29 protein-coding genes and 1 pseudogene are annotated in these 48015 nt (G+C 72.9%); 21 read left to right on the forward strand and 9 right to left on the reverse strand.

The features are described from left to right. Positions 1-124 precede the first annotated feature (124 nt). From ABZ990_RS26075 to ABZ990_RS26090, 4 genes and pseudogenes are all read left to right on the forward strand, one after another. The gene (locus tag ABZ990_RS26075; protein ID WP_361236287.1) at positions 125-895 is read left to right on the forward strand and encodes a hypothetical protein; all 771 of its coding nucleotides are present in this window, start codon (positions 125-127) and stop codon (positions 893-895) included. A 249-nt stretch (positions 896-1144) separates the two neighbouring features. After that, entirely contained in the window at positions 1145-2539 is a 1395-nt protein-coding gene (locus ABZ990_RS26080; protein WP_361236290.1) for a DUF2087 domain-containing protein, read from the forward strand. Between the two features lie 775 nt (positions 2540-3314). Next, positions 3315-5354 carry a M4 family metallopeptidase gene (locus ABZ990_RS26085; protein WP_361236294.1) on the forward strand — a complete coding sequence of 680 codons (2040 nt, stop codon included), beginning with the start codon at positions 3315-3317 and terminating at the stop codon, positions 5352-5354. Positions 5355-5743: 389 nt separating this feature from the next. Further along, positions 5744-6148: pseudogene (locus tag ABZ990_RS26090) on the forward strand (alpha/beta fold hydrolase); the annotation flags it as partial. Between the two features lie 174 nt (positions 6149-6322). Here the strand turns inward: ABZ990_RS26090 and ABZ990_RS26095 are convergent. Next, positions 6323-7366: an erythromycin esterase family protein gene (locus ABZ990_RS26095; RefSeq protein WP_361236297.1), complete on the reverse strand. Its 1044-nt coding sequence runs from the start codon at positions 7364-7366 to the stop codon at positions 6323-6325. A gap of 180 nt (positions 7367-7546) precedes the next feature. Between ABZ990_RS26095 and ABZ990_RS26100 the strand changes: the two genes are divergently transcribed. Together ABZ990_RS26100 and ABZ990_RS26105 are read left to right on the forward strand one after the other, a co-directional pair. Then, complete coding sequence (locus ABZ990_RS26100; RefSeq protein WP_361236370.1) at positions 7547-8239, forward strand: response regulator transcription factor; 693 nt, start codon at positions 7547-7549, stop codon at positions 8237-8239. After that, positions 8232-9794, forward strand: coding sequence for a histidine kinase (locus ABZ990_RS26105; protein WP_361236300.1), 1563 nt, complete (start codon positions 8232-8234; stop codon positions 9792-9794). Before ABZ990_RS26100 ends, ABZ990_RS26105 begins: the two co-directional genes overlap by 8 nt. A 363-nt stretch (positions 9795-10157) precedes the next feature. Here ABZ990_RS26105 and glgP read toward each other — a convergent pair whose 3' ends face one another. Further along, positions 10158-12890: an alpha-glucan family phosphorylase gene (gene glgP, locus ABZ990_RS26110; RefSeq protein ID WP_361236303.1), complete on the reverse strand. Its 2733-nt coding sequence runs from the start codon at positions 12888-12890 to the stop codon at positions 10158-10160. 229 nt (positions 12891-13119) lie between these two features. After that, positions 13120-14436 carry an AraC family transcriptional regulator gene (locus ABZ990_RS26115; RefSeq protein ID WP_361236306.1) on the reverse strand — a complete coding sequence of 439 codons (1317 nt, stop codon included), beginning with the start codon at positions 14434-14436 and terminating at the stop codon, positions 13120-13122. A 120-nt stretch (positions 14437-14556) separates the two neighbouring features. On the opposite strand from ABZ990_RS26115, the gene ABZ990_RS26120 reads away from it, so the two are divergent. From ABZ990_RS26120 to glgB, 6 genes are all read left to right on the forward strand, one after another. Beyond that, positions 14557-15510: an NmrA family NAD(P)-binding protein gene (locus ABZ990_RS26120; protein ID WP_361236309.1), complete on the forward strand. Its 954-nt coding sequence runs from the start codon at positions 14557-14559 to the stop codon at positions 15508-15510. 333 nt (positions 15511-15843) lie between these two features. After that, a complete protein-coding gene (locus tag ABZ990_RS26125; protein WP_361236312.1) occupies positions 15844-16443 on the forward strand; it encodes a contact-dependent growth inhibition system immunity protein in 600 nt (199 codons plus the stop codon). Positions 16444-16719: 276 nt separating this feature from the next. After that, on the forward strand, positions 16720-18726 hold the full coding sequence (locus ABZ990_RS26130) for an alpha-1,4-glucan--maltose-1-phosphate maltosyltransferase (protein WP_361236315.1): 2007 nt from the start codon (positions 16720-16722) through the stop codon (positions 18724-18726). Beyond that, positions 18723-20441, forward strand: a complete 1719-nt coding sequence (gene treS, locus ABZ990_RS26135; RefSeq protein WP_361236318.1) for a maltose alpha-D-glucosyltransferase — start codon at positions 18723-18725, stop codon at positions 20439-20441. The genes ABZ990_RS26130 and treS overlap by 4 nt, the downstream gene beginning before the upstream one ends. Positions 20442-20834: 393 nt before the next feature. Then, a complete protein-coding gene (locus ABZ990_RS26140; protein WP_361236321.1) occupies positions 20835-22193 on the forward strand; it encodes a maltokinase in 1359 nt (452 codons plus the stop codon). 199 nt (positions 22194-22392) lie between these two features. Beyond that, complete coding sequence (gene glgB / locus ABZ990_RS26145; RefSeq protein WP_361236323.1) at positions 22393-24630, forward strand: 1,4-alpha-glucan branching enzyme; 2238 nt, start codon at positions 22393-22395, stop codon at positions 24628-24630. A 135-nt stretch (positions 24631-24765) separates the two neighbouring features. Here glgB and ABZ990_RS26150 read toward each other — a convergent pair whose 3' ends face one another. Continuing rightward, the gene (locus tag ABZ990_RS26150) at positions 24766-27024 is read right to left on the reverse strand and encodes an ATP-binding domain-containing protein (protein ID WP_361236326.1); all 2259 of its coding nucleotides are present in this window, start codon (positions 27022-27024) and stop codon (positions 24766-24768) included. 133 nt (positions 27025-27157) lie between these two features. On the opposite strand from ABZ990_RS26150, the gene ABZ990_RS26155 reads away from it, so the two are divergent. The 3 genes from ABZ990_RS26155 (at position 27158) to ABZ990_RS26165 (ending at position 30529) form a co-directional block, all read left to right on the forward strand. Then, entirely contained in the window at positions 27158-28258 is a 1101-nt protein-coding gene (locus tag ABZ990_RS26155; RefSeq protein WP_361236329.1) for a DUF6817 domain-containing protein, read from the forward strand. 203 nt (positions 28259-28461) lie between these two features. After that, positions 28462-29736 (forward strand): threonine--tRNA ligase, encoded by a 1275-nt coding sequence (thrS, locus tag ABZ990_RS26160; RefSeq protein ID WP_361236331.1) that lies wholly within the window; start codon positions 28462-28464, stop codon positions 29734-29736. 145 nt (positions 29737-29881) lie between these two features. Next, positions 29882-30529, forward strand: a complete 648-nt coding sequence (locus ABZ990_RS26165) for a TIGR04222 domain-containing membrane protein (RefSeq protein WP_361236334.1) — start codon at positions 29882-29884, stop codon at positions 30527-30529. Between the two features lie 190 nt (positions 30530-30719). Here ABZ990_RS26165 and ABZ990_RS26170 read toward each other — a convergent pair whose 3' ends face one another. Further along, complete coding sequence (locus tag ABZ990_RS26170; RefSeq protein ID WP_361236337.1) at positions 30720-32099, reverse strand: cation:dicarboxylase symporter family transporter; 1380 nt, start codon at positions 32097-32099, stop codon at positions 30720-30722. 156 nt (positions 32100-32255) lie between these two features. Between ABZ990_RS26170 and ABZ990_RS26175 the strand changes: the two genes are divergently transcribed. The 3 genes from ABZ990_RS26175 to ABZ990_RS26185 all read left to right on the forward strand — a co-directional run bounded on the left by ABZ990_RS26175 (position 32256) and on the right by ABZ990_RS26185 (position 35607). Continuing rightward, a complete protein-coding gene (locus ABZ990_RS26175; RefSeq protein WP_361236340.1) occupies positions 32256-34358 on the forward strand; it encodes an ATP-binding protein in 2103 nt (700 codons plus the stop codon). After that, complete coding sequence (locus ABZ990_RS26180; RefSeq protein ID WP_361236343.1) at positions 34355-35086, forward strand: response regulator; 732 nt, start codon at positions 34355-34357, stop codon at positions 35084-35086. The genes ABZ990_RS26175 and ABZ990_RS26180 overlap by 4 nt, the downstream gene beginning before the upstream one ends. Before the next feature lie 83 nt (positions 35087-35169). Further along, the gene (locus ABZ990_RS26185; protein WP_361236346.1) at positions 35170-35607 is read left to right on the forward strand and encodes a hypothetical protein; all 438 of its coding nucleotides are present in this window, start codon (positions 35170-35172) and stop codon (positions 35605-35607) included. Positions 35608-35691: 84 nt separating this feature from the next. Here the strand turns inward: ABZ990_RS26185 and ABZ990_RS26190 are convergent, their stop codons facing one another. Beyond that, positions 35692-36837, reverse strand: coding sequence for a helix-turn-helix transcriptional regulator (locus tag ABZ990_RS26190; protein WP_361236349.1), 1146 nt, complete (start codon positions 36835-36837; stop codon positions 35692-35694). Between the two features lie 324 nt (positions 36838-37161). After that, a complete protein-coding gene (locus tag ABZ990_RS26195) occupies positions 37162-38187 on the reverse strand; it encodes an ATP-dependent 6-phosphofructokinase (RefSeq protein WP_361236352.1) in 1026 nt (341 codons plus the stop codon). Positions 38188-38835: 648 nt separating this feature from the next. On the opposite strand from ABZ990_RS26195, the gene pta reads away from it, so the two are divergent. The 3 genes from pta to pyk all read left to right on the forward strand — a co-directional run bounded on the left by pta (position 38836) and on the right by pyk (position 44130). Beyond that, positions 38836-41031, forward strand: coding sequence for a phosphate acetyltransferase (pta, locus tag ABZ990_RS26200; protein ID WP_361236355.1), 2196 nt, complete (start codon positions 38836-38838; stop codon positions 41029-41031). Then, positions 41028-42260: an acetate kinase gene (locus tag ABZ990_RS26205; protein WP_361236358.1), complete on the forward strand. Its 1233-nt coding sequence runs from the start codon at positions 41028-41030 to the stop codon at positions 42258-42260. Before pta ends, ABZ990_RS26205 begins: the two co-directional genes overlap by 4 nt. 439 nt (positions 42261-42699) lie before the next feature. Further along, the gene (gene pyk, locus ABZ990_RS26210) at positions 42700-44130 is read left to right on the forward strand and encodes a pyruvate kinase (RefSeq protein WP_361236361.1); all 1431 of its coding nucleotides are present in this window, start codon (positions 42700-42702) and stop codon (positions 44128-44130) included. An 81-nt stretch (positions 44131-44211) separates the two neighbouring features. Here pyk and ABZ990_RS26215 read toward each other — a convergent pair whose 3' ends face one another. Both ABZ990_RS26215 and ABZ990_RS26220 read right to left on the reverse strand, forming a co-directional pair. After that, entirely contained in the window at positions 44212-45513 is a 1302-nt protein-coding gene (locus ABZ990_RS26215) for a hypothetical protein (protein ID WP_361236364.1), read from the reverse strand. 81 nt (positions 45514-45594) lie between these two features. Next, positions 45595-48015 (reverse strand): polymorphic toxin-type HINT domain-containing protein (locus ABZ990_RS26220; RefSeq protein ID WP_361236367.1); only part of this gene is annotated, 2421 nt, incomplete at its 5' end.

Consider the following 48015-nt stretch of genomic DNA (forward strand, 5'->3'; position numbering starts at 1 on the left):
ACACGCTCGGATTCCGCGCCGACGCCGACTTCCCGATCCACGACGGATACCGGATCGTCCAGGCGACACCCCCCGGCTCCGCCTGCTCGGTATCGCCTGCACCGGTATCGGAGGAACAAGCGTCGTGACCCGTCACCCCGATGTCCTCGATCCCGTCATCCCCCGGTTCTGCGCCCAGACCGGCGCCTCGCTGCCCCTCGCGTGGGAGCTCGCCTGGTCGGAGCCGGACCGGGCCGGGGAGACGGTGCTGCGGCTCGCGCCGCCGCCCGCGCCCCGGGAACTCGACCGCCTCGTCTGGCCGCGCCGGCTGCCCGCCGGCGTGGTGCTTCGTACGCCCCGGGGCGTACGGGTCCAGGAGACGCCGGTGCCGTTCCTGGAGGACGGCGACGCCGTGACGGTCCTCTTCGGTACGGAGCCGCCCGCGTTCGCCGAGGTGCCACGCCCGGTCGGCGCGCTCCTCGCCGAGGGCGCGACCGCGGCCGCCGTGCGCGAGCGGTGGGGAGGGGACGAGGAGACGGTGGACCACCTTCTGGTGGGGCTGCTGCGGCTCGGCCTGCTGGCGTCCGACCCGGCGCCCGGCACCACCGACGTCCTCGCCGCCGCCTCGGCGGATCCGGCGAACGGACCGCTGCTGGTACGGGAAGCGTGGACGAGGGCCGTGGAACGGGAGCCGGGCACCCGGGTCCTGGCCGCGCTCCCCACGGGCAACTTCCTCAAGGTCGGCGAGGCGGCCCTGCATCTGTGGCGGGGCGCGGAGACGGGGGCTGGGACGGGGACGGGAACGGGGGCGGGGGCCGACGGCGGTGTGCCGTACGGCTCTCTTCCCGAGCGGCTCCACGCGCTGGCGGACCGAATGCTCCTCGCCGGCATGCTCCGGGCCGTCACGGCCGGCTGACCGGGTTCGATGTGGTCGGGGCCCGGTGTGGCCAGGGCCCGGTGTGGCCGGGCGGGTCCTGCCCGGCCACACGTCGAGAGGCGCCATGCACGAACGGCGGGTGGCGGGCCGAACGGGACGTGACCGGCCCCCGCCCGGCCCGCACCCGGTTCGCGTCCGGTTCGCACCCGCTTCGCGTCCGGTCCCCGCCCGTACTGCCACGCCAGGCCGAAGAACGGGCCCGAGAGCGGGCCGGAGAGAGGACAACCCTTGAGTGACCCGATTGCCGACGCGCTGGCCGCACTGACCCGTCCGGGGATGGGCACCGAGAACGCAGGCCCCGCCCTGCGGGCCTTCGCCACGATGTCGCGCCCGCGCACGGTGCTGGAGGTGGGCGCGGGGTCGTCGACCCTGCATCTGCTGCTGGGGCTGGCCGACGCCCGCGCCGAGGCGGCGCGCGACCGGCGGATCATCGGCGGTGAGAGCCCGGAACCCGAGCGCGCCTCCGTCCTGCATCCCCGTGCCGCGCTGGCGGACTACGCCCCGAGGCTGCTCGTCGTCGACGACATCTCCGTGCCGGGCACCTCCGCGGACCAGGTGCTCCAGGCCGCTCGCGCGCTGGGCCTCGACGACATGCTGACGTTCATCGAACGGGACTTCTTCGACCTGACGGACGAGGAACTCGATTCCTGGGGGCCGCTGGACCTGGTCTGGCTGGACGCCGGCACCCAGGCCGACGACGCCGCGTTCCTCACCTCCCTGTGGCCCCGGGTGCCCCTGGGCGGCACCGTCGTCCTGCACGAGCCGTACATCGCCACCACCGTCGAGACCCGCGACCCCGAGGGACGTACGCGCGTGGCGGGCCGGATCGTGCCGACCCCGCTGCTCCAGGAGCTGCGCCGGCAGGCCGCCGCCGGGGGCGGGGGGATGGACGTGCTCGCGCTCGACGAACCGCACAAGCACCGGCAGACGGGGCTGCTGCTGATCCGCAAGCGGGAGACATGGGAGGGCGACCGGGGCACCTCCTTCTCCGAGGAGCTGGCGGCACTGGGCGAGACGGACTCCGCCACACCGCCCCTGCTCGACCCGCCGGCCGCCCCTGCGGGCCCCGCCCGCCCCGCGGGCTCCACCGCCCCCGCCACTCCCACCGGCCCGACCACTCCCGCCGGCGCCGTCCCCGAACAGCCCGCCGCCCGCGAGGCGGAGGACCCCGCGAGGGCCCTCGTCGCCGCGCTGGCCGACGAGACCCGGCGCAGGGTCTACAGCGCCGTCGTCCTGCTCCCCGACACCGCCCAGGGTGTCGCGGAGCGGCTGGGGCTGGCTCCGGCGCGCGGCGCGAAGGCGCTCGCCGCACTGGAGCAGGCCGGTCTCGTCACCCGGACGGGAGACGGCTGGTCGGCGGTGGACGACGTGTGGCGGGAGGCGTCCCCGCGCCGGGAGCGGCCGCCCGCGCCGGTGGTCATCCCCGCGAAGCGCGGCAAGCGGCTGGTGTTCCTCAAGGAGCTCGTACGGCTCTTCGAACCGGACCGGCGCTACCCGGAGCGCTCCGTGAACGACCTCCTGCGGGAGGTCCACCCCGATGTGGCCGCGCTGCGCCGCTATCTGGTGGAGGAGCAGCTGCTCGCCCGGGCCGACGGCCAGTACTGGCGGCTCCGAAAGACCTGAGGGGCGGGGGGGCTGAGGGCCTGTAGGGGCTTGTGGGGTCGGAGGGGCGACCAGGTCGCGTCCGGCGGTCGCCCGGCCCCTCCCGGGCCCCGGCCCCCTGTCCGTACGTCCCCCGCCCCTGTCCGTACGCCCCCCCTGTCCGTACGCCCCCCCTGCCCGTACGTCCCCCGCCGCTCCCGCTTCCCCTCGCCCGCCCTCCGTCCCCGCCGTCTCCTCCCGCCCCCCGCCCTCCGTCCCCGCACCCCGGGGCCGGAGGGCGGGCTGCTTCGTACCGGGATCCGGGCGCCTCCGGGCCCGCGGCGGGCTGCCCGGTGTGCTCGGCCGTCAAACCTCGCCGACCCGGTTTCTTCCGTCCCACAGGACCCGGTTCACCCCGTCCGCCCCTTCCGCACCGGAGTCGGCGTTCGCTATGCGGACGATCAGAACAAGCCACCCAGGAACCTCGTCCGACCGAGGGTGCGACATCCGCACGACACACCCCGGAAACATGCCCCGGGCCAGGTTCCACGGGACCAAGCGGATTCTTGACGATCATCTTCCGGTTGACGAAACGTCCGGTCAACGAACGCCCACGTACGCGCACCGAACGCCTTTCGGCCAAGTTGTTGACGCGCTCCTGACAGGTGCCTTCCGGGGCTGCCAATGTCTCCCCCGGCTCAACGTCGCATCAACGTTCACCTGATCACCCGAACGTGTTGCGCCGTGCTTCACAGCGCTGTTGCTCCGCCGGGCGGCTCCCCCAGCCGTCCGGTACCCCCCTCGCAAAGGAGTCCGCGTGAGATCCACGCCCAGCCGCCGCGCCACCGCGACCGGCGCGCTCATCGCCGCCGCCGCCATGATCGTGGTCGGCGTCCAGACCGGCACCGCCGCCGCGTCGAACGGTGCCGCGTCCAAGGCCCCGGTCGCCGGCAAGGAGAACCCCGGCAAGATGCCGGCCAAGCTCTCCCCCGCCCAGCGCGCCTCGCTGATCAAGGCCGCCGAGACGGACTCGGCCAAGACGGCGAAGAAGCTCGGCCTCGCCGCCCAGGAGAAGCTGGTCGTCCGTGACGTCGTCAAGGACGTGGACGGCACCGTCCACACCCGCTACGAGCGCACCCTCGACGGACTGCCCGTCCTCGGTGGCGACCTGATCGTCGCCGAGAACACCGCGGGTTCGACCGTGTCGGTCGACAAGGCCACCAAGGCCGACATCACCAAGGTCGACACCGCGGCCTCCGCCGCCACCGTCGCCCCGGCCGCCGCCGAGAAGCAGGCCCTCGGCCGCGCCTCCGCGAAGGGCTCCACGAAGGCCAAGGCCGACCGCGCCCCGCGCAAGGTCGTCTGGGCCGCCGACGGCAAGCCCGTCCTCGCGTACGAGACCGTCGTCGGCGGCCTCCAGCACGACGGCACGCCCAACGAGCTGCACGTCGTCACGGACGCCAAGACCGGCGCCAAGCTGTACGAGTGGCAGGGCGTCGAGACCGGCGTCGGCAACACGCAGTACAGCGGCCAGGTCACCCTGGGCACCTCCGGCTCGTACACCCTGACGGACGCCGGGCGCGGCGGCCACAAGACGTACAACCTGAACAACGGTACGTCCGGCACCGGCACGCTGTTCAGCAACACCACCGACACCTGGGGCAACGGCCTGCCGGCCAACAAGGAGACCGCCGGCGCCGACGCGCACTACGGTGCGGCGCTCACCTGGGACTACTACAAGAACGTGCACGGCCGCACCGGTATCCGCGGTGACGGTGTCGCCGCGTACTCCCGCGTCCACTACAGCAGCGGGTACGTCAACGCCTTCTGGCAGGACTCCTGCTTCTGCATGACGTACGGCGACGGCTCCGGCAACGCCAAGCCGCTCACGTCCATCGACGTGGCCGCGCACGAGATGTCGCACGGCGTCACCGCCGCCACGGCGGGCCTCGTCTACAGCGGCGAGTCCGGCGGCCTCAACGAGGCCACCTCGGACATCTTCGCGGCGGCGGTCGAGTTCTACGCCAACAACCCGAGCGACCCGGGTGACTACCTGGTCGGCGAGAAGATCGACATCAACGGCAACGGCACGCCGCTGCGTTACATGGACAAGCCGTCCAAGGACGGCGCGTCCAAGGACGCGTGGTACTCCGGCATCGGCAGCGTCGACGTCCACTACTCGTCGGGCCCGGCCAACCACTTCTTCTACCTGCTGTCCGAGGGCAGCGGCGCGAAGGTCATCAACGGCGTGAGCTACAACTCGCCGACCTCCGACGGCCTGCCCGTCACCGGCATCGGCCGGGACAAGGCCGAGAAGATCTGGTTCCGGGCGCTGAGCACCAAGTTCACGTCCTCCACCAACTACGCGGCCGCCCGTACCGGCACCGTCGCGGCGGCCACCGACCTGTACGGCGCGGGCAGCGCCGAGGTCACGGCCGTCGAGAACGCCTGGGCCGGCATCAACGTCGGCACCCGCCCCGGTGGCGGCAACCCGCCCGGCACCGGCACGGTGTTCAGCAACAACACCCAGGTCGCCATCGCCGACGGCGGCGCCGCGGCGGTCACCTCGTCGCTGAACGTCACCGGCATCACCGGCAACGCGCCCTCCAACCTCCAGGTCGGCGTGGACATCATCCACACCTGGCGCGGTGACCTCAAGATCGACCTCGTCGGTCCCAGCGGAGCGGTCTACGCCCTCAAGGCGGCCAACATCTCCGACTCGGCCGACAACGTCCAGGAGACCTACACCGTCAACGCCTCCAGCGAGGTCGCGAACGGCACCTGGAAGCTCCGTGTCCAGGACATGTACTCCGGCGACACCGGCTACATCAACGGCTTCAAGCTGACCTTCCCGTAAATCCGGGAAGTGCCGGGAAGTGCGGGGAAGCGTCGGCAAGCGCATGACGCCGACAGGCATCCGGCGGTCCTACCGCCGCCGGACCTGACCCCGCACCGCGTCACCACCTCGCATCACCAGGACGGTCCTCAGGGCGACTTCGCCCGGAGGGCCGTCTTCGGCGTGTCCGGGGCTTGTGTGTGGGGGGGGCGCCGGGCGTACGTCCGTAGTCCCGGCCCGTTCAGCGGTCGCCCCGTTCAGCGCCCGCCGCGTTCACTGGTCGCCGGCGGCCAGGAGGTCCGCGAAGTGCCGCGCCGCCTCGGGGGGAGCCTCCGGGAGGCCCTGCAACGGCGCTTCGACCTCCCCGCCGCCACCGCCGGCCTCGCCCACCCCCTCTGGAGAAACGGCCCATGCTCTACCTCACGGTCCCTGGCTGGACCGGCTCCGGCCCCGACCACTGGCAGACCCATCTCGAAGAGACCTACGAGGGTTTCCTGCGGGTCATCCAGGACGACTGGGACACCGTCGAACGCGACGGCTGGGTCGCCCGGCTCGACGCCGCCGTGCGCGCCGCCGACGACGAGGTCTTCCTCGTCGGGCACAGTTGCGGAGCGGTGACCGTCGCCCAGTGGGCCGCCATCCACCACGACGCCCGGGTCGCCGGCGCGCTCCTGGTCGCCCCTGCCGACGTCGAGGCCCCGGGCGCTCCCGGAGCCATCACGCCTCAAGCTCCGCTGTCCACAGTCAGGTTGAGGATGAGAACGCACCTGGTGCTCTCCGACAACGACCCCTTCCTCTCGCTCGAACGGGGCCTGGACCTGGCCGAGTTGGGGCAGCACCGTCGAAGTGGTCCCGGGCGGCGGACACTTGGCCACCTCGGACGGCTACGGCCGATGGGACCACGTCGCCACTCTGATCGCACGGCACTCCGCGACCACCCTCGTACCGAAAGCGGGATCCGGCACCCGCAGGCAGTAGGTTCCTTCTCCTCAGCGCCCGCCACCCCCCGTTTCCGCGTCCGGGAGCAGGCGGACCGGAGTGACCTCGCGCGCGAAGACGACGGCGTCGAACCAGCCCGCGAGAGAGCCGCCGGAGAGGTGGTGGCCGGCGTCGTCGGCGGGGTCGTAGTGGGGGCCGAGCAGCCGCGTCCTGGTCCAGGCGTCGAGCCAGGTCCGTACGGGAGCCGGGCTGTCGGCGCGCAGGTCCAGCAGATAGACGTCCGGCCCGGCGGCGCCCAGGACCGTCTCGGCGAAGTCCGCCGGCGGCGCGGGCAGCGGGTACGGGGCCGTGCCGTGATGGAACAGCTGGCCGAGCGATACGTAACCGGACCCGAAGTGCTCGCGGAGGCGGCCGCCCGCGCTCCGGTGCGTCACCGGTGCGAAGCCGGAGGACGAGACGGTACGCGGACGGCCGTCGGCGGTGTGCGCGATGCCGCCCCACCAGACGATCCGTTCCCCGGTGCGTTCGTACGACCGGATCACGTCCTCGGCCAGCGCCGACTCCAGGCCCGCGGGGTCGCCCGGCTGGAAGTCCGGGCGGCGCGGATCGCCGACGGATCCGGCGAACCGGACCTGGTCGCCGGGGTGCAGGCGGTTGAAGGCGCGCATCCAGCGGACGAGGCCGAGGATCTCCTCGGTCCGCCAGAACGACCGGGCGCCGGCCAGGATCGCGCGCGGGTCCCCCGCCCCGGTGGCGAGGTACGCGTCGAGGCCGAGCCGTACCGGATCGTCCCCCTCCAGCGCGAGCGAACGGAATCCCAGCTCCTCCACCAGGAACCGGACCATCCGGTGCGACAGGACGGACAGTTCGTGGGACTGGCGGGTCGAGGTGCCGAGCGCGACGACCCGGGCATCGCGCACGATGCCGGCCAGCGGCCGGAGATCGGCCGTCGGAGCCCCGGGATCGAACGTGGTGAGGGGGTGCGCCCGCCGCCCGATCCACGCGGCAGCCGCTGCGGCCACCTCATCGGTCACCCCGCCGACCTCTTCGCCGCTCACCTTGCCGGCCCCCTCGCCAGCCGTTGTCCCGCTCATGACCGAACCTCCTTCACAGGAGAGGCAGTTCGCGGGTCACGGCTTACGCTGCGGCCCGCGTCGCGGCCGGTGCCGCGCACAGCAGCCTCGGACATCAACCGAGGTCGAGGTCAAGCCGAGGCGACCGGCGGGGCAGCCACCGTGCCGGTCGCCGAAGGACGCGCCCGTAGCCTGAGGAACATGGACGAGACACCCCACGCCCGGCCCCCGATATCCCGTGTACGAGTTCTGCTCGCCGACGACGAGACGATGATCCGGGCAGGGGTACGGGCGATCCTCGCCACCGACCCGGGGATCGAGGTGGTCGCGGAGGCCGGCGACGGCCACGAGGCGGTCGCGCTCACGCTCGTCCACCGGCCCGACGTCGTCCTCCTCGACATCCGGATGCCCCGGCTCGACGGCCTCGGCGCGGCCGAGGAGCTGCGGCGGGTGGCGCCGGGCACGGCGCTCGTCGTCCTCACCACCTTCTCCGAGGACGCGTACATCGAGCGGGCGCTGGCCTGCGGGGTGAGCGGGTTCCTGCTGAAGTCCGGGGATCCGCGGGAACTGATCGCGGGGGTACGGGCGGTCGCCGAGGGCGCCGCGTTCCTCTCCCCCGCCGTGGCCCGCCGGGTCATCGACACCCTCGGCGGCGCCCGTCTCACCCGCGCCGCCGACGCGCGCGCCCGGCTCGGCGGGCTGACGGGGCGTGAGCGGGACGTGGTGGCGTTGGTCGGCGCGGGACTGTCCAACCAGGAGATCGCCGCGCGTCTGCACGTGGTCGAGGCCACCGTGAAGGCGCACGTCAGTGCGGTCCTCGGCCGGCTCGGGCTGCGCAACCGGGTGCGGCTCGCGATCCTCGCGCACGAGGCGGGCCTGGTCCCCGATGCCTGACGGCGTCCGCGCCCGCGCACGGGTGCGGGTGCGGGTGCGGGCGCGGGTGCGGGTGCGGGTGCGGGTGCTCGACGGGCTGCTGTGGCTGCTGCTGTGCGTCCCGGTCGTCCTGTTCTCCGCCCCGGACGACGGCGGTTCATGGCACCGGGTCGCCGCCGGTGCGGCAGTGCTCGCGGCAGGGATGGCCCTCGGCCGGCGGTGGCCGACAGTGCCGCTGGTCCTGGCGGCCGCGGGCTCGCTGGCCGTCAGTCCGGAGCTGTTCACACCCCCGTACGCGCTCGCGCTGGTCGCCTTCGGCTATCTCGCCGGACGCCGCGCGGAGCGGACCCGGCCCGCGCTGTGGCTGTTCGCGGCGGTACCAGTGGCCGGACTCGCCCGGATCCTGGCCACCGGCGGCGCGCTCACCCAGTGGTTCGCGCTGCTGCTCTCGGGGGCGCTCACCCTCGTCGCGCCCTGGCTGATCGGACGGTACGTACGCCAGTACGACCGGCTGGTGCGGAGCGGCTGGGAACTGGCCGACCGGATGGAACGCGAACAGGAGGCGGTCGCCGACCGGGAGCGGCTGCGCGAACGGTCCCGGATCGCGGGCGACATGCACGACTCCCTCGGCCACGACCTGGCGCTGCTCGCACTGCGCGCCGGCGCGCTCGAACTCGACCCGGCGCTCGGCCCCGAGCAGCAGCGCGCGGCCGGCGAACTGCGGCGCGCGGCGGCCGACGCGACGGGCCGGCTGCGGGACATCATCGGCGTACTGCGCGAGGACGGCGAGGACGCCCCGGTCGCGCCGCCGGACGAGTCGGTCGCCGACCTGGTGGCCCGCGCCCGCGCCTCCGGACTGACCGTCGCCCTCGACGACACGACGGGCCCGGTCCCCGGCATGACCGCCCGCGCCGTCCACCGCGTGATCCAGGAGGGCCTGACCAACGCCGCCAAACACGCCCCCGGAGCCCCGGTCCGGGTCCGGGTCCACACCCCCGACGGCACCCATGTCCACGCCGACGTCACCACCCCGCCCGCCGACGGCACCCCGGGCCCCGGCCTCGCGTCCGGCGGCACCGGCCTGGTCGGCCTCGACGAACGGGTCCGCCTCGCGGGCGGCACCCTCCGCCACGGCGCCACCCCCGAGGGCGGTTTCACCCTGTCGGCCGCCCTCCCCCTGCGCTCCCCCAGCCCCCGGCCGACCGCCCCGCGCTCGGCCCGCGAACTGGACCTGGCCCGCCGCCAGGTACGCCGGGGCCTCGCCCAGGCCATCTGGATCCCGCTGGCCCTGCTCACCGCCCTCGGCACCCTGATGGCGGGCGTCGGCCTGTACACCCAGCACCAGACCTACCTGGAGCCCGAGGACTACACCCGCCTCCACGTCGGCACCCCACGCCCGTACATCACCCCGTTCCTCCCCGCCCGCCCCCTCGACGGCCCTCCCCACGCGGCCCCACCCGAACCCCACGGCATGGACGAGTGCTTCTACTACCGCTCGACGCTGCTGGCGGCGATCCCGGTCTATCGCCTGTGTTACGAGGACGGCCACTTGGCGGACAAGAGCAAGCTGCCCTGATTCCCCCCTCTTTCCCCCTCCTCCCCACCCCCACCGGCAGACGGGTACCACCCAACACCCGCCCACCCCCTCCCCTCCCACTCAAGCGGGAGGGGTGCGGGGCGGTGCGCGGACGACGGACGGGAGCGGGGGCCGGGAAGGGGGTCGTGTTCGAAACGTAAAGCGTGATTTGTGGCGCGGGAGTAGAGCGCTTCACGCACTACGGAGGCGCCCGCGCCGTAAATCATGCAGTGCAGAACACGACCCCCGGACCGGCCCCCGCGCACCCACCACAAACCCCAGCGCACCACCCCGCAACCCCGAACGCGCCCCCACGCCCCGCCACGCCCACCCGCACAGCGCAGCGCACCGCACCGCCCCGCGCTACCCCACCCCACCCGCAAAGCCCAGCGCAGCGCCCCGCACCCCACCCGGAACCGCCACCAGCCCCATCTCCGCCACCCCCGCCAGCAACGCGTGCGCGGGCAGCACCCGCACCGCGCACCCGAACGCCCCGGTCCGGTCCAGCGACAGCGCACCTTCGTACGGCATCCGGCCGTCGAGGTCGGGCCCGCCGCCCGCCGGTTTGAGGATGCTGACACGTGGGTCGAGGATCCGGTCGTCGGCGTCGACGCGGCCGGTCACGGCCTGGACCTCGACGTCTTCGGGCGTGAGGCCGCCGAGGTCGACGCGTACCCGGACGCCGGGGGTGGCGCCGAGTTCCGCGTCACCGGCGACCCCGTTCACCCCGACCCCGTTCACCCCGGCCGCACCCGCGTCGGCTCCGCCGACCCCACCGGCTCCTCCGACCCCGTCGACCTCCACGTGGTCGACGGACACCCCCGCCCACGCGCCCCGCACCCGCGCCTTCCACGCGGCGAGTTCGCGCGCGGCGTCCGGGCCGAGGGCCCGGTGCGCGGTGGCGGCGGGGACGTAGAGCCGTTCGACGTACTCCTGGACCATCCGGTCGGCGTGGACCTTGGGCCCGAGGTCGGTGAGGGTGCGTCGGACCATCGCGGTCCAGCCGGTGGGGACTCCGTCGGCGTCGCGTTCGTAGAAGCGCGGGGCGACCCGGTGTTCGACGAGGTCGTAGAGCGCGGCGGCTTCGAGGTCGTCGCGGTGGTCCTCGTCGTCGGCGGCACCGTCGGCGGTGGGGATGGCCCAGCCGAAGTCGGGTTCGTACCACTCGTCCCACCAGCCGTCGAGGACGGAGAGGTTGAGGCAGCCGTTGAGCGCGGCTTTCATGCCGCTGGTGCCACACGCTTCGAGGGGGCGCAGCGGGTTGTTGAGCCAGACGTCGCAGCCGGGGTAGAGGCCGCGGGCCATGTCGATGCCGTAGTCGGGCAGGAAGACGATGCGGTGCCGGACACGGGGGTCGTCGGCGAACCGGACGAGTTCCTGGACGAGGCGTTTGCCGCCGTCGTCGGCGGGGTGCGCCTTGCCGGCGACGACGAGCTGGACAGGCCGTTCGGGGTGCAGCAGCAGGTCGCGGAGCCGGTCCTTGTCGCGCAGCATCAGGGTGAGGCGTTTGTACGAGGGGACGCGGCGGGCGAAGCCGATGGTGAGGACGTCGGGGTCGAGGACGGCGTCGGTCCAGCCGAGTTCGGCGGCTTCGGCACCGCGCTGCCGCCAGGAGGCGCGGACCCGGCGCCGTACGTCGGTGACGAGCCGTTCACGCAGCCGGCGGCGCAGCTCCCACAGCTCGCGGTCGGTGGCGTCGGGGCCGAGCCGGTCGAGGTCGGGGGCGGTCCAGGTGGGGGCGTGGACGCCGTTGGTGACGGAGGTGAGGGGCAGTTCGTCGGGGTCGAAGCCGGGCCAGAGGCCGGCGAACATGGCGCGGCTGACGGCGCCGTGGAGGGTGGAGACGCCGTTGGCGCGCTGGGCGAGGCGCAGGCCCATGGCGGCCATGTTGAAGACGTCGGGGTCGCCGCCGAGCGGGGTCTCGTCGCCGAGGGCGAGGACGCGGGCGGTGTCGACGCCCGCCAGGGCGCCGTCGTCGCCGAGGTGGCGGGCGACGAGCGCGCGGTCGAAGCGGTCGATGCCGGCGGGGACGGGGGTGTGGGTGGTGAAGACGGTGCCGGCGCGGACGGCTTCGAGGGCGCTGTCGAAGTCGAGCGCCGGGCCGGCCGTACCACCGGATCCGGCCGTACCCGAGTCGCCTGGGACGGGTCCGGCCGCGCCGAGGCCGGTCGTACCGACACCGGTCGTACCGGAACCGGCCCCGCCGAGCTCGCGGATGCGTTCGAGCCCGAGGAAGCCGGCGTGGCCCTCGTTGGTGTGGAAGACCTCGGGCGCGGGGGTGCCGGTGAGGCGGCAGTACGTACGGACGGCGCGGACGCCGCCGATGCCGAGGAGCATCTCCTGGAGGAGCCGGTGTTCGCTGCCGCCGCCGTAGAGCCGGTCGGTGACCTCGCGTTCGCCGGGGGCGTTCTCCTCGACGTCGGAGTCGAGCATGAGCAGCGGGACGCGGCCGACGGGCACGATCCGGATGTGGGCGTGCAGGCTGCGGCCGCCGGGCAGGGCGAGGGTGACCCGGGCGGGGGTGCCGTCGGTCTCGCGCAGGAGGGTGACGGGCAGCTCGCCGGGGTCGAGGACCGGGTAGTGCTCCTGCTGCCAGCCGTCGCGGGAGAGGGACTGGCGGAAGTAGCCGTTGCGGTAGAGGAGTCCGACGCCGATGAGCGGGACGCCGAGGTCGCTGGCGGCCTTGAGGTGGTCGCCGGCCAGGATGCCGAGGCCGCCGGAGTACTGGGGCAGGGCGGCGGCGACGCCGAACTCGGGGGAGAAATAGGCGATCGAGGCGGGCGGCGCGCCGGCCGTGCCGGCGGCGGCCTCGGCCTGCCGCTGGTACCAGCGGGGTGCGGTGAGGTAGTGGTCGAGATCGTCGGCGGCGGCCCGCAGCCGGGTGAGGAAGTCCTGGTCGGCGGCGAGGTCCGCGAGCCGGCCGGCGTCGAGGGCGCCGAGCGCGCGGACGGGGTCGTCGTGGTCGCTGTCGACGGTGGCGAAGAGCGCGCGGGTGGGTTCGTGCCAGGACCAGCGCAGGTTGTGGGCCAGGTCGGCGAGGGGGCGGAGGGGCTCGGGGAGGACGGGACGCACGGTGAATCGACGGATTGCCTTCACGTGGTCCACCTTGGCAGGCGGCGCGCGGGCCGGAGCGGAAGCACCACGCCACGCGCCGGGCCGGTGGCACGCAGAGCGCACAGACGGCGCAGACGGGGACGGTGGGGCGGGGCGGGGGTGGTGCGGTACGGGGCGGGCCCCCGCACCGCCGTCCCCGCGCGTCGGCCACCGCGCCCCCGTCACCGCATCCCATCACCGCACCCTCGTCTCCTCGTCTCGACGGCCAGTGTCAGTCGCCGAGGGCGGCACCCCGCTGGACGGCCTTCCCGGCACCTGCCCCGGCATCCCGCCGGGCATCCGCTCCGGCCCCGGAACCGGCACCCGAACCCGTACCGGCCCCCGAACCCGCCCCGACGGCGGTCCGGTAGACCCCGGGTGTCTCCCCGTACCACTTGCGGAAGGCGAGGTGGAAGCCGACGGCGCTCTGATAGCCGACCCGGGCGGGGATCGCCGACTGGGGCAGCGAGGTCTCGGTGAGCAGCCGGGCCGCCTCGCGCATCCGGCATTCGGTGAGATGGCGGGCCGGGGACATTCCTACGTGGCCGCTGAACGCGGCGGTGAACGCGGAGCGCGACATCCCGGCCTCGCGGGCGAGCATGTCGATGGTCCAGGGTTCGGCGAACCGGGTGGCGATCAGCACCAGGGCGCGGCGGATGCCGGGGTGGCGTAACAGGGGCGGGCTGTACGGGCGTTCGGGATCCTCGGCGAGGTCGAGGAGCAGTGGGCGCAGGGCGAGGACGAAGGCCATCTCGAAGGCGCGCAGGGTGACGATCCGGTCGCCGGGGCCGGCGGGCCGGCCGGCGCGGGCGAGCAGGTTCAGGGTGTCGTGGAGCAGGGGTTCGCGCTCGACCCGGGAGCGGTCGAGGACGAGGACGTCGGGCAGCGACCGGTAGAGATCGGTGATGGTGCCGGCGTCGTAGGGGAGTCCCGCGCACAGCAGCCGGGTCTCGGGGCCGTCGCCGCCGACGCGTATCTCGGCGGGCGTACCGGACCGGTCGGGCTCACCGGACGTACCGGATCCACCCGGTTCAAGGGGCGTTCGCTCCTGCCGCCGCCCGGCCTCCCGTGCTCCCACTGGTGCTCCCGGGACCCGGGGACCGGGCAGGCGTAACGCCTCGGCCCCCGACCCTGGTCCTTGTCCCTGCCCCTGCCCCGGCCCCGGCCCCTGTCCCGTCCCGCGCCCGGACCGCAGGGCCATGACCGGTTCCGCCCGGCTTCCGGGGTGGTCGGTCAGCCGGTGGGCGGCCCCGGTGGGCAGCAGGGCGAGATCGCCCGTACCGAGGTGCAGCGGGGGGCCGCCGGTGCCCGTGAGCCAGCAGTCGCCGTCGACGACGTAGTAAAGAGCGGCGCGGTCCCGCAGGGCCTCGCCCTCGATGGCCCAGGGTGTGCGGGCGCGCCAGCGGCTGTCGAGAACTCCGGTCAGGCGCAAGGGTGTGAGGAGTTCGCTCAGCAGGTCGTCGTATGCGGTCCCGGTCCGGCCGGCAGTGCGGTTTGCGACGCCTCCGGCGGCGCGATGGCCGGGACTTTTCGTACCCACGGTCTCCATGGACGATCCTTCAACTTCCGCCCCAATTTGTTAATTGAACGGAGGACTCCGCCGCCACAGTCTGTAAGTGAACGATGACTGCAGCACACACATACCCTATGCGAAGGACCTCCCGCACACATGTCCAATGAGAACGCGGTGCCCGCGCCCGCGTCGCGCCCGATGCGGGTGGCGGTCGTCGGGGCGACCGGCTTCCAGGGCGGGGCGGTGGCCCGGCTGCTGCTCGCCCGGGGGCACCGGGTGCGGACGCTGTCGCGCCGCCCGGCGGGGGACCGACCGCCGTTGCCCGGCGCCGACTTCGTGGCGGGCGGGCTCGCCGACGAGGGGGCCGTGGGGCGGCTGTTCGAGGGAGTGACGCACGCGGTCGTCACCATGCCGCTGCTGTACGACACGGAGCGGGTGCGCCGGTACGCGAGCAACATCGCGCGGGCGGCCCGCGCGGCGGGGGTGCGGCGCATGGTGTTCAACGCCAACACCCGTGTGCCGCAGGAGCCCACGGGGGTCCCGGCGTTCGAGACGCGGCGGATGACGGAGACCGTGCTGCGGGGCAGCGGGGTGCCGCTGGTGGTGCTGCGCCCGCCGGTCTATCTGGACAACCTGTTCTCGCCGTGGAACGGGCCGTCGCTCGTCGACGAGGGGATCCTCGCGTATCCGCTGCCCGCCTCGGCGCCGGTCGCGTGGCTCTCGCACGAGGACCTGGCGGAGGCGGTGCACGCGGCGCTCGTCCGGGAGGGCGCGGAGGGCGGGGTCTTCGACATCGGCGGGGCGGCGACGCTGACGGGCGCGGATCTGGCGGAGGTGTTCACCCTCGGCCTGGGGCGGCCGGTGCGCTATGTGCCGTTGCGGCCCGAGCTGTTCGAACGGGCGCTCGCGCGGCTGCTCGGCCCGGACGCGGCGGCGGGGGTGACGGGGCTGTACCGCCATCTGGCGGTGGGCAGCGATCCGCTGCTGCTCGCGGGGGACGACGGGATGGCGGCGGAGGCACTGGGAATCACGCCGGCGGAGGCCGGCACCTGGGTGGCGACCCAGCAGTGGCGGGTGTGGTCGAACGACCCGGAGGACCTGCCCGGCTGACCCCGGCGCCGCTCCCCTGCGCTCGGCACTGCCCTGGGCACACTTGCCGCCTCGCCGGCGAAAGCCGGGGCAGCCTGGGGAGACGAAGGACCAGGCCAAGGAGTTCCACACCAAGTACGGGCCGGATCGTCGCCCGGATCGAGAATTCCGCAGGAATTCTCGAGGTGGCGGTGGCGCCGAGGAAGAAGAACGCGAGGGCCGCGCCGACGACGATGACAGGCACGGTGAATCCTCACTTCACATCTCATCCCATAGGGCAAGACAGGGCGTGCACAGGTGACACCGCCGAACGACCGATTTCGTGAGCTGCGCCGACTGTTGCGCTCCTATGAGGTGACCGGTTACGCCTTCGATGACACAGAGGAGCGCAGCGGAGTCGCTCTCAGCGCCTACCTGAGGCAGGCCGCAACCGCCTCCGGGCGGGCAGCCGAGGCGGCAGCAGAGATCGACGACCTCCTCAGGACCGGTCTGTTCAACGACGAGATCGCGGATGAGGTCGACCTCCTGCCTCATATCCGCCCTCCCCACGGGAAGAGCGTGGAGGATTGTCTTGCCGTGATCGGCGGGCATCTCCGGCAGTTCCTCGCGGAGCCCGCACCCCCTGCCCAGGCACCTCCTCAGACCTCATGGGAATGGAAAGAGCGATTTCCTGAGCTCTCACAGATGCTGGGAGCGTACTTCCATCAGGATTTCTCGCTTGAGTACTCCTCGTACAGAGAGGCTCTGGACGACTACGTTTCGGATGCTTCGGAGAGTGACCTCCGGCAGGTGGCGGACGAGATCCGCGCATTTCTGGTCGTCAATGAATCGGATCAGCTGCTGAAGGAGTCGGCGGCGACGCTTGGGCTCGGGATTCTCCCGCCTCAGGGCGTGCGGCTGCGTCGCTGGCTATCGGATATGCGGGAGATCGTTCTCCGTCAAACGAGGGGATGAGGGCCGGTAGGGGCTCGCTGTCCGGCTCGCACTGATGAAGTCGGGCGGTTGAGCGTCCACCCCGCACCCCCACCCCCGCATCCCCCTCACCGCTCCCGGCACCACCCGCCCCACCACCACCGATGCGCCGTTCGCGTGTACCCCCGAGTGCCCCCTTCATAACCGCCGTACGGGTGATCGTGCGGCGGAGCGGCGGTGCCCGCCTTCCCCGCGCCCCCGTCACGGCTAGAAAGAGCGCAGCACCGCTCATACGTACACAAACCATCAGGTGATGCCGTGAATCCGCACAAGGGACGCATTCCCGTCCTGGATGTCCGCCCGCTGATCGACTGCGGCCGCCATCCCGCGAAAGCGGTGGTGGGCGAGACCTTCGAGGTCTCGGCCACCGTGTTCCGGGAGGGGCACGAGGCGGTGGGCGCCAATGTGGTGCTGCGCGATCCGGCCGGGCGGCCGGGACCGTGGACGCCGATGCGTGAACTGGCGCCGGGCACCGACCGGTGGGGCGCCGAGGTCACCCCGGACGCCGAGGGGCTGTGGACGTACACGGTCGAGGCGTGGGGCGATCCGCTGGAGACCTGGCGGCACGCCGCCCGGATCAAGATCCCGGCCGGGATCGACTCCGAACTCGTCCTCGCCGAGGGCGCGGAGCTGCACGAGCGGGCCGCGAAGGGCGTACCGAAGCGGGGCGGCCACCGGGAGGCGGTCCTCGCGGTCGCGGACACCCTGCGCGACGCCGCACGGCCGGCGGCGGTGCGGCTCGCGGCGGCGCTCGCGCCCCGGGTCCTCGCGCCGCTCGGCCGTCATCCGCTGCGCGAACTGGTCACCGCTTCCCCCGCGTTGCCGCTGCGGGTGGAGCGGGAGCGGGCCCTCTACGGTTCCTGGTACGAGTTCTTCCCGCGCTCGGAAGGGGTACGGAAGGTCCGCGGCCGGACCGTCCCCGGCACCTTCCGTACGGCGGCGAAACGGCTGTCCGCGATCGCGGCGATGGGCTTCGACGTGGTGTACCTGCCGCCCGTCCATCCGATCGGCACCACCCACCGCAAGGGCCCGAACAACGCGCTGACGGCGGGCCCGGAAGACGTGGGCGTGCCGTGGGCGATCGGCTCGGCCGAGGGCGGGCACAACGCGATCCACCCGGACCTGGGCACGCTCGCCGACTTCGACGCCTTCGTGGCCCGGGCCCGCGAACTGCGCCTGGAAGTCGCGCTGGACTTCGCCCTCCAGTGCTCGCCGGACCATCCGTGGGTGACGGAGCATCCGGAGTGGTTCCGGCACCGCCCGGACGGCACGATCGCGTACGCCGAGAACCCGCCGAAGAAGTACCAGGACATCCACCCACTGGACTTCGACGCGGCGGGCGACGGGATGGCCGGGATCGTCGCCGAGACGGTGCGGATCCTGCGGCACTGGATGGACCACGGGGTGCGGATCTTCCGGGTGGACAACCCGCACACCAAACCGGTGGTGTTCTGGGAACGGGTGATCGCCGAGATCAACGGGGCCGACCCGGACGTGATCTTCCTGGCGGAGGCGTTCACCCGGCCCGCGATGATGCGCACGCTCGGCGCGATCGGCTTCCAGCAGTCGTACACCTACTTCACCTGGCGCAACACCAAGGCCGAACTCACCGAATATCTCACCGAGTTGTCCGGCGAGTCGGCGGCCTCGATGCGACCCAACCTCTTCGTGAACACCCCGGACATCCTGCACGCCTATCTCCAGCACGGCGGCCGGCCGGCGTTCGAGGTACGGGCGGTGCTCGCCGCGACCCTCTCCCCCTCCTGGGGCATGTACGCGGGGTACGAGCTGTGCGAGAACACCCCGCTGCGCGCGGGCGGCGAGGACTACCTGGACTCGGAGAAGTACCAACTCCGGCCGCGCGACTGGAAGTCGGCGGAGCGGGACGGCACCTCGATCGCCCCGCTGATCACCTCCCTGAACCGGATCAGACGCCGCCATCCGGCCCTGCGCCGGCTGCGCGATCTCACCTTCCACACCACCGACAACGAGGCCGTGATCGCGTACAGCAAGCGCTCCGGCACGGACACCGTCATCGTGATCGCCAACCTGGACCCGCACCACACCCAGGAGGCGACGGTCTCGTTGAACATGCCGGAACTCGGTCTCGCCTGGCACGGGACCGCGCCGGTGCGCGACGAGCTCACCGGCGAGACCTATCACTGGGGCAGGACCGCCTACGTACGCCTGGAGCCGGGTGTCGCTCCCGCGCACGTGCTGGCCCTGCGACCGTCCCCGCAGACCGGAGGGTCACCCGCATCATGACCACTGTCAACGAACCCGTCCCCGACACCTTCGAGGACACCCCCGCCAAGGACCGCGATCCCGACTGGTTCAAGCGGGCGGTCTTCTACGAGGTCCTGGTCCGCTCCTTCCAGGACAGCGACGGCGACGGAGTGGGCGATCTGAAGGGCATCACCTCGCGCCTGGACTATCTCCAGTGGCTGGGCGTGGACTGTCTGTGGCTGCCGCCGTTCTTCAAGTCCCCGCTGCGGGACGGGGGTTACGACGTCGCCGACTACACCTCCGTACTCCCGGAGTTCGGCGATCTGGCCGACTTCGTGGAGTTCGTCGACGCGGCGCACGCCCGCGGCATGCGCGTGATCATCGACTTCGTGATGAACCACACGAGCGACGCGCACCCGTGGTTCCAGGAGTCCCGCAGCGACCCGGACGGGCCGTACGGCGACTACTACGTCTGGGCCGACGACGACAAGCAGTTCGCGGACGCCCGGATCATCTTCGTCGACACCGAGTCGTCCAACTGGACCTTCGACCCGGTCCGCGGACAGTACTACTGGCACCGCTTCTTCTCGCACCAGCCGGACCTCAACTACGAGAACCCGCGGGTGTGCGAGGAGATCCTGTCCGCGCTGCGGTTCTGGCTGGACCTCGGCATCGACGGCTTCCGGCTCGACGCGGTCCCGTACCTGTACCAGCGGGAGGGCACCAACTGCGAGAACCTGCCCGCCACCCACACCTTCCTCAAGCGGGTCCGCGCGGAGATCGACGCCCACTACCCGGACACGGTCCTGCTCGCCGAGGCCAACCAGTGGCCGGAGGACGTGGTCGACTACTTCGGCGACTTCCCGTCGGGCGGCGACGAGTGCCACATGGCGTTCCACTTCCCGGTGATGCCCCGCATCTTCATGGCGGTACGGCGCGAGTCGCGCCACCCCGTCTCCGAAATCCTGGCGAAGACCCCGGCGATCCCGGCGGGCTGCCAGTGGGGCATCTTCCTGCGCAACCACGACGAGTTGACCCTGGAGATGGTCACCGACGAGGAACGCGACTACATGTACGCCGAGTACGCCAAGGACCCGCGGATGCGGGCCAACATCGGCATCCGGCGCCGGCTCGCCCCGCTGCTCGACAACGACCGCAAGCAGATGGAGCTGTTCACCGCGCTGCTCTTCTCGCTGCCCGGATCCCCGGTGCTGTACTACGGCGACGAGATCGGCATGGGCGACAACATCTGGCTCGGCGACCGGGACGGGGTGCGCACCCCGATGCAGTGGACGCCGGACCGCAACGCGGGCTTCTCGTCGTGCGATCCGGGCCGGCTGTTCCTGCCCGCGATCATGGACCCGGTCCACGGCTACCAGGTGACCAACGTGGAGTCCCAGACGGCCTCGCCGTCCTCGCTGCTGCACTGGACCAAGCGGATGATCGAGGTGCGCAAGGAGAACCGCGCCTTCGGACTCGGCTCGTACACCGAACTGCCCTCGTCGAACGGGGCCGTCCTCGCCTTCCTCCGCGAAGCCCCCGCCGAGGAGGGCCAGGAGGCCGACCTGGTCCTGTGCGTGCACAACTTCTCCCGCTTCGCCCAGCCCACCGAGCTGGACCTGCGGCGGTTCGCCGGGGCGCGGCCGGTGGAGCTGATCGGCGGGGTGGAGTTCCCGGCCGTCGGGGAGCTGCCGTATCTGCTGACGATCGGCGGGCACGGCTTCTACTGGTTCCGCCTGAAGCCCGCCGGCTGAAGTACGCCGCCTGAAGTACGCCGTCTGAAGCCCTCCCACCGAGAGGCTTCGCCCCGGCCCGCGCGGTGCGGGCCCGCTCCCCCGCGCACCCGCACCGCGCGCTCCCCCACCCCGTACCGCCCCGTCCTTCCACTTCGCACCCCGCGCTCTCGCCTCCCGTCCCGCCGCGCCCCGCCACGCGCCCCGGCGCCCCGCGCCCCTCCCCCGGCCGGCCCGCACCCATCCGGGCCCCTCCCGGCCATCCGGGCACAGCCGACAGGCCAAACGGATCTTCCCCCTCCGACACGTCCCCCACAGCCGGACACCCCGCGCCGCCATCCGGGACACTCGGCGCATTTGAGAGCACACCCATACAAACGCCACCCGTCTGCCGTGGGGAAAGGACGCGCCGCCATGCCGGAGACCGCATCCGCCACCGAGTCCACCGGCCCCCAGGCCACCCTCCTCCCCGCCCTCACCCCCCTGCTCCACGCCTGGCTGCCCCGGCAGCGCTGGTTCGCGGGCAAGGGCCGTCCGGTCACCGGCTTCACCCTGGAATCGGCCACCGAGCTGCTCCCCCTGGACGGCACCGGACCCGGACTGCTGCACCTGCTCGTCCGGGTCGACCAGCCGGGCCGCCCGCCCGGCACCCCCGCCGACTGCTACCAGCTGCTGCTCGGCGTACGGACCCGGCTGCCGTCCCAGCTCGCCCCCGCCCTCATCGGCCGGATCCGGCAGGGCCCGCTGACCGGCCGGACGGTCTACGAGGGGCTGTCCGACCCCCGGCTCGCCGGGCTGCTCTACGAGCGGCTGCGCACCCCCGGCCGGACCGGGCCGTTGCGCTTCCACACCGATACCGCGCTGCCGCCCGCGCTCGCGCCCCGGATGCTGGACGGCGAACAGTCCAACTCCTCGCTGGTATTCGGGGATTCGTACATCCTGAAGATCTTCCGGCGGGTCTCGCCCGGCGCCAACCCGGACCTGGAACTGCCGCTCGCCCTCGCCCGGGCCGGCTGCGCGCGGGTCCCCGCGCCGGTCGCCTGGTTCGAGTCGGGCGCGGCCACCCTCGGGATGCTCCAGCCGTATCTGCGCGGCTCGCGGGACGGCTGGCGACTCGCCCTGGACGCGCTCGCCGCGGGGCGGGACTTCACCACGGAGGCGCACGCGCTCGGCCGGGCCACCGCCGAGGTGCACCTGGCGCTGGCCACCGCGCTGCCGACCGAACGTCTCGAACGGGACCGGGCCGCCGATCTCGCGGCCGTGATGGGCACCCGCCTGGACGCCGCCGCGCAGGCGGTGCCCGCGCTGCTGCCGTACGTACCGGGGCTGCGCGCGGTCTTCGCGGCGGCCGGCGACCGGGCCGGCACCGGCCGGCTCCAGCGCGTCCACGGCGATCTGCACCTCGGGCAGACGCTGCGCGGCTGTGACGGCGCGTGGACCGTCATCGACTTCGAGGGCGAACCGGCGAAACCGCTCGACGAACGGCGCACCCCGCACCCCCCGGTCCGCGACATCGCGGGCATGCTCCGCTCCTTCGACTACGCGGCCCGCACCCACCAGCCGTGGAACCCCGACTGGTCCGCCCGCTGCCGGGACGCGTACTGCGCCGGCTACGCGGAGGCGGCGGGGACGGACCCGCGCGACGACCCGGCGCTGCTGCGGGCGTACGAGACGGACAAGGCGGTGTACGAGGTCCTCTATGAGGCCCGGCACCGGCCCGACTGGCTGCCGGTCCCCATGGCGGCGATCGCCCGGCTCGCGACGGAGCCATGACCTCCCGCGCGCCCCGCGGAGCCGGGGCGCCGGCACCACGACACCCCGTACGCCCGTACACCCCGAGCCGGCACACCCCGGCGCCACGACACCCCGAGCCGCGGCGCCCCCGAGCCACCACGCCCCGCCCCCGCACACCCCGGAGCCACCACACCGGCGGACCCCGCCCCACCCCACCCCCAACCAGGAGGCACTTCCGGTGACCGCCCCCACCCCCGCCCGACCCGCCCGGACGGCCCGCCCGGCGCCGGCCCTCGACCCCCACGACCGCGCCCGGCTGCTCTCCGGCGCGCACCACGACCCGCACGCGCTCCTCGGCGCCCACCCGGTGAAGGGCGGAATCGCCTTCCGCGCCCTGCGCCCGTGGGCGAAGGAGGTCGCCGTCCTGCTCCCCAAGGGCCGCCGGATCCCGCTCGTCTCCGAGGGCGACGGGCTGTTCTCGGCGCTCGTCCCCCGGCTGCGCACGGTCCCGGCGTACGAGCTGCGGGTCCGGTACGACTCCGCCGCCGAGCTCGCCGTCCACGACCCGTACCGCTTCCTGCCCGCCCTCGGCGACCTCGATCTGCATCTGATCGGCGAGGGCCGTCACGAGGAGCTGTGGACCGCGCTCGGCGCGCGGGTCATGGCCCACGAGGGCACGCCGGGCACCCGGTTCACCGTCTGGGCGCCGAACGCCCGCGGGGTCCGGGTCGCCGGCGACTGGACGCACTGGGACCCCGCCGCGCTGCCCATGCGCTCGCTCGGATCGACCGGCGTGTGGGAGCTGTTCGTGCCGGGGGTGGGCGAGGGCGCGCTGTACAAGTTCGACCTCACCCGCCCCGACGGCAGCCACACCCTGCGCGCCGACCCGATGGCCCGGCGCACCCAGTGCCCGCCGGACACCGCGTCCGTCGTGACCGACGACCACCATGTCTGGCAGGACGCCGGGTGGCTGGAGCGGCGCGGCGCGCGCCCGCACCACGAGGCGCCGATCTCGGTGTACGAGGTCCATCTGCCGTCCTGGCGCCCCGGGTTGACGTACCGCCAGCTGGCCGAACAACTGCCGTCCTATGTCGCCGATCTCGGCTTCACCCATGTGGAGTTCATGGCCGTCGCCGAGCATCCCTTCCACGGCTCCTGGGGCTACCAGGTCACCGGTTTCTACGCGCCGACCGCCCGGATGGGCACCCCCGACGACTTCCGTTTCCTCGTCGACGCGCTGCACCAGGCCGGGATCGGCGTCCTGATGGACTGGGTCCCGGCCCATTTCCCGCGCGACGACTGGGCGTTGGCCGAGTTCGACGGACGTCCGCTGTACGAGCACGAGGACCCGCGCCGCTCCGCGCACCCCGACTGGGGGACCCTGGAGTTCGACTACGGCCGCAATGAGGTGCGCAACTTCCTGGTCGCCAACGCGGTGTACTGGTGCGAGCGGTTCCATCTCGACGGGCTGCGGGTGGACGCGGTCGCCTCCATGCTCTACCTCGACTACTCGCGCGAGGGCGGCGAGTGGCTGCCCAACGAGTTCGGCGGCCGGGAGAACCTGGACGCGGTGGCCTTCCTCCAGGAGATGAACGCCACGCTGTACAAACGCTGTCCGGGGGTCGTCACCTTCGCCGAGGAGTCCACCGCCTGGGACGGGGTGACCCGGCCGACGAACCAGGTGGGGCCGGGCGGTTTCGGCGGTCTCGGCTTCGGCCTGAAGTGGAACATGGGCTGGATGCACGACTCCCTCGGCTACATGACCAAGGACCCGGTGCACCGCAAGTACCACCACCACGAGATGACCTTCTCGATGGTCTACGCGTACAGCGAGAACTACATCCTGCCGATCTCGCACGACGAGGTCGTGCACGGCAAGCGGTCGCTGGTGTCGAAGATGCCGGGCGACTGGTGGCGCCGGCGCGCCGACCACCGGGCGTACCTGGGCTTCATGTGGGCCCACCCGGGCAAGCAACTCCTCTTCATGGGGCAGGAGTTCGCCCAGGGCTCGGAGTGGTCGGCGGACCACGGCCCGGACTGGTGGCTGCTCGACCCGTCGTACGGGGCGGAGGCCGACCACCGGGGCGTACGGGACCTGGTCCGCGATCTGAACACGGTCTACGCGGCGACGCCCGCGCTGTGGGAGCGGGACACCTCGCCCGAGGGCTTCGCGTGGATCGCGGGCGACGCGGCCGAGGACAACGTCTTCGCCTTCCTCCGCTTCGACGCGAGCGGCTCGCCGCTGCTCGCGGTCTGCAACTTCTCGCCGGTGGTGCGGCACGACTACCGGCTCGGGGTGCCGGACAGCGTCGCGGCCTGGCAGGAGGTGCTGAACACGGACGCGGCCCGGTACGGGGGCGGCGGCGTCACGAACACCGACCCGGTGAAGACCGAGTCGGTGCCCTGGCACGGACGGCTGACGAGCCTGCGGACGACGCTGCCGCCGCTGGCGACGGTGTGGTTCAAGCCCGCCTGATCGGGGGCCGGTCGGGGCCGGTGGCGGGCTGAATCGGCAGGCCGGTTCGCGGGCTCGTCGCGTGGCCGGGCGGGCCGGGACCACTCGTACGAGGGTCCCGGCCCGCGCCCCGGCCCGCCGTCTCGGACCGCGTACTCAGACCGCCCGGCGGACGATCCCGAGCCGCTGGGTGGCCCGGGTCAGCGCCACGTACAGGTCGTTGACGCCGTGTGTGGCACCGTCCCGGATGCCCTCCGGGTCGACGACGAGCACCGAGTCGAACTCCAGGCCCTTGGCCTGGCGGGGGTCGAGCAGCACCACCCGCCGGGTCAGATCCGGCTTCGTGCCGTACGCGGCGCCGGGCAGCGCGGCGACGAGCCCGGGGTGCAGCTCGTCGGGCGCGATGACCGCGAGCCGTCCGTCGGTGTGCGCCGCCAGTTCCGCCGCGACCGCGTCGGCGGTCTCCTTCACCGGGTCCTCGGCCGTACGGTCCCACGGCTCGACGCCGGTGGAGCGGACCGAGCTCGGCGGCTCGAAGTCCGGGTCGGCGTCCCGGCGTACGGCGGCGGCCACCGCCATGATCTCGGCCGGGGTGCGGTAGTTGACGCCGAGCCGGACGTGCTCCCAGCGGTCCTCGACGTACGGCGCGAGGATCCGCTCCCAGGAGCCGACGCCGGCCGGGTCGCCGGTCTGCGCGGGGTCGCCGACCAGGGTCATCGAACGGGTCGGGCTGCGGCGCATGAGCAGCCGCCACATCATCGCGGACAGCTCCTGCGCCTCGTCGACGATGATGTGCCCGAAGGCCCAGGTCCGGTCGGCGGCGGCGCGTTCGGCGGCGCTGCGGTGGTCGGCCTCCTCGTGGCGGTCGGCGAAGCGTTCGGCGTCGATGATGTCGTGCGCGGACAGCACCTCGGAGGCGTCCTCGTCGACCTCCGTCTTGTCCTCGAACTCGTAGGTGCGGGAGGCGAACGACACGTCGAGGACGCCCTGCGCGTAGGCGATCCGCTTCTGCCGCTCGGCCTCCTCGGCGGCGCGGGCGGCGGAGTCGTCCTCGCCGAGGAGTTCGGCGGCCTCGTCGAGCAGCGGGACATCGGCCGGGGTCCAGACGCGCGGGCCGCCGTCGTCGGGACGCCGGATCGCGGCCAGGTCGGCGGGGTCGTCCAGGTGGGTGGGCTCGTCAAGGTAGTCGGCGAGGAAGTCCTCGGGGGTGAGGGCGGGCCACAGGCCGTCGAGGGCGGCATGGACGTCGGGGTTGGCGGCCACCCCCTTGGCGAGCTGGGCGCGGTCGTCGGGGCCGAGGAAGTTGGGGCCGCCGTAGGGGTCGGCGCCGATGCGGTCGGCGAGCTGTTCGGCGAGCGCGTCGAGGATGTGGAAGACGAAGTACGGGCGGGCCAGGTTGTGCGGGAGGCGGGTCTCGCGGGCCTTGTGGCGGGCTTCGAGGGCCATGTCCCAGTCGACGATCAGGTCGCCGTCGTCGTGCGGGACGATCAGCGGCGCGTCGCGCTCGGGGACCTGCTGCCGGTCGTGTACGGCGGCGGCCAGCGCCCCGGCCATGGCGACGGAGCCCTTGACGGCGGCGGCGCGGGGGCTGTCGGTGCCGGTGGCCTGGACCCCGGGGAAGAGCTCGCCGGGGGTGGCCAGCAGGACACCGGTCTCGCCGAGGGACGGCAGCACATTGCTGATGTAGCCGAGGAAGGCGGGGTTGGGGCCGACGATCAGGACGGCGCGCTTGGCGAGCTGCTCGCGGTGGGCGTACAGCAGATACGCGGCGCGGTGCAGCGCGACGGCGGTCTTGCCGGTGCCCGGGCCGCCCTCGACGACGAGCACCCCGCGGTGCGGGGAGCGGATGATGCCGTCCTGCTCGGCCTGGATGGTCTGCACGATGTCGTGCATCCGGCCGGTGCGGGCGGCGTCGAGCGCGGCGAGCAGCACCTCGTCGGCGTCGCGGTTCTCGTGGCCGGTGCGGGTGGCGTCGCCGAGGTCGAGCACCTCGTCGTGGAGCGAGACGACCTCGCGGCCCTTGGTGGTGAGATGCCGGCGGCGGCTGAGGCCCATGGGGGCGTAGCCGGTGGCCAGATAGAACGGGCGGGCGACGTCGGCGCGCCAGTCGACGACGAGCGGGGTGCGGTGCGCGTCGTCGGCGCGGATGCCGATCCGGCCGATGTGGTGGTCGCGGCCGTCGCGGAACACCAGCCGGCCGAAGCACAGTCCACTCTCGCCCGCGTCGAGCGCGGCGAGCAGCCCCGACTGTTCGGCGACCAGCACGTCCCGTTCCAGGCGCGCCTGGGCGCTGCCCGCGCCGGGGGCGGCGAGGGCGGCGGCGACGCCCGCCTCGGCCTGGTCCCGCAGGTCGTCGAGGCGAGCGTAGAGCCCGGTGATGAATTCCTGCTCTTTCCGAAATTCCTCGGTTGACAATTCGACTCCCGACGAGATACAGTACTTTTAGGGATGGTTCCCGTGCCATTTTCGTATCGGACACGGAAACAACCAATATACGTGACGCGGTACCCCGGATGTCCATTCTAAGTCCGGGGTATTTTTGTGTCCCATGGGAAGCGACCCGGACGACTCGGCGGCCTTTGCCGCGGCCCACGCCCTGCTGATCCGCCAGGGCGCCGACACCCTCCCCCACCCCGGCGGCACCCTTCTCGCCCATCTCACGCGGGTGGAATCCCGGCTCGCCGGCTGGAACGCCCGCCCGGCCCTGCGTCTCGCCGGTCTCTGCCACGCCTTCTACGGCACCGCCGGCTTCGCCGAGAGCCTGCTCCCCCTGGAGCGGCGAGCCGACCTGACGGCGACGATCGGGGCGGAGGCGGAGGAAATCGTCCACTTCTACGCGAGCTGCGACCGGGAATTCTCCTACGCCGGCCTGCCCCGCACCGACGGCCCCTTCCGGGACCGGTTCACGGACCGGACCTTCCTCCCGACCGCCCGGCAGCGCGCCGACTTCGCGGAACTCACCGCCGCCAACGAACTCGACCTCGCCGCTGTGAACCCGGAATTCCGCGAACGCTGGGGCGGCCCGCTGCTGCGCCTGTTCACCGCCTGGCGGCCGCTGCTGAGCGAGGCGGCGCTCGCGGACGCGCGGGGGCTGCTCGGGCGGCGGGGCAAGGAACTGCGCGCCTTCCTGCATGGGCTGCGGCGCGGCGAGGTCCGCGCGGGGGTCGTGTCGCGCATCGAACCCTGGGGCGTCTTCGTCGAACTCGGCGGCGCCGAGGGCATGATCAACGCGGCCGAGCTGTCCTGGGAGCGCTTCGACCGCTACGAGGACCTGGTCGGCGTGGGCGAGGAACTGGACGTCGAGATCCTCGACGTCGACCACGACCGCGAGCGGATCTCCCTGTCCCGCAAGGCGCTGCTGCCCGACCCACTGCCCGCGTTCGCCGAGAGCGCCGGGAACGCCGGGAACGCCGCGGGGCGCGTGCTGACCGGCCCGGTGACCAAGGTCGTCCCCTTCGGCGTCTTCGTCGAACTCGCCCGGGGTGTCGAAGGGTTCGCGCACACGGACTCCTTCGGCGGCCGGCCCCTCCCCGCCGAGGGGGAACTGTTGGCCGTCGAGGTGGCCGCGATCGACCTGCCGACCCGCCGGATCCGGCTCGTCCCGCACCCGCACCCGCACCCGCACCCGCACCCGCACCCGCACCGATAAACCACGCGCGCGGCGGGACGCTCCCTTGTTAGCGTCGCCCGCATGAAGCGCGCCACCATGAACACGACGACGCCGGAGAGTGTCCCGGCGCGCTGACAGCTGTCTTTGTCTTCGAGCCCCGGGGCGAGTGCCCCGGGGCTCGAAGCGTTCTCCGGCCCCTTCCCCGGGCACCCGCTCCCCCACGAAACGAGGAGTGAGTGACCATGAACGAGTCCGCGAGCAACGTCAGGACCGAGTCCGGGAGCGAGGTCGGGAACGGCGTCGGGAACGGCGTCGACCACCGCCGGCTGGGACGGGAACTGGAGCTGTTCGACACCGATCCGCTGATCGGCGCCGGGCTGCCGTACTGGCTGCCGGACGGGGCCGTCGTACGGCAGGCGCTGGAGGAGTACGTACGCGAGGCCGAACGGCGGGCCGGCTACCGGCATGTGTACTCGCCGGTGCTGGGCAAGCGGGAGCTGTACGAGATCTCCGGGCACTGGGCGCACTACAGCGACGACATGTTCCCGCCGATGGAGGTGAGCGGGGAACAGCTCGTGCTCCGGCCCAGCCTGTGCCCGCACCATGCCGTCATCTTCCGCTCCCGCGCTCGCAGCTACCGGGAACTCCCGCTGCGGATGGCCGAGTTGGGCGGCATGTTCCGGTCCGAGATGTCGGGGGTGCTGGGCGGGCTCACCCGGGTGCGGGGCATCCAGCTGAACGACGCGCATGTCTTCTGCACCCTCGACCAGGTCGCCGAGGAGGCCGCCGGGGCGCTCGCACTGATCCGTGAGGCGTACGCGGCGATGGGCATCGTCCCGGTGCGGTACCGGCTGTCACTGCCCGGCCCCGGCGGCAAGTACGTGGAGGCGCCCGGGAATTGGGAGCGGGCGATCGATCTGCTGCGCCGGGCCCTGGACTCCTGCGGCCTCGCGTACGAGGAGGGGGAGGGCGAAGCCGCGTTCTACGGGCCGAAGATCGACGTGCAGGTGGCAGATCCGGCGGGCCGCGAGTCGACCCTGTCCACCGTCCAGGTCGACTTCCACCAGCCGGAGCGGTTCGGACTCGCGTACGTGGGGCCCGACGGCGCCCGGCATCGGCCCGTGATGCTGCACCGTTCGGTGATCGGCAGCGTGGAACGCGCCGTCGCCCACCTTGTCGAGCACCACGCGGGCGCCTTCCCCGCCTGGCTCGCCCCGCTCCAGCTCGCCGTCCTGCCGGTCACCGACGCCGAGCACGACGCCGCCGCCCGTTTCGTCGCCCGCTGTGCGGAACGGGGCCTGCGCGCCGAGGTCGCCGGTCCGGAACGCGGCACCCTGGGCGCCCGTATCCGCGCCGCCCGCCTCGCCCCGTACCAGGTGATCATCGGCGCCCGCGAGGCGGCGGCCGGCGAGGTCTCCGTCCGGCTGCGCGACGGCCGCCGGCTCGACCCGATGCCGGCGCTGGAACTTCTCGATCATGTACGGGAGTTGGTGGAGGCTCACTCGACCCGACTGTGAGACGGGGCGGCTTCCTGGAGCGGATGTGGCGGCCGGTGGACCCGAAGCTCACATCATGCTCTGAGAACGGCCGGAGGCGCTCACGAAGGCGCGTCGGCGGGCATCCTGCGGACAAGGCGATGGGCCTGTTCGAGGGGGTACGGGGATGACGGGGACACGGCGTGGCAGTGAAGTCAGGGGAATCGGCGATGAGTTGGGGGTGTACGCGTACGCCTATCTCGCGGGTGGTGGGCGACGGGTCGCGCAGAGTGCGGCCCTCTCGCTCACCGAGCGCGGGGTGCTGTCCTTCAGGGTCGGCCGTCTGCGGGTGATCGGCGACGAGCGGCCCCCGCATCCGGTGGAACGCGCGGTGATCGCCGCCTGCCCGCGGAGCAGGCCCGCCCGGGAGGTGGTCGACGCCGCCGCGGACTCCCCCGAGGTCGGCGAACTCGCCCGTGGGCTGGTCGCCCTGGGCCTGATCGGAAGCCGGCGGCACCGGCCCACCCGGGCGGGTCGCCGGTGTCTCGCGGCCGTCGCCGCCGAGGGCCGGCTCCCCGCGTACGTCCTCGCCGGCCCCGCCGCGCTGGACCCGCGCCGCCACCCCACCCCGTACGGCCCGGCCGGCTTCCAGACCCTCCCCGCGGGCCTCGGCCGCACCCTGATCCGCATGGGCCGGGCCCTCGACCACGAAGGCGACCACCACTCGGACAGCGGAGGCGGTAGCGGTGGCGGTGGCGGTCCGAGCGGCGGCGACCACTTCGGCGGCGGATGGAGCTGCGGAGGCGGCGGGGGTGGCGGAGGGGGCGGGGACTGAGCGCGGGCCGGGGCGCCCTGGTTCCTCAGGCTGGGCGCCCCCGCCCCGTACCGCCGAGCCCCGCCCCGTACCGCCGGCGCCCCGCCGCCCCGCCGTCCCCGGGCAGCGCAGCGCCCCCGGACAGCACAGCGCCCCCGGGTACGAGCGGTGGCTCGTGCCCGGGGGCGTCGCGTCAGGGTGTCCGGCGGGGTCAGACGCCGGCGGTGGCCTTCGTGTCGCCGCCGCCCGCACCGCGCTGGTCCGGCACGTCGGCATCGGCGTCGGCACCGGCCGGGGCGCCGTGGCCGTCGTCGACGAGGGTCGTCTCGTCGAACGGGACGCGGCCGGCCAGCACCTCGGCCGCCCGCTCCTTGTCGATCTCCTTGGTCCAGGTACCGACGAGGACGGTGGCGACGGCGTTGCCCGCGAAGTTGGTGAGGGCGCGCGCCTCGCTCATGAAGCGGTCGATGCCGACGATCAGGCCGACGCCGTCGACCAGCTCGGGACGGTGCGACTGCAGACCGCCCGCGAGGGTCGCGAGGCCGGCGCCGGTGACGCCCGCCGCGCCCTTCGAGGCGATGACCATGAAGACGAGGAGCGAGATCTGCTCGCCGATCTTCAGCGGGTTGCCCATGGCCTCGGCGATGAAGAGCGAGGACATCGTCAGGTAGATGGCGGTGCCGTCGAGGTTGAAGGAGTAGCCGGTGGGGACGGTGATGCCGACGACCGGCTTGGAGACGCCCAGGTGCTCCATCTTCGCGATCAGGCGCGGCAGCGCCGACTCGGACGAGGAGGTGGACAGGATCAGCAGGAACTCCCGGCCCAGGTACTTCAGCAGGGCGAAGATGTTCACCCCGGCGATCAGCCGCAGCAGCGTGCCGAGGACGATGAAGACGAACAGCGCGCAGGTGATGTAGAAGCCGATCATGATGACGGCGAGCGACTTCAGGGCGTCGACGCCGGTGGCGCCGACCACGGCGGCCATGGCGCCGAACGCGCCGACCGGGGCGGCCCACATGATCATCGCGAGGATGCGGAAGACGAGCCGCTGGATGTGCCCGATGCCGCGCAGCACCGGCTCGCCGGCCTTGCCCATCGCCTGGAGCGCGAAGCCCGCGAGGAGCGCGACCAGCAGCGTCTGGAGGACCTCGCCCTCCGTGAAGGCGGAGACGATCGTCTTCGGGATGATGCCGAGGATGAAGTCCGACGTGCTCTCGCTGGCGCCCTGCGCCTGCGCGGCACCGGCCTCGGCGAGATCCTTGGTGAGGTGGAGGCTGGAACCCGGCTCCAGGATGTTGCCGACGACCAGACCGATCGCCAGCGCGACCGTGGACATGACGAGGAAGTAGCCGAGGGCGAGACCGCCGACCGCGCCGACCTTGGCGGCCTTGCGGACCGAGCCGACGCCGAGCACGATCGTGCAGAAGATGATCGGCGAGATCATCATCTTGATGAGATTGACGAAGCCGGTGCCGATCGGCTTCAGCTCGACGGCGACGCCGGGCGCCAGGAAGCCGACGGCGATGCCGAGCAGGACGGCGCCGATGACGGCCAGATACAGATAGTGGGTACGGTCCCGTCGGGCTGCCACGGGTTCCCTCCTCGTACTCGGGGGCGTCCATCTCGCGGTGGACCACCGCACTATCCATCAGCCTGTGACCGCCGTCACCCTTGCGTTCGTTTCGTTCACAGAACGATTCGGACACACCGTATGTGAGAGCAAATGGAGCGAGGCACACTTGCTCGCATGCGCTTCCCCCTCTCCCGGCCCCGTAGCCTCGCTGGTCAGCTGTTCGCCATGCAGGTCGTACTGATGGCCGCCGTCGTCGCGGGATGTGCAGTATTCGCGTATGTAACGGATCGCGAACAGGCCGAGGAGACCGCGCGCCGCCAGTCCGCGGCCACCGCGAACGCCGTCGCCGCCTCACCCACGGTGATCGCCGCGGCGCGGGCGGCGGACCGCTCGGGCGGGACGGGCCGGGGCGCGGACGGGGCGGCGGGGGCGGCGCCGGAAGCGGTGGCGGGGGCGGCGCCGGAAGCGGGGGCGGGGAGCGCGGATCCGACCGCCGGCCTCCAGCCGTACGCGGAGTCCCTGCGGCTGCGAACAGGGGTCGACTTCGTCGTCATCATGGCGCCGGACGGGACCCGCTGGACGCATCCCCAGCCGGATCGGATCGGCCACACCTACCTCGGGCACCTCGAACCCGCCGCGCACGGGGAGGCCTTCTCCGAGACGCATGTCGGCACCCTCGGCGTCTCGGTCCGCTCGGTGGCCCCGGTCACCGCCGACGGCCGGGTGATCGCCCTGGTGAGCGCGGGCATCACCATCGACCGGATCAGTGAGCAGGTACGGGAACAGGTCACCGCGCTGCTCGGGATGGCGCTCGCGGCACTCGTGGCCGGCGGCGCGGGGACGTACGTCGTCAACGCGCGGCTGCGCCGTCACACCAAGGGGATGAACGCGACCGAGCTGAGCCGGATGCACGACTATCACGAGGCCGCGCTGCACGCGGTGCGCGAGGGCCTCGTGATGCTGGACGGGCAGCGGCGGATCGCGCTGATCAACGACGGCGCGCGGGTCCTCCTCGGGCTCCCCGAGGAGGGGGCCCGGGGGACGGGTACGGACACGGGCATGGCCGCGGATACGAAGACCACCGCGGATGTGGTCGGGCGGCCGGCGGCCGAACTGGGGCTTCCGGCGTCGCTCACCGGCGCGCTGCTGTCCTCGGAGCCTCGGGTGGACGAGCTGCATCTGACGGACGAGCGGGTGCTCGTGGTCAACACCCGGCCGGTGGTGGGCGGCGAGCGGCGCGGCACCGTGATCACGCTGCGGGACCGTACCGAGCTCCAGGCGCTGTCGGGCGAGCTGGACTCGGAGCGGGGCTTCTCGGAGGCGTTGCGCTCGCAGGCCCACGAGGCGGCGAACCGGCTGCACACCGTCGTGTCCCTGATCGAACTGGGCCGGGTCGAGGAGGCCGTCGGCTTCGCCACCGCCGAACTGGAACTCGCGCAGGCCCTGACCGACCGGGTGGTGAGCGCGGTGGGCGAACCGGTCCTCGCGGCACTGCTGCTCGGCAAGGCGGCGCAGGCCAACGAGCGGGGGGTCGAGCTGGTCCTGACCGAGGACAGCCGGATCGACGACGGGGTGCTGCCGGTGGCCCTGGCCGCCCGCGACCTGGTGACGATCCTCGGCAATCTGGTCGACAACGCGGTGGAGGCGGCGGGCGGCGCGCCCGCGCCGGATCCGGGCGACGGGACGGCGTACGAGGGCTCGGTGGCGTACGAGAACACGGTGGCGTACGGGGAGCCTGTGCCGTACGAGGAGCCTGTGCCGTATGAGCACCGGGCGGCGGCGCACGACCACCAGGCGCCGTACGACCACCGTTCGGACACGGCCCGCCAGGCGGAGACGGGGTACGGGGCGGACACTGCGTACGTGGACGGTTCGGCGTACGAGAAGGAGACCCGCGCCCCCTCCGCCGTGCCGCCGCCGCTCCTCGCGGGCATCCCCGCCCCCCGCGAGCCCCACCCCGCCGGCACCCCGACTGCCACCCCGGCCACCACCCCGCGCGGCCCCCGGGTCACCGTGACCGCCCTCGCCGACGACGGCGAGCTGCTGCTGCGCGTCGGCGACAACGGCCCCGGGGTACGGCCGGAGGACCGCGCCGCCGTCCTCGATCGCGGCTGGTCCACCCGAGGCCCCGGCCGAGGGCTCGGGCTCGCGCTCGTCCAGCAGGCCGTCACCCGCGCCTCCGGCACTCTCACGCTCGCCGAATCGCCGCTGGGCGGTGCGGAGTTCACCGTCCGGCTGCCGCTGGCCCGGGCCGCCGCCGGGGAGGTGCGCGCGTGACCGGTCAGGAGCCCGCGACGGCCGGCATCCGGGTGCTCGTCGTCGAGGACGACCCCGTCGCCGCCGACGCGCACGCGCTGTACGCGGGCCGGGTGGACGGGTTCCGGGTGGTCGGGGTGGCGCACACGCGGGCCGCCGCGCTGCGGATCCTGGACCGGATGCCGGTGGATCTGATCCTGCTCGATCTCTATCTGCCGGACGGCCACGGGCTCCAACTGCTGCGGGCGCTGCGCGCCGCCGGGCACGCGGCGGACGTGATCGCGGTGACCTCGGCGCGGGATCTGGCGCTGGTGCGGGAGGGGGTGTCGCTGGGGGTGGTGCAGTACGTGCTCAAGCCGTTCACGTTCGCCACGCTGCGGGACCGGCTCGGCCGGTACGCCGAGTTCCGGGCGGCGGCCGGGGAGGCGTCGGGCCAGGACGAGGTGGACCGGGCCCTGGCGACGCTGCGGGCGCCGCAGCCCGCCGCGCTGCCCAAGGGGCTGAGCGCGCCGACCCTGGCGGCGGTGACCCGTACGCTGCGGGCGGCGCCCGAGGGGCTGACGGCGGCGGAGGCGGGCGCGGACGTCGGGATCTCCCGGATCACCGCGCGGCGCTATCTGGAACACCTGGTGACCTCGGGCCGGGCGGTCCGGGCCCCGCAGTACGGGCAGATCGGCCGCCCGGAACTCCAGTACCGCTGGCTGGCCGCGACCGACGCGGGCGGCCGCCGCCCACGCGGCAAGCACTGACGCGCGCCGCTTCCCGGGCCCCGATTCCAGCAGCCCGTCAGGCCGCCCTTCGCCGCCCGAGGAAGGGCGTGGACCATCGGTTCATGCTCTTACTGATGCTCTTCGTCGTGTTCGTCGTCGCCACCGGCCCCGGACTGTGGTTCTGGGGCCGGTCCCTGGGCCGGGGCAGTTGGCGGCACAGCGCCGGCTGGTGCGCCGGGAGCGCGGCGCTCCTGATCGTGGCCACCGGCTTCGTGTACCTCGCCGGCGCCTTGTCGGGGGCGTCACTGGACCCCGAGGAGGCGTGCCACGCCCGGGGGCAGCGGTACGACTACCCGTACGTCGACGCGCACTTCGAGGAGACGTCGCGCTGGTTCCCGCTGCGCAACCCCTGCGACGCCGGCTACGACCTGGTTCCTGCCTGGGTCAACCCGGCTCTGGTGGCGCTCCCGGTCCTGGCCGTCGTCTGTCTGGCGTTCAGCGTACGGCTGGCGGTCACCCGCCGACGACGCGCCAAGCAGGGGGCAGAGCCGACGAGTTGAGCAGGCGCCGGACCGTACGCCGCGCAGGCGCGCGGGTGTTCGGACGTACGGGCTGCGGGCATGCGGGCGTACGGACGTGCGCGCTCAAGTCCGGCGGTCGAAGCTGAAGAGCTGCCCCCGGGCGTCCTCGCGGCACGGCGACCGGCCGAGCCGGGACCACTCGGCCCTCGGGTCGCCGAGGACGGTGACACAACTGCCGGGCTCCGCCTGGCCGTCGGGGCGGATCCGGTAGCCGGTGACCGGGGTGCCGTACGACTCCACGGTGAAGCGTTCGACCCGGGTGGGGTCGCCGCACGCGGAGTCCTCCAGGACCGCCTCGGCCGGCCGGTCGCCGGAGGGAAGCCCGGAGCAGCCGGGGCCGGGGCCCGGATGGCCGGAGTCGTCCGAGTGATGCGAGACGATCCGCCACCGCGCGTCGTCGAGTTGTTCGAGCGCGTAGCGCGGGACGGCGGCCTCCGTACAGGGCCGCTGGTAGATCGGGCCGCCCCGGCCGTCGCGCCGCTCGCCCAGACAGAGGTCCGAGCCGATCACCCGGATACGGACCGGGCCCTCGGCGGGGGCGGTGAGAACGGGCGGATTCCGGCGGGCCCGATCGCCTTCGCGCAGGAAGACGACGATGCTGAGGGTCGCGGTCACGAGGGTGGCGACGGCGACCGCGACAACGAGGAAACGGCGCAGCCGGGCCCGCGCCGGCACCGGCACCCCGCCGGAGGCCCGGCCCGGGTCCGGGGCGGGGTCGGGCACCATGGGCCAGACGGGTGGCGAGTTCCCCGGCTCACCCGACTCACCTGAGTCACCTGAGTCACCTGCATCGTCTGGCTCGCCTGACTCGCCTGGATCCGGCGGCTCCCCGGCCCCCACCGGCATCCCGCCGGCACCCGGATCCCCGGAGCCCCCCGCTACCCCGGACGCCCCCGCCGCCCCGGCCTGCGGCGCGCCCCTCGCCCGGAGCGCCACGTCCCTCCGTATCGCCTCCCACTCCGCCGCCGCTTCGGGCGGCACACCGCACGCGCGCAGGAAGGCGGCGAGGAGTTCGGCGCGGGGGACGGTGGAACGGGCCAGCATGTCGGCGACGGCCGAACGCGGCAGCACGTCCCCGCGCGCCTCGGCGCGGGCCGAGAGCTGACGATAGGTGAGACCGGAGTGGTCCTTGAGGGCCTGGAGGCGGGCGACGAACTCGGCCGGACTCCGCGCGCCCCGCGCGCCGGGAGCCGTCTCCCCCCTGGTCATGTCTGGCCCCTTCGCCGCGAACCGGGCCCGGACCGGCGTACCGACATGGGGACGTGTCCGGGACACGTCTCCAGCCTTGTTGATCGCGGCGGCGCGCTCAAGCAGGGATTCGGCCCCGCTCGTTCACGGGAAGGGGTGACGACCGGGGCAGACGTACGGAACAGGCACACCGGCACAGGTGCACGCGGCAGGCGGCAGGCGGCAGGCGGCACGGACGGGCCGGCACCCGGGACAGATCGGGACCTGCGTCCCGTGCCGCCGGGCCGTACGACCCGCACCCGCACCCGGCCCCGCGCCCGGCCCCGGCCCCGGCCCGTATCCCCGTCAGAAGACCGACTCGGCCTCGCGCATCCGGCTCTCCGGCACCTTCTTCAGCTCGGTGATCGCCTCGGCCAGCGGCACCATCTCGACGCTCGTGCCGCGCAGCGACGTCATCCGCCCGAAGTCGCCCCGGTGCACGGCCTCCACCGCGTGCCAGCCGAACCGGGTGGCGAGCACCCGGTCGTACGCGGTCGGGGTGCCGCCGCGCTGGATGTGGCCGAGGATGACGGGCCGGGCCTCCTTGCCGAGGCGGCGCTCCAGTTCGTACGCGAGGGCGGTGCCGATGCCCTGGAAGCGCTCGTGCCCGAACTGGTCGATCTCGCCCTTGCCGTAGTCCATGGTGCCCTCGGCGGGGTGGGCGCCCTCGGCGACGCAGACGACCGCGAACTTCTTGCCCCGGGCGAACCGCTCCTCGACCATCTTGACCAGGTCGGCCGGGTCGAAGGGCCGCTCGGGCAGGCAGATGCCGTGGGCGCCGGCGGCCATGCCGGACTCCAGCGCGATCCAGCCCGCGTGCCGGCCCATGACCTCGACGACCATGACGCGCTGGTGCGACTCGGCGGTGGTCTTGAGCCGGTCCATCGCCTCGGTGGCGACGCCGACGGCGGTGTCGAAGCCGAAGGTGCGGTCGGTGGCGGAGATGTCGTTGTCGATGGTCTTCGGGACGCCGACGACCGGGACGCCGGCCTCGGACAGCATCCGGGCGGCGGTGAGCGTGCCCTCGCCGCCGATCGGGATCAGCGCGTCGAAGCCGCTCTTCTCGATGAGTTCCTTGGCGTTGTCGCAGGCGGCACGGAAGCGGGCGCGCTCCAGCCGGGAGGAGCCGAGGATGGTGCCGCCGCGGGCGAGGATGCCGCTGACGGCGTTGAGGTCGAGGGTGCGGTAGCGCCCCTCCAGGAGGCCCGCGTAGCCGTCCTCGAAGCCGATGACCTCGTCGCCGTAGTGGGTCACGGCCCGGTGCACGACCGACCGGATCACTGCGTTCAGGCCGGGACAGTCGCCGCCTGCGGTGAGAACTCCGATGCGCATCGTGCTGTGCTCCTGCTCGTGCTCGTGCCTCGTGCTTGCCGCCCCTGCCCGTGCTGGTCGCCCGTGCTGGTGCCGTGCTCCTCGCCCGTGCCCGTCGCCCGTGCTCGGGCGCGGCACGGGTGAGCCGAGATCGATTCTCACACGGTCGGCCGTGCGGGCGCGCCCGTAGCTACTCCGCAGCTACTCCGCGCGACCGCCGGGCCGGGGACCCTCCCGGGCCCTTGGTCCCGGGACGTACGGGCCGTTCGCCCGGGGCCTCGCGCGGGCCCTTCGCCACACCCTCGGCCACCCCTTCCACCTGGCCTTCTCCCGCCCCGCGCCCACCTCGTACCCGTGCTGCCCCACCCCCCGCCCGGCGGGCGTCCGAGAGATCTCCAGGGGTAATGTCAAGAGTGCATAGCCACCCCTATGGATGGCTTTTGCATGCACTGGGTTGACGAAGACCCGGCTCGGTACGGACGGTCCGAACGGTCCGGAACAGATCCGGCTCGCTCCGGAACGGATCCGGCACAGGTCCGAACGGTCCGCGACAGATCCGGACGGTCCGAACAGGCCCCCGGAGGGCACCGAGCCCGGGACCGCGGCGGCCCGGGGCCGAAAGCGGACTCAAAGCGGACTCTTCGAAGCCTTCGGACAGGAGACCACGGCGTGACACGCAGTGTGTACGTGACCGGGATCGACCGCGGGGACGGCCGTCAGGTCGTCGAGCTGGGAGTCATGGAACTCCTGACCCGCCAGGTGGACCGGGTGGGGGTGTTCCGTCCGCTGCGCCACGACGGTCCGGACCGGCTGTTCGAGCTGCTGCGCGCCCGCTACCGGCTCTCCCAGGACCCGGCCACCGTCTACGGCATGGACTACGAGGAGGCGTCCGCGCTCCAGGGCGAGCAGGGCACCGACGAACTGGTCTCCCGGCTGGTCGACCGCTTCCACGCGGTCACCCGCGCCTACGAGGTCGTCCTGGTCCTCGGCACCGACTTCGCCGCCACCCAGCTGCCCGACGAACTCGCCCTCAACGCCCGTCTCGCCAACGAGTTCGGCGCCCGGGTGATCGGGGTCGTCGGCGGTACGGGCCAGACCGCGGAGTCCGTACGGGCCGAGGCGCGCAACGCCTTCCGCGCCTACGACGTGCTCGGCTGCGACGTCCTCGCGATGGTGGTCAACCGGGTCGCCGCCGAGGACCGGGAGACGATCGCGGAGCGGCTGGCCGCCCGGCTGCCGGTGCCCTGCTACGTACTGCCCGACGAGCCGGCGCTGTCCGCGCCGACGGTCGCCCAGATCACCCACGCGCTCGGCGCCTCCGTCGTCCTCGGCGACGACGCCGGACTGTCCCGTGACGCGCTCGACTTCGTCTTCGGCGGCGCGACGCTGCCGAACTTCCTCGCCGCGCTGACCCCGGGCGCGCTCGTCGTGACCCCCGGCGACCGGTCCGACCTGGTCATCGGCGCGCTCGCCGCGCACTCGGCCGGCACCCCGCCCATCGCGGGCATCCTGCTCACCCTCGACGAGCGGCCGCCCGAGGCGGTCCTCACCCTCGCCTCCCGGATCGCCCCCGGCACACCGGTCGTCTCCGTCCGCGACAACAGTTTCCCCACCGCCGGGGAACTCTTCGCGCTCGAAGGCAAGATGACGGCCGCCACCCCGCGCAAGGCCGAGATCGCGATCGGCCTGTTCGAACGGCATGTCGACACCGCCGATCTGCTCGACCGGCTCTCGGTCGTCCGCAGCGGCCGGGTCACCCCGATGATGTTCGAGCACGAGCTCCTGGAACAGGCCCGGGCCGACCGGCGCCGGGTGGTGCTCCCCGAGGGCGCCGAGGAGCGGGTGCTGCGCGCCGCCGAGGTGCTGACCCGCCGTGACGTGTGCGACCTGACCCTGCTCGGCGACGTGGAGGCGATCCGCAAGAAGGCCGCCGACCTGGGCGTGGACCTCGGCGGCACCCAGCTGATCGACCCGCGGACCTCCGATCTGCGCGACGCGTTCGCGGAGAAGTACGCACGGCTGCGCGCCCACAAGGGCGTCACCGTGGAGCTGGCGTACGACGTCGTCTCGGACGTCAACTACTTCGGCACCCTGATGGTCGAGGAGGGGCTGGCCGACGGGATGGTGTCCGGTTCGGTGCACTCCACGGCCGCGACGATCCGCCCGGCGTTCGAGATCATCAAGACGAAGCCGGACGCCTCGATCGTCTCGTCCGTCTTCTTCATGTGCCTGGCCGACAAGGTCCTGGTGTACGGCGACTGCGCGGTCAACCCGGATCCGAACGCGGAGCAGCTCGCCGACATCGCCGCGCAGTCGGCCGCCACCGCCGCCCGCTTCGGTGTCGAGCCGAGGATCGCGATGCTCTCGTACTCCACCGGGACCTCCGGCTCCGGCGCCGACGTCGACAAGGTGCGCGAGGCCACCGCGCTGGTCCGGGCGAGCCACCCGGAACTGCGGATCGAGGGGCCGATCCAGTACGACGCGGCGGTCGAGCCGTCGGTGGCGGCGACCAAGCTGCCGGGCTCGGAGGTCGCCGGGCAGGCGAGCGTACTGATCTTCCCGGACCTCAACACCGGCAACAACACCTACAAGGCCGTGCAGCGTTCGGCCGGCGCGGTCGCGGTCGGCCCGGTCCTCCAGGGCCTGCGCAAGCCGGTGAACGACCTGTCGCGCGGCGCGCTCGTCAGCGACATCGTCAACACCGTCGCCATCACCGCTATCCAGGCCCAGGGCCGGGAACAGGGCCGGGACCGGTCCCCGGGCGGGACCCCGGGCCGCCCCCACCCGCAGTCCCAGACCGAGGCCCAGCCCCGCCCCGAGGCCGAGACCCGCCCCCAGGCCGACACCGAGGAGTTCTCCGCATGACCGCCACGCGTGTCCTCGTCCTCAACTCCGGCTCCTCGTCGGTGAAGTACCAGCTGCTCGACATGGCGGACGGCAGCCGGCTCGCGGCCGGGCTGGTCGAGCGGATCGGCGAGGAGACCTCCCGGCTCGTGCACACCCCGCTGCGCCCCGCCCACGGCGAGGGCGCGGGGATGAAGCGGGAGACGGTCGGCCCCATCGGCGATCACGAGGCGGCGCTGAAGGCCGTGGCGGCCGAGCTGGCGGCGGACGGGCTCGGCCTGGACTCCCCCGAACTCGCCGTGATCGGCCACCGGGTGGTGCACGGCGGGCTGCGGTTCACCGAGCCGACGATCATCGACGACGACGTGTGCGCGGAGATCGAGCGCCTGGTGCCGGTGGCGCCGCTGCACAACCCGGCCAACCTGCTCGGCATCCGTACGACCATGGCGATGCGCCCCGACCTGCCGCAGGTGGCGGTCTTCGACACCGCCTTCCACACCACGATGCCGGAGTCGGCGGCGCGCTACGCGATCGACACCGAGGTCGCCGACGCGCACCGGATCCGGCGCTACGGCTTCCACGGCACCTCGCACGCGTACGTCTCCCGGGAGACGGCCCGGCTGCTCGGGCGGGAGCCCGAGGACGTGAACGTGATCGTGCTCCATCTGGGCAACGGGGCGTCGGCCTCGGCGGTGGCGGGCGGGCGCTGTGTGGACACCTCGATGGGGCTGACCCCGCTGGAGGGGCTGGTCATGGGCACCCGCTCGGGCGACATCGACCCGGCGGTCGTCTTCCATCTGGGCCGGGTGGCGGGCATGTCGCCGGACGAGATCGACGAGCTGCTCAACAAGCGGTCCGGTCTGGTCGGGCTGTGTGGCGACAACGACATGCGGGAGATCCGGCGCCGCATCGACGCGGGCGACCGGCGCGCGGCCCTCGCCTTCGACATCTACGTACACCGGCTGAAGAAGTACATCGGGGCGTATTACGCGGTGCTCGGCCGGGTGGACGCGGTGGCGTTCACGGCGGGGGTCGGCGAGAACTCCGCCCCGGTACGGGAGGCCGCCCTCGCGGGCCTGACGGGCTTCGGCCTCGCGGTGGACCCCGAGCGCAACGCGCAGCGGTCGTCCGAGGCGCGGATCGTCTCGCCGGAGGGCGCGCGGGTGGCGGTGGCCGTCGTACCGACCGACGAGGAGCTGGAGATCGCTCGGCAGAGTTACGCGCTGGTGCGGCGCGAGCGGGTCGGGTGAGGTGTTCCGCCGGTTCGGGGCGGAGTCGTCGGAGAATCGCCCCTGTGAGAGCCGTCGAGGTGAGCCATCGCGGTGAGCCGCCGAGGTGAGCCATCGAGGAGAACCGTCGCCGAGAGCCCTGCCGGAGAACCGTCTTGTGGGAAAGGACCGGGGACGGGCTCAGGGGAATGCGGGCGCTGTTTGACGGAAGACCGAGGGAAGGCCGGCGGAAGGCAGCCGGTACACCGCCTGAAGTCCGCCGAAAGACGGCCGAAAGGCTGTCAAAAGTCGCCGAATGGTCATCGGAAGCCACCGAAAAGGTCATCAGAAAGGTGACTGGAAAGGAGAAAAGGCACTCGGATGCACTCGGAGGAGTGAACGCCTGAGCGGCCCCCCGCCCATTTGTACTTTCCGCCGACCGGAATATTCCGCAGTGAAACAAACCGATAGGATCCGCCTTATGCGCCGTTCCAAAATCGTCTGCACCCTGGGCCCCGCCGTCGACTCGTATGAGCAGCTGAAGGCTCTCATCGAGGCCGGTATGAACGTGGCCCGTTTCAACATGAGCCACGGCAGCCACGCGGAGCACCAGGGGCGGTACGACCGCCTCCGTGCGGCGGCGGCGGACACCGGCCGCGCCATCGGTGTGCTCGCCGACCTCCAGGGCCCCAAGATCCGTCTGGAGACCTTCGCCGAGGGCCCCGTCGAGCTGGTGCGCGGTGACGAGTTCACCATCACCACGGAGGACGTGCCCGGCGACAAGGCGATCTGCGGCACCACGTACAAGGGCCTGCCCGGCGACGTGTCCAAGGGCGACCAGGTCCTGATCAACGACGGCAACGTGGAACTGCGGGTCGTCGAGGTCGAGGGCCCGCGGGTGAAGACGATCGTCGTCGAGGGCGGCGTCGTCTCCGACCACAAGGGCATCAACCTGCCCGGCGCGGCCGTCAACGTCCCGGCCCTGTCCGAGAAGGACGTCGAGGACCTGCGGTTCGCCCTGCGGATGGGCTGCGACATGGTCGCGCTGTCCTTCGTCCGCGACGCGAACGACGTCAAGGACGTCCACAAGGTGATGGACCAGGAGGGCCGCCGGGTCCCGGTCATCGCCAAGGTGGAGAAGCCGCAGGCGGTGGAGAACATGGCGGCCGTCGTCGCCGCGTTCGACGCCGTCATGGTGGCCCGCGGCGACCTCGCCGTGGAATACCCGCTGGAGCGCGTCCCGATGGTGCAGAAGCGCCTCGTCGAGATGTGCCGCCGCAACGCCAAGCCGGTCATCGTCGCCACCCAGATGATGGAGTCGATGATCACCAACTCGCGGCCGACGCGCGCCGAGGCCAGCGATGTCGCGAACGCGATCCTCGACGGCGCGGACGCGGTCATGCTGTCCGCCGAGTCCTCCGTGGGCGCCTACCCGATCGAGACCGTGAAGACGATGTCGAAGATCGTCGCGGCGGCCGAGGAGGAGCTGCTGTCCAAGGGCCTCCAGCCGCTGGTGCCGGGCAAGAAACCGCGCACCCAGGGCGGTTCGATGGCCCGCGCGGCCTGCGAGATCGCGGACTTCCTGGGCGGTACGGCGCTGATCGCCTTCACCAAGTCCGGCGACACCGCCCGCCGGCTCTCCCGCTACCGCGCGGCCCAGCCGATCCTGGCCTTCACGACGGACGAGGGCACCCGCAACCAGCTCGCGCTGAGCTGGGGCGTCGAGTCCTTCCTGGTCCCGTTCGTGACCACCACGGACGCCATGGTCGACCTCGTCGACGCCGAGCTGCTGAAGCTCCAGCGCTACAACGCGGGCGACATCATGGTCATCACCGCCGGCTCGCCCCCCGGCGTCCCGGGCACCACGAACATGGTCCGGGTCCACCACCTCGGGGGCGGCGACCAGGGCTGACGCGCGGGGCCGCACGACTCCGTGCGGACATACGGCCGGTGGGCCGCACCCGGACCTCGGGGGTGCGGCCCACCGGCCGTCTCACGCCCAGGGGTCGCCGTCGGGCAGCACCTCGTCGACGTATCCCTCGGGGAAACCGAGGCTCACGGCGATCGCCCGGTAACAACGTCGCCGGCCGGCGTCGACTGGCACGCTGTAGACGCGGACGATCCCGACCAGGAAGCGGAACCCGAGGTCGGGATCGACGCACCGGACCACGTCCTCCAGCGCCGCGGCCGCCGCCTCGGGGACGTGCCGCGGCAGCGTCGGACCGATCCGCCGGACCTCGCGCAGCACCGCCTCCGTCGCCTCGGCGCGGGCGGGCGGCACGTACGGCACATAGCCGGGATCGATCTTCGCCAGGTGCTCTTCGCACGCCGCGGCCACTTGCTCCAGCCAGCCCCGCACGTCGGTGTCGAACTCCCCGGGGCCGGGCCCGTCACCGAGGCCCCAGCGGTGGGCCGCGGTCCACCACACCGCGCCGACCGACACGTCCGGCAGGTCCGAGTCGAGCAGCCGCCGCACGTCCGCCAAGAGCACCGCCGCGTGGACGCCGGGCACCTCGCCCACCTCGTGGCAGACGATCTCCCGCGCCTGGTCCAGCGCGGTACCTCCGTACAGCCCGTCGGCCAACACGACCGCGAGCCAGGGCACACCGAAGCGGAGGCCGCCGAAGTCCCGCCACCCGGGATCGAGCGCGGGCCACCGCACGCGCAGCTCCGCGGAGACGGCCGCCCAGGGAAAGGCCAGCAGTTCGCCGAGCGCCACGAACCGGTCGTACTGTTCCTTCCCGACCGGCACCGCGTACGCCTTGAGCACCCGGAGGAACAGCCGGAACCCGAGGTCGGCGTCGGCCTCGCGCACCACGCGCAGCAACGCCGGGACGATGCCCGGGACGGCGACACCCCGGACGAGTCCGGCGGCGGCCGACTCGATCTCCGCGGCCACGCTCGTACGCAACTCCTCCTCCCGCACCCGCGGGCGCGACGCGTCGAGGGCCTGCTCCTCGTACGGGTCCCGCTCCGGGAGACGCGGCGGGCACACCTTCGCCACCTCGCGCAGCCAGGCGCGCGTGTCCGCGCCTTCCTCGACCGGATCGAAACACCGGCGCACGGCGGCCGACCACACGGTGTGCAGTGTCCCCTCCGGCAGCCCGGAATCGAGCAGGAGCCGTACGTCCCGGCCGATCTGGAAGTCGTCGTCCTCGGCCGTCGCCCGCGCGAGAGCGAGGACGACGGGCCCGTCCAGCCGCAGCGCCGCCCGGGCGTACAGCACCCCGGCCAGCCCGCTGAGCCCGAAGTCACCCCCGTAGTCGTAGCAGTAGAACTCGCGTGTGCGGGCCACTCGTCCGCCTCCTGTCGGAAGTCGTGCGGGAGGGGCACCCCCCTGTGCGGAAGGTACCCCGTCCCCTTGGTCACCGACGTACTAGCCCGGAATCGGATACGACGTGAAGACCACGTAGCCGCTGTGCGCCTTCCCTCCCTCCTTCTTTGGTACGAACTTCAACAGGATCTCGACCCTATTGCCCGCCGCTTCAGGGCGGGTACCGCCCTTGCGCCAGATCTGGCCGAGGGAGTCCGCACCGCCACGAACCTCCCACTGGAACTTGAGGCAATCCACGCCGCAGTCGAAACCCGACTTCTTCGACTGAGCGATCTTCCAGCTCGACAGCCTCGTGGCGTTCTTCGGGGCCTTGACCCACTCCTCGATCGCTCGCCGGACGGCATCGGCCGCCGTGGCCTCATCCGTCCACCGGCCCGCCAGGCCCGCCTTGTTGTCGTTGGCCTTGGTCTGCATGGCCGCGTCGTTCGGCCTGACGTGGTCGGTCAGCGTGTGCGCGCCCAGGAAGCCCTCGTCGGCGATGATGTCGGTGCAGTTGTGCACCAGCACGTCCCGGGGCCGCTCACCCTGCGGGCGGACGTAGAAGGTGTGCAGCCCGTCGACCGTGAGGTCGAAGACCGTACGGGGCTCGAGACCGGCCCGCTCGCGCAGGGCGGTCACGGTCTGCTCCGTGCCCTCCGGGGTACGGAGCCGGTCTCCGACCCGCAGGTCGGCGACCGTCGTCCAGCCGCGGCCGACGACGAAGAACCGGTGCCCGACGGTGCTGGTGAGCCGCCCGTCGGCCACGCCGACGTCCACCAGGCGCTCGGTGTCGTGCCGGTAGGTGTTCGTGACGTCCCGCGACCGCAGGCCGCCGGTCACCGGGTCGGTGGAGAGCACCCGGTCGCCGACGCGTACATCCCGGATCGCGCGGTGCGAGCCGTCCGCCATGAGTACCCCGGTGGAGCCCGGGAAACTGTTCCGCTCGCAGGCGGCGAACACGTCCTCGTAGGCTTTGACGGTCTCTTCGACGCGCGCGATCGTCGCCGGGTCCAGTTTATCCAAGGCCCGCAGCGCGGCGAACGCCTCACGCACCCCCACGCCGGTCTTCAGAGCCGCGTCCAGGGCGCGGATGTACTCGGCGGCCGTGGTGAAGACCTTGCCGGGAATGAAGTTGCTCGCGGCCCACGCGCAGCCGCTGGCGCTGCCGTGATAGCAGTCCACGAAGTCCTGGACCAGAACGGCCTTGAGGATCTGGTAGGTGAGGGTCTGCTGGATCAGCTCCCATTTGCTGAAGTAGTTGGTGACGTCCTTCTTCAGGCCCTTGAAGTGCTCGGTGTGCAGGAACAGCGTGTCCGACGACGGGCATCCGGCCTCGGTGGCCGGGACATCGAGGTTGTTGCACTGGTAGTAGTCGACGTCGACGTCGAACGTCACCTTGAAGGTGACGGTGCAGCCCTCGAAGCCGACCTCGATGACGCAGTCGTTCAACTGCTCGGCGTTGGTGACGACGATGCTCTTCTCGTCGGCCACGTAGAACGTGCCGCCGATACCGGTGCCCGCGCCCGTCGACACCTGCTGGTTGGCCTGCGCCCGTTCGGCGCGGTCTGCGGCCTCCTGGGCCTCATCGGCGTACTTCTGGGCGTCCTTGGCCGCTTCCTCCGCCTCGGTGGCGGCGACGTCGGCGCGGTCGGCCGCCGCCCTGGCGTCCTTCGCGGCCTGCTCGGCACGGGCCGCGGCCTGGCGGGCGCCCTCGGCGTCGAGGGCGGCCTGGTCGGCGGACTCGCGGGCGGAACGGGCATGGCTCTCGGCGCGCCCGGCCGCCTTGTCGGCCGCCGCGGCGTCCTCGGCCGCCTGCCGGTCGTACTCGAGGGTCCTCGACAGTGACGCGACGGCCTTCGAGGCGGCCACGGCGGCGTCGGCGGCGTAGCCGAGGGCCTCCTTGGCGTACGTACGGGCGTCCGCCGCGTATCCGGCCGCGTTGGCGGCGTGCTGGTACGCCAGCTTCGCGTCGCCCGCCGCCGCGTCCGCGAGGGCCTTCGCGACGGCCGCCTCCTCCTTCGCGTTCGCGGCGTGCGCGGCGGCCACGGCCTGCTGCTGCTCGGCGATCGTCTTCGACGCCTGGCCGGTGAGCACGACCAGGCTCGCGGTGGCGTCGGTGGCGACGTACGGGGAGCCGAGCTGGATCGCGTCGTTCGCCGGCTTGGCGACCTGGGCCGCTGCGGCACTGGCGTCGGCCGCCGCCTGGGCGGTGACATAGGCGAAGCCGGTGGCCTTCGCGGCCGCCGCCAGGGCGACCGCGGCCTCCTTCTTCGCCGCGTCGGCGTGACCCTTGGCGATCCCCGCCTGGCGTTCGGCCTCGTCCGCGAGGGCGACCGCCGCCCGGGCCTCCGAGGCCGCGTGCTGGCTCGCCGCGATGGCGTCGGCGGCCGCGCTGGTCGCGACCCGCACGGCGGCGTCGGCCTTCAGCTTCGCCGCCTGGGCGCCGTCGGAGGCCGCGCGGGCCCGCTTCGCGGCGGCCTCGGC

Origin of the sequence: Streptomyces sp. NPDC046203, from assembly GCF_040646255.1 — a bacterium.
In the GTDB taxonomy this organism is placed as follows: domain Bacteria; phylum Actinomycetota; class Actinomycetes; order Streptomycetales; family Streptomycetaceae; genus Streptomyces.

Coding starts and splice junctions, on each gene's coding strand:
- ABZ990_RS26140 (WP_361236321.1), top strand. CDS start 20,835: ATGCCGGAGACCGCATCCGCCACCGAGTCCACCGGCCCCCAGGCCACC.
- ABZ990_RS26120 (WP_361236309.1), top strand. CDS start 14,557: ATGTCCAATGAGAACGCGGTGCCCGCGCCCGCGTCGCGCCCGATGCGG.
- ABZ990_RS26175 (WP_361236340.1), top strand. CDS start 32,256: ATGCGCTTCCCCCTCTCCCGGCCCCGTAGCCTCGCTGGTCAGCTGTTC.
- ABZ990_RS26095 (WP_361236297.1), bottom strand. CDS start 7,366: ATGAGCGGGACAACGGCTGGCGAGGGGGCCGGCAAGGTGAGCGGCGAA.
- ABZ990_RS26155 (WP_361236329.1), top strand. CDS start 27,158: ATGGGAAGCGACCCGGACGACTCGGCGGCCTTTGCCGCGGCCCACGCC.
- treS (WP_361236318.1), top strand. CDS start 18,723: ATGACCACTGTCAACGAACCCGTCCCCGACACCTTCGAGGACACCCCC.
- thrS (WP_361236331.1), top strand. CDS start 28,462: ATGAACGAGTCCGCGAGCAACGTCAGGACCGAGTCCGGGAGCGAGGTC.
- ABZ990_RS26105 (WP_361236300.1), top strand. CDS start 8,232: ATGCCTGACGGCGTCCGCGCCCGCGCACGGGTGCGGGTGCGGGTGCGG.
- ABZ990_RS26190 (WP_361236349.1), bottom strand. CDS start 36,837: ATGACCAGGGGGGAGACGGCTCCCGGCGCGCGGGGCGCGCGGAGTCCG.
- ABZ990_RS26165 (WP_361236334.1), top strand. CDS start 29,882: ATGACGGGGACACGGCGTGGCAGTGAAGTCAGGGGAATCGGCGATGAG.
- ABZ990_RS26185 (WP_361236346.1), top strand. CDS start 35,170: ATGCTCTTACTGATGCTCTTCGTCGTGTTCGTCGTCGCCACCGGCCCC.
- pyk (WP_361236361.1), top strand. CDS start 42,700: ATGCGCCGTTCCAAAATCGTCTGCACCCTGGGCCCCGCCGTCGACTCG.
- ABZ990_RS26195 (WP_361236352.1), bottom strand. CDS start 38,187: ATGCGCATCGGAGTTCTCACCGCAGGCGGCGACTGTCCCGGCCTGAAC.
- ABZ990_RS26100 (WP_361236370.1), top strand. CDS start 7,547: ATGGACGAGACACCCCACGCCCGGCCCCCGATATCCCGTGTACGAGTT.
- ABZ990_RS26205 (WP_361236358.1), top strand. CDS start 41,028: ATGACCGCCACGCGTGTCCTCGTCCTCAACTCCGGCTCCTCGTCGGTG.
- ABZ990_RS26115 (WP_361236306.1), bottom strand. CDS start 14,436: ATGGAGACCGTGGGTACGAAAAGTCCCGGCCATCGCGCCGCCGGAGGC.